48 protein-coding genes (1 of these 48 running past the window's edge) are annotated in these 57671 nt (G+C 42.2%); 45 read left to right on the top strand and 3 right to left on the bottom strand.

Annotated features, from left to right (window positions below):
• Both ACESTK_RS13875 and srtB read left to right on the top strand, forming a co-directional pair.
• Positions 1 to 796 carry the 3' end of a SpaA isopeptide-forming pilin-related protein gene (locus tag ACESTK_RS13875; protein ID WP_373120009.1) on the top strand. 5591 nt of this gene lie to the left of the window's left edge, so 796 of the gene's 6387 nt are visible here — the last part of the coding sequence; its start codon lies off the left edge, out of view; the stop codon is at positions 794 to 796.
• Between the two features lie 68 nt (positions 797 to 864).
• The gene (srtB, locus tag ACESTK_RS13870; RefSeq protein WP_173718709.1) at positions 865 to 1593 is read left to right on the top strand and encodes a class B sortase; all 729 of its coding nucleotides are present in this window, start codon (positions 865 to 867) and stop codon (positions 1591 to 1593) included.
• 82 nt (positions 1594 to 1675) lie between these two features.
• On the opposite strand, the gene ACESTK_RS13865 is transcribed toward srtB, so the two are convergent.
• On the bottom strand, positions 1676 to 2047 hold the full coding sequence (locus ACESTK_RS13865) for a type II toxin-antitoxin system RelE/ParE family toxin (RefSeq protein WP_118580600.1): 372 nt from the start codon (positions 2045 to 2047) through the stop codon (positions 1676 to 1678).
• A complete protein-coding gene (locus tag ACESTK_RS13860; RefSeq protein ID WP_118580603.1) occupies positions 2044 to 2352 on the bottom strand; it encodes a type II toxin-antitoxin system RelB/DinJ family antitoxin in 309 nt (102 codons plus the stop codon). Before ACESTK_RS13860 ends, ACESTK_RS13865 begins: the two co-directional genes overlap by 4 nt.
• Before the next feature lie 204 nt (positions 2353 to 2556).
• Here ACESTK_RS13860 and ACESTK_RS13855 point away from each other — a divergent pair, with 204 nt between their 5' ends.
• The 15 genes from ACESTK_RS13855 to ACESTK_RS13785 all read left to right on the top strand — a co-directional run bounded on the left by ACESTK_RS13855 (position 2557) and on the right by ACESTK_RS13785 (position 19435).
• Positions 2557 to 2706: a hypothetical protein gene (locus ACESTK_RS13855; protein WP_237925509.1), complete on the top strand. Its 150-nt coding sequence runs from the start codon at positions 2557 to 2559 to the stop codon at positions 2704 to 2706.
• 402 nt (positions 2707 to 3108) lie between these two features.
• A complete protein-coding gene (locus ACESTK_RS13850) occupies positions 3109 to 3699 on the top strand; it encodes a single-stranded DNA-binding protein (protein WP_173718710.1) in 591 nt (196 codons plus the stop codon).
• A gap of 16 nt (positions 3700 to 3715) precedes the next feature.
• Positions 3716 to 4108, top strand: a complete 393-nt coding sequence (locus ACESTK_RS13845) for a DUF4870 domain-containing protein (RefSeq protein WP_147422317.1) — start codon at positions 3716 to 3718, stop codon at positions 4106 to 4108.
• Positions 4105 to 6327 (top strand): ATP-dependent RecD-like DNA helicase, encoded by a 2223-nt coding sequence (locus tag ACESTK_RS13840; protein ID WP_177271822.1) that lies wholly within the window; start codon positions 4105 to 4107, stop codon positions 6325 to 6327. The genes ACESTK_RS13845 and ACESTK_RS13840 overlap by 4 nt, the downstream gene beginning before the upstream one ends.
• 69 nt (positions 6328 to 6396) lie before the next feature.
• On the top strand, positions 6397 to 8178 hold the full coding sequence (locus ACESTK_RS13835) for a hypothetical protein (RefSeq protein WP_177271823.1): 1782 nt from the start codon (positions 6397 to 6399) through the stop codon (positions 8176 to 8178).
• Between the two features lie 16 nt (positions 8179 to 8194).
• Complete coding sequence (locus ACESTK_RS13830; RefSeq protein ID WP_177271824.1) at positions 8195 to 10750, top strand: hypothetical protein; 2556 nt, start codon at positions 8195 to 8197, stop codon at positions 10748 to 10750.
• A 13-nt stretch (positions 10751 to 10763) separates the two neighbouring features.
• Complete coding sequence (locus ACESTK_RS13825; protein ID WP_195700028.1) at positions 10764 to 11228, top strand: hypothetical protein; 465 nt, start codon at positions 10764 to 10766, stop codon at positions 11226 to 11228.
• A gap of 66 nt (positions 11229 to 11294) precedes the next feature.
• The gene (locus ACESTK_RS13820) at positions 11295 to 11495 is read left to right on the top strand and encodes a hypothetical protein (protein WP_177271826.1); all 201 of its coding nucleotides are present in this window, start codon (positions 11295 to 11297) and stop codon (positions 11493 to 11495) included.
• A gap of 46 nt (positions 11496 to 11541) precedes the next feature.
• Entirely contained in the window at positions 11542 to 11724 is a 183-nt protein-coding gene (locus tag ACESTK_RS13815; protein ID WP_173718716.1) for a hypothetical protein, read from the top strand.
• 18 nt (positions 11725 to 11742) lie between these two features.
• Positions 11743 to 13953, top strand: coding sequence for a hypothetical protein (locus ACESTK_RS13810; RefSeq protein ID WP_177271827.1), 2211 nt, complete (start codon positions 11743 to 11745; stop codon positions 13951 to 13953).
• Positions 13953 to 16370: a hypothetical protein gene (locus tag ACESTK_RS13805; protein ID WP_177271828.1), complete on the top strand. Its 2418-nt coding sequence runs from the start codon at positions 13953 to 13955 to the stop codon at positions 16368 to 16370. The genes ACESTK_RS13810 and ACESTK_RS13805 overlap by 1 nt, the downstream gene beginning before the upstream one ends.
• Positions 16367 to 17047: a hypothetical protein gene (locus ACESTK_RS13800; protein WP_177271829.1), complete on the top strand. Its 681-nt coding sequence runs from the start codon at positions 16367 to 16369 to the stop codon at positions 17045 to 17047. The genes ACESTK_RS13805 and ACESTK_RS13800 overlap by 4 nt, the downstream gene beginning before the upstream one ends.
• Positions 17048 to 17071: 24 nt before the next feature.
• On the top strand, positions 17072 to 17347 hold the full coding sequence (locus ACESTK_RS13795; RefSeq protein ID WP_177271830.1) for a hypothetical protein: 276 nt from the start codon (positions 17072 to 17074) through the stop codon (positions 17345 to 17347).
• Positions 17348 to 17516: 169 nt separating this feature from the next.
• Positions 17517 to 18434, top strand: a complete 918-nt coding sequence (locus tag ACESTK_RS13790; protein ID WP_177271831.1) for a tyrosine-type recombinase/integrase — start codon at positions 17517 to 17519, stop codon at positions 18432 to 18434.
• Positions 18435 to 18646: 212 nt separating this feature from the next.
• Entirely contained in the window at positions 18647 to 19435 is a 789-nt protein-coding gene (locus ACESTK_RS13785; RefSeq protein WP_187564954.1) for a trans-aconitate 2-methyltransferase, read from the top strand.
• Here ACESTK_RS13785 and ACESTK_RS13780 read toward each other — a convergent pair.
• Positions 19402 to 20169, bottom strand: coding sequence for a hypothetical protein (locus tag ACESTK_RS13780; RefSeq protein ID WP_187564955.1), 768 nt, complete (start codon positions 20167 to 20169; stop codon positions 19402 to 19404). The two genes, ACESTK_RS13785 and ACESTK_RS13780, sit on opposite strands and share 34 nt — an antisense overlap.
• 1012 nt (positions 20170 to 21181) lie before the next feature.
• Between ACESTK_RS13780 and ACESTK_RS13775 the strand changes: the two genes are divergently transcribed.
• The 28 genes from ACESTK_RS13775 (at position 21182) to ACESTK_RS13640 (ending at position 57152) form a co-directional block, all read left to right on the top strand.
• Entirely contained in the window at positions 21182 to 21751 is a 570-nt protein-coding gene (locus ACESTK_RS13775) for a hypothetical protein (protein ID WP_272067041.1), read from the top strand.
• A 17-nt stretch (positions 21752 to 21768) separates the two neighbouring features.
• Positions 21769 to 24120 (top strand): leucine-rich repeat protein, encoded by a 2352-nt coding sequence (locus ACESTK_RS13770; RefSeq protein ID WP_195700026.1) that lies wholly within the window; start codon positions 21769 to 21771, stop codon positions 24118 to 24120.
• 67 nt (positions 24121 to 24187) lie between these two features.
• Positions 24188 to 29428: an Ig-like domain-containing protein gene (locus ACESTK_RS13765; RefSeq protein WP_195700025.1), complete on the top strand. Its 5241-nt coding sequence runs from the start codon at positions 24188 to 24190 to the stop codon at positions 29426 to 29428.
• Between the two features lie 271 nt (positions 29429 to 29699).
• Positions 29700 to 31310 carry a hypothetical protein gene (locus ACESTK_RS13760; RefSeq protein WP_204454524.1) on the top strand — a complete coding sequence of 537 codons (1611 nt, stop codon included), beginning with the start codon at positions 29700 to 29702 and terminating at the stop codon, positions 31308 to 31310.
• Positions 31311 to 31473: 163 nt separating this feature from the next.
• Positions 31474 to 31995 (top strand): DUF4430 domain-containing protein, encoded by a 522-nt coding sequence (locus tag ACESTK_RS13755; RefSeq protein ID WP_195700023.1) that lies wholly within the window; start codon positions 31474 to 31476, stop codon positions 31993 to 31995.
• Between the two features lie 336 nt (positions 31996 to 32331).
• Complete coding sequence (locus ACESTK_RS13750) at positions 32332 to 33216, top strand: leucine-rich repeat domain-containing protein (protein ID WP_173718725.1); 885 nt, start codon at positions 32332 to 32334, stop codon at positions 33214 to 33216.
• A complete protein-coding gene (locus ACESTK_RS13745; RefSeq protein WP_270432264.1) occupies positions 33209 to 34249 on the top strand; it encodes an energy-coupling factor transporter transmembrane component T in 1041 nt (346 codons plus the stop codon). The genes ACESTK_RS13750 and ACESTK_RS13745 overlap by 8 nt, the downstream gene beginning before the upstream one ends.
• On the top strand, positions 34246 to 36006 hold the full coding sequence (locus ACESTK_RS13740) for an ABC transporter ATP-binding protein (protein ID WP_204454522.1): 1761 nt from the start codon (positions 34246 to 34248) through the stop codon (positions 36004 to 36006). Before ACESTK_RS13745 ends, ACESTK_RS13740 begins: the two co-directional genes overlap by 4 nt.
• Positions 35985 to 36893 (top strand): ECF transporter S component, encoded by a 909-nt coding sequence (locus tag ACESTK_RS13735; RefSeq protein ID WP_226855066.1) that lies wholly within the window; start codon positions 35985 to 35987, stop codon positions 36891 to 36893. The genes ACESTK_RS13740 and ACESTK_RS13735 overlap by 22 nt, the downstream gene beginning before the upstream one ends.
• A 52-nt stretch (positions 36894 to 36945) precedes the next feature.
• A complete protein-coding gene (locus tag ACESTK_RS13730; protein WP_373120005.1) occupies positions 36946 to 37923 on the top strand; it encodes a prenyltransferase/squalene oxidase repeat-containing protein in 978 nt (325 codons plus the stop codon).
• A gap of 52 nt (positions 37924 to 37975) precedes the next feature.
• Complete coding sequence (locus tag ACESTK_RS13725) at positions 37976 to 38914, top strand: AAA family ATPase (protein ID WP_373120003.1); 939 nt, start codon at positions 37976 to 37978, stop codon at positions 38912 to 38914.
• Positions 38911 to 40077: a DUF58 domain-containing protein gene (locus ACESTK_RS13720; RefSeq protein ID WP_373120001.1), complete on the top strand. Its 1167-nt coding sequence runs from the start codon at positions 38911 to 38913 to the stop codon at positions 40075 to 40077. Before ACESTK_RS13725 ends, ACESTK_RS13720 begins: the two co-directional genes overlap by 4 nt.
• Positions 40002 to 42335: a transglutaminase-like domain-containing protein gene (locus ACESTK_RS13715; RefSeq protein ID WP_204454515.1), complete on the top strand. Its 2334-nt coding sequence runs from the start codon at positions 40002 to 40004 to the stop codon at positions 42333 to 42335. Before ACESTK_RS13720 ends, ACESTK_RS13715 begins: the two co-directional genes overlap by 76 nt.
• Before the next feature lie 18 nt (positions 42336 to 42353).
• On the top strand, positions 42354 to 43751 hold the full coding sequence (locus ACESTK_RS13710; RefSeq protein ID WP_204454513.1) for a DUF4430 domain-containing protein: 1398 nt from the start codon (positions 42354 to 42356) through the stop codon (positions 43749 to 43751).
• Positions 43752 to 45593, top strand: a complete 1842-nt coding sequence (locus tag ACESTK_RS13705; protein WP_204454511.1) for a hypothetical protein — start codon at positions 43752 to 43754, stop codon at positions 45591 to 45593.
• Between the two features lie 24 nt (positions 45594 to 45617).
• Positions 45618 to 49592, top strand: coding sequence for a cadherin-like beta sandwich domain-containing protein (locus tag ACESTK_RS13700; RefSeq protein WP_204454509.1), 3975 nt, complete (start codon positions 45618 to 45620; stop codon positions 49590 to 49592).
• 92 nt (positions 49593 to 49684) lie between these two features.
• Positions 49685 to 50428 (top strand): sugar phosphate isomerase/epimerase, encoded by a 744-nt coding sequence (locus ACESTK_RS13695; RefSeq protein WP_187564942.1) that lies wholly within the window; start codon positions 49685 to 49687, stop codon positions 50426 to 50428.
• Between the two features lie 846 nt (positions 50429 to 51274).
• Entirely contained in the window at positions 51275 to 51559 is a 285-nt protein-coding gene (locus tag ACESTK_RS13690; protein WP_147422319.1) for a hypothetical protein, read from the top strand.
• Between the two features lie 138 nt (positions 51560 to 51697).
• Positions 51698 to 52261: an RNA polymerase sigma factor gene (locus tag ACESTK_RS13685; RefSeq protein ID WP_118580693.1), complete on the top strand. Its 564-nt coding sequence runs from the start codon at positions 51698 to 51700 to the stop codon at positions 52259 to 52261.
• On the top strand, positions 52251 to 53321 hold the full coding sequence (locus tag ACESTK_RS13680) for a DUF4179 domain-containing protein (protein ID WP_118580696.1): 1071 nt from the start codon (positions 52251 to 52253) through the stop codon (positions 53319 to 53321). The genes ACESTK_RS13685 and ACESTK_RS13680 overlap by 11 nt, the downstream gene beginning before the upstream one ends.
• 87 nt (positions 53322 to 53408) lie before the next feature.
• Positions 53409 to 53924, top strand: a complete 516-nt coding sequence (locus tag ACESTK_RS13675) for a hypothetical protein (protein WP_118580699.1) — start codon at positions 53409 to 53411, stop codon at positions 53922 to 53924.
• A 70-nt stretch (positions 53925 to 53994) separates the two neighbouring features.
• Positions 53995 to 54246: a hypothetical protein gene (locus ACESTK_RS13670; RefSeq protein ID WP_118580702.1), complete on the top strand. Its 252-nt coding sequence runs from the start codon at positions 53995 to 53997 to the stop codon at positions 54244 to 54246.
• 83 nt (positions 54247 to 54329) lie between these two features.
• Positions 54330 to 54590: a type II toxin-antitoxin system Phd/YefM family antitoxin gene (locus ACESTK_RS13665; RefSeq protein WP_118580705.1), complete on the top strand. Its 261-nt coding sequence runs from the start codon at positions 54330 to 54332 to the stop codon at positions 54588 to 54590.
• Positions 54580 to 54894: a type II toxin-antitoxin system RelE/ParE family toxin gene (locus ACESTK_RS13660; RefSeq protein WP_302265834.1), complete on the top strand. Its 315-nt coding sequence runs from the start codon at positions 54580 to 54582 to the stop codon at positions 54892 to 54894. The genes ACESTK_RS13665 and ACESTK_RS13660 overlap by 11 nt, the downstream gene beginning before the upstream one ends.
• Positions 54895 to 54947: 53 nt before the next feature.
• Positions 54948 to 55106, top strand: a complete 159-nt coding sequence (locus ACESTK_RS13655) for a hypothetical protein (RefSeq protein WP_373119998.1) — start codon at positions 54948 to 54950, stop codon at positions 55104 to 55106.
• 107 nt (positions 55107 to 55213) lie between these two features.
• On the top strand, positions 55214 to 55765 hold the full coding sequence (locus ACESTK_RS13650; RefSeq protein ID WP_270414446.1) for a flavin reductase: 552 nt from the start codon (positions 55214 to 55216) through the stop codon (positions 55763 to 55765).
• Between the two features lie 90 nt (positions 55766 to 55855).
• Entirely contained in the window at positions 55856 to 56563 is a 708-nt protein-coding gene (locus ACESTK_RS13645) for a hypothetical protein (protein ID WP_226818148.1), read from the top strand.
• Position 56564: 1 nt separating this feature from the next.
• Positions 56565 to 57152, top strand: a complete 588-nt coding sequence (locus ACESTK_RS13640; RefSeq protein WP_118580718.1) for an SOS response-associated peptidase — start codon at positions 56565 to 56567, stop codon at positions 57150 to 57152.
• Positions 57153 to 57671: the final 519 nt, after the last annotated feature.

Raw genomic sequence — 57671 nt, 5'->3', positions numbered from 1 at the left:
TGCAGAGAGCATTGAGTTTAAAGTGGAAGATACAGCCGAAGTTCAGAAGCACCAGATGTTAGATGATGTCACAAAAGTAGAAATCAGTAAAACCGATGTGACAGATTCCAAGGAAATACCTGGCGCAAAATTAACTATCCTGGACAAAGATGGAAAAGTAGTAGAAAGCTGGGTATCTGATAAAGATCCGCATATGGTAGAAAAACTTCCGGTTGGAACCTATACCCTTCGGGAAGAACAGGCACCGGATGGGTACCTGGTTGCGGAAGAGGTATCTTTTGAGGTCAAAGATACTGGGGAAATCCAGAAGGTGGAAATGAAAGATGCCCGTCCTACTGGAAAACTGATTCTTAAGAAAACCGATGCAGAAGATGGCTCCCCTCTTGCCGGAGCAGAGTTTGAACTTCGGATCAAGAAATCTGGAAAAGTTGTGGCAACCCTTGTCACAGATGAAGAGGGCGTTGCTACAAGCGGAGATATTCCAATCGCTTCTTATAAAGATGGAAAGATGAAAAAAGAAATCGAGTATATCCTGGTTGAAACCAAAGCGCCGGATGGCTATGTGAGAAGCGAAAAAGAGGAATCCATTGTATTTACCTACCAGGACGATAAGACAAAAGAAATCGAGATCACAAAAGAACTTACCAATGAGCGGATCCCGACTGGTGACTATGTAAAATCCCCGAAAACAGGAGATGACACTAACATTTGGCTGCCAATCCTTCTTCTTGTTTTATCCGTTGGAGGAATAGCCGGAATCTTCTGGTACACCAAAAAGAAAAATCACGAGGAATAAGAAAAATGGACTGTCACGTTTGTGGCGGTCCTTTTTTCTTGCAAAAAAATTGGAAGTGGAGGAAATTTATGAAGCAGGTAAAAGAAATGGGGATTGTAGCGGTGTGCCTTTTGCTGCTTGGGTTTGGTATCTGTATGGGAGCTGGGACGTTTCTCATGTATAGGGACGGAGAGCAGGAATATGACACCCTGCGGGAATACGTTGCCGTGGAGGAGCCAAAAGAAAGGAAAGATGGAGAAACACCGGAGGAAAACCAGGAAGAAACGGTTACCGTGGATTTTGAAGCCCTAAAAAAAATAAATCCAGAGATCATTGCCTGGATACGGATCCCGGACACCAGGATTGATTATCCGGTTGTGCAGGGAACTGATAATGAATATTATCTGAAGCATACCTTTAAAAAGACGGAACATGTGGCAGGAAGTATTTTTCTGGATAAAGATAATAGTCCGGATTTTACCAACCGTAAAACTATTCTATACGGGCATAATATGAAAGATGGCAGCATGTTTCAGGGGCTGCATAAATATGAAAGTGAATCGTATTTACAGGAGCATAATAAGGTATATCTGTATTTACCAGATGGGGAAGCCTTAACCTATACCGTCATAAAATGTGGCTATGTAAAAGCGGATAGTGATACCTTCTGGCTGGGAGAACAGGTGGAGACCAGGACACTTTTGTTATCCACCTGCGGCTCTGATTCTTCAAAACGGCTAGTGCTTTTTTGTGAACTGCCAGAGAAAGGTGAAGAGTCAGAGACAAATGGTGAGGATATAAGTATAGAAGTCTTTTAATTGCAGGAAGTTAAAATGCCATCTTTGATAGCAAAATTATCAAAGATGGCATTGTTTAGAAAGTGAAACTTAATTCGAGTTATTATGGCGTTTCCATATTTGCAGAAAAGGAAGTTATGGTCTCTGATTGCTTTGTGTGAAATTTTAACTGATTTTCAATATCACGTCCAGCGTACATTACTCTAAGAATTGTTACGACTTTCTTATTGGAATCAGGAATATAAAATATCACATAATTATCTACAGGTAATACACGAAGTCCACGACTTTTCCATGGTTCATTTTCATATTTTCGATACCGTTCTGGCATAATATCCAGACTTAAAATCTGTTCTTCAAGACGATCAAGCTGTCCGCTTGCATTTTCAGGGGATTGCAATTCAAATGCAATATATTCAAAAATCCCTCTTAAATCGTTGTCAGCCTGTTCAGATAATTCAACCTCATAGATCATATGCCATAATCATTGCGGATATCTGCAAAGGCTTTTTTCGCATTTTTAGCCCGTCCAGCTTGCATATCCGAATATCCTTTCTCCAATTCTTCATTGAATTCTGTTTCAGATAATGTATGAATGTCAACTGGTCTTGAAGATGGTAATTTCACTTCAAATGGAAGTCCCCTCTGTAAAATAATCTGTTTATAAAACATATTAATAGCACTGGAAGCTGGAATTCCAAGCGTAGACAAAATGTTTTCTGCTTTTTCTTTTACATCTGGTTCGATTCGTGCATATAAATTTGCTGATTTTGCAGCCATATAGATCCGCTCCTTTCAAGAGAAATAAGATATCTATAGTTATTATACACAAATGTCAGTACAATAGCAATACAATCTTGGGATTGAATCAGGTATAAATGGTGAATAGCTACTGTTCTGGAGACGATAAGATATATAGCAGAATATCTTCTTGACTATGATATATATCGCGATATGTACTAAACATAGAAAAGGAGCTTTGCTATGATGACAGCAAAATTGTTTGAAGATGCAGTGCATAGTGCAATGGTGGAATCTGTTCATGCAGATTATATCATTACAAGAAATTTGAAAGATTTTACCAAAAGTAAAGTTATGGCATTTACACCAACCGAACTTTGGGCAAGAATTTGACTCTTGTGGTAAAAATGAAAAACATATTGTTTATAACACAAAATACAGAAAATGAATTGTTGACGCATACTATATCTTGTGTTATTATGATTTTGAGATTTGTATTTGTGCCTGTAAAACAGGTAAAAAAATTTGGTTTCGGAGAAGCCCGAAAGAAAAATATGAGGAACATGGTTCCTGCCTTTTGTGAGAAATTAGGTCATTTAGAATGAAACGTTCTAAGTGGCCTTTTTTTATTGCAAAAAAACAAATACGAATCAACATCTTGAAAGGAGGAAAAATAAAAAATCCAAAAGAAAGGAGACCGGAAGAACTGGTAAAAGAAGGAAAATGATAACGGACATTTGGGATTCATTCTGAATGTTTTTTGTTATCGAATCAAAAACAACAAGGAGTGTGCACATGAATAAGTCTATATTTATCGGACGGATGGCAACGGATCCAAAGGTGATGTCTTCAGCGGGAAAAAAGACAGTCGCGTATTTTCGGATTGCGGTTGAGCGAAATTTCAAGCAGGAAGGAGCTCCGAATGCTGATTACTTTAGCTGTGTCACATTTGGGGAAAGAGCTGAGTTTGTAGCAAAGTATTTTTATAAGGGCAAAAAAATCGCTTTAGAGGGCGAGATGCATAATGATAACTATACAGGTAATAGTGGCGAAAAAGTATATGGTATGAGACTGCTTGTAAACGACATTGAGTTTGTAGACAGTAAGGACGAAAGTGAAAATGTGAGCCAGAACGGACGTACCAATCGGAATTCCTCACAGCCCTCACGAAATAGTGGATCAAATTCCAATGGACGATCCAGCCAGAATCCAGGAAATTCCTATCAAAATTCGCCATACTACAAAAACACGAACCAGGGGAAAACAAACCGTACAGGAAGTAAACCACAAAGAGCCCAGTCTTCACGCCAGACTTCACAAAACCGCTACAACGTAGACGAGGAATTTATGAATATGGGAAATGAAGAGATGGGAGATTTTTGCTGATAACAAAGGAGAAAAAATGGAACGAGTAAAAAAATGGTGCCAGGCACACCAAAAAGCCTGCCTGATAACTGGAATTATAGGAATGCTTCTGTCACCCTTTTTATGGCCGCTGTTTTTAGCAGTGATTGTACAGAGTCTGACACTGGGGCTTCCAATTGCAGCAGGTATCTATTGTTACAAATATCTAAATGAAAAAAAGGAGAATCCGAATGAGAATGATGAACAAAAACACAGCCACCCTGAAACCAAGAAACCAGCTCCCGGTAAAGTACGCGGTCATGCTGAAGCGCCCGGTGGCGTTCAAAAGAGTCCGGATGAAACGCGGTCAGAACCGGTAAAACAGAGGAGAAAGCAAGGAAGAAAACAGGGAAGAAAAAGAGGTGTTTCCGGAGGTGATGGACCAAAATGAAATGTAAAGCAGTCCGGTGTATCTATTACAATGCAGGAAATGGATACACCGTTGCCTCCTATGTAACGGAAGAAACACTTCCCAAGGAAGTAAGCAGCCAGAAAAATGGCAGATATGGCATGTTTATGGCAATTGGAAATGAGCTTCCGACTGAGGATGGCCTTGAAGTAGAACTGAACGGAACCTGGAAAGACGGAAAATTTGGAATGCAGTATAAGGTTTCTTCTTTTCAGATTGCATTACCCACGAGCACAGAAGGAATCAAGGTATACCTGGCCTCTGACCTTATTAAGGGAATCGGGCCAGTACTTGCCGAGCGGATTGTAGACCGTTACCAGGAAAATACGTTTGAAGTTCTTGAAAAAAATCCTGAGAAGTTACTGGAAATCAAAGGCATTACCCGAAAAAAGCTCTCAGAGATTCTGGAAGGATACCGTGGCAGCGAGACTTTGCGGCAGTTAATTGTGACCTTATCTCCCTTTGGGGTGACACCAAGGAAGGTGGCGCAGATCCAGGAACACTTTGGAAATGCAGCCCCACTCATTATTCAGAACACGCCATTTCGTTTGTGCGAGATTCCTGGGTTTGGATTTCTAACGGTGGATCCGATTGCGGTAAAAGCAAAGAATTTTAAGCCAGATGAGCCTATGCGGATTAAAGCAGCGATTCTTCATATTATGTCGGAAGCAGAAGGCGAAGGCCATCTATACCTGACTTGTGAGGAAATCTTAAAGCGGACAGCCCTGCTTTTAAATCATAAAAAGGAAACCGGACTGGTGCCAGAAAGAGCCATCCGGGATGCCGGAAATGAAATGATCCGTAAGGATGGTACCCTGGTGTGTAGTGATGGCGGATTTTATTTAAAGAATAGTTTTCGTGCAGAGCTTGGAGCGGCCGCTTCCTTAGTCAAACTGATCCTGCGAGGTGGGACGCAAAGTTATCAGGTGGACTCCATTATAAGCAGCATTCAGAAAAAAGAGAAGATTCTACTAAATGCCAGGCAAAAAGAAGGAATTTTAAAAGCATTTCAATATCCGGTTACCATCATTACCGGAGGACCTGGACGTGGAAAGACGACAGATATCAGCTTTATCATTGAGGTAGAGAAAATTCTTCATAAGAACGCGGAGATACTGTTATGTGCTCCAACTGGTCGTGCCAGACGAAGGATGAGTGACTGTACTGCCTGCCCCGCCCTGACGATTCATAAAGCAATTGGGTTAAAAGGAGAAGCGGGTGAGGAAGAATGGGACGAAGAGAGTATGCTGGAGGCATCTCTTATCATTGTGGATGAGTGCAGTATGATCGACATGCCACTTATGGATAAGTTTTTGTCTCGGGTTCCTATTGGAACCCGCCTGGTATTCTTAGGCGATAAAGACCAGCTGGAATCAGTGGGACCGGGAAACGTATTTAAAGAGATGATCGAATCTGGTGTGATCCCAGTTACGATACTAACAGAGAGCTTCCGGCAGGAAGGAAAATCCACGATTATTCAGAATGCGGATAAGATAAACGAAAGGAAAACCAATCTGGTTTTTGATGATACATTCCAGTTTTATCCGGCAAAAGATGATGAAGAAGCTGCTGAAATTATCCAGAAGCTCTACCGGGAAGAACTTCAAAAAAACGAAAACCGGGTAGAAGGGGTTCAGGTACTCTCCCCACTTCGAAAGGATACGAAGGTAGGTGCAGATGCATTAAATCCTGTCCTTCGGGATATCGTGAATCCGAAGCGGTACGGTTATCCGGAAATTAAGAATGGATCGACTACATATCGGGAGAGAGATCTCGTGATGCAGCTGAAAAATGAGGAAGATGTGGCAAACGGTGACGTTGGAGAAGTCCTAAATATCTATAAAGCAGACGGGAAAAGCAGGATGCGTGTAGATTTTGGGGATGGAAAAATCATGGAATATACCGAAGGGGATATATGGCCGCTAAATCTGGCTTACTGTATCACCGTCCATAAGGCACAGGGCTCGGAATATCCAGTAGTGATTCTGCCGATGCTCACCTGTTTTTATCGGATGCTGCGGAAAAATCTTTTCTATACGGCAGTCACAAGAGCAAGGCGTGGGGTGAAAATAGTAGGAAGTAAAGAGGCAATGGTAATCGCAATCAATAACGATACGGTGAGCAAACGAAATACCATGTTTGGTTACCGGATCAAAAAGATTTACAAAGCCTACCTGGAACAGGAAAAGAAATCAGCATAACAAACAAAGATCAGCAGGATATGAGACGCAAAATGCTCATACCCTGCTTTTCCATATGGAGGAATCAAAATGCCAGAAATCTGTTTTTATGAACCGTGGACCTATCAATTGTCATTGCCGGAAAAAATTGAGGCATATTTAAAGTTTGCAAAGAAAAAAAGAATCAGCTATGAAGCGGAAGACTGCTCCAGATATAATACGCGGACAAATGGAAAATCTGCAAAGCTTCATCCGCCTACATTGGCTGCTATTTTTAAGCTTTTGGGAATGAAAGAAAAAGAAGAAGGTGCTGCCGGAATTCAGCTGGCAGAAAAGTCTGTTCGTTATTTTTGCCTGGAATACCCGGTGGAGCAGGAACTTTGTGTCATGACGTACAATTATCAAAACGGAAGATTCTGTGGAATTAGAAAGAAAAATGATCCCGCAGGAGAAACAACAAAGATGCCTGGCGTTTTAAAGGGAAAATCTACCGGGGAGGAGTATCTTGCAATGCTTGTCTATGCAAGTATAGTTCCCGAAAGCCAGTATTACGACGATGAGTTTCATACCTGCTTTGATGAACTGAAACGTGCTATAAAAGCAGGACTGGCGGGGCAGGCGCTCAAAATGTCCTTTCGCTGCTGTGATAACCTGTATCTGCGGATGACTGCCACAACGGAGGATGCCATTTCTTTTGACCGGAACCAGTTTGCGGAAGGAAAACTGAAGGATAGTTTTCATCCATTTGACCTGAACTCCGGAATTTATGCGCCAAATGCCTGTATAATTGGTACTTTTAAAGTGCTGGGAGTAAAAGGAAGGAAGAAAGGTGCTGCTATTTCGGAGTTAAAGATGGAGTATGCAGGACATTTTAACTGCCGGCATAGTGAAAAAGAGAGGATCCCCACGCTTCCAGAGGATTACATTGTGAGCCAGGAGGTGGAAGAAATCCTGGAAATGGTCGTTCATACCCCGGCAAGGCTTTTTATGATGACGGGGGAAGCGGGAACTGGAAAAACCACAGATGCCAGGATGATCGCACAGATATTAGGTCTTCCCTATTATGTATTTACCTGTGGGCCTGGTACAGATGAGCTGGAGCTTCTTGCAAGTACGGTACCAAACATGGGAACGAAAAAGAAAACGCTTCCAGTGCTTCCAGCCTTTTACGACCTTCAGATGGATCCAGCTTCCGCACTTTGTGTACTTAGCGGAACCTATGAAGAGGGCATTTCAGAAGAAGCTGCATTTGAAAAACTTTTGCGCCTTGCTTATGAAAAAGGATATGAAAGTGCAAGGGCAGAGAAGGATTTTTTGTTGCGGGAATCAGAGATCATAAAAGCGTGCCGTCTTCCTTCCGTTTTGGAAATTCAGGAGCCGTCCATGATTGAAAAACCAGGGACGCTTACAAGACTGAACTCTCTTTTTGATGATGGAGCGGTGACAGATCTGATTAATGGGGAAAAAATAAAGAGAAATAAAGATACCATTGTGATTATGACTACAAACCTGGATTATGTGGGCTGCGGAAATTTTAACCAGTCGGTCTTATCCCGTATGAGCCTGATCCAGCCCAAGCAAAATCTCACAGAAGAGGAAATGAAGCGGCGGGTTATTGCACGTACCGGATATGGGGATGAGAAAGGCTTAAACTTTATGGTTTCGGCCATTCAAAAAATCCATGCTTATCTGAAGGAAGAAGATCTTCAGGATGGTGTGTGCGGCTATCGGGAACTGGAAAACTGGGTGCGTACCTTTCAGGCAATTAAAGATGTCAGGCGCGCGGCACAGGTTGCGGTTATCAGTAAAGCCACAATGGATCCGGAGGAACAGGAACATCTGATGAAGACCTATGTGGAACCGTATTGTTAGAAACAGGAGAATCGAAATGAAGGATACTTATAGAGAGCGGATCAAGGAAGAACAAAAAAAGTTAAGCCCCAGTCAGGTCTTTTTTTCAGAAGGTTATCGGAAACTTTTTCGGGACCTTGCAAATGAAGTGGCAGGGGAAAAACTGGAGCAGCTGCTTTTGTACCAGAGTACAGAAGACGGACTGGCAGGCTGGAATGATGGGAAACGAATCGGCATCAACATTGGCAATCTCATCACAGGCAGCTTTTTAGAACTGGAACAAAAAAGTGACAGCCTGATCGGGATATTAGGACATGAATGCGGCCATGCCAGATTTACGGATTCTGTACTTCGGAAAGTCTATGTGCAGAACATGCTGGCAGGCGTCTGGTATCCGGATGCACCAGAGCCGGAAAACGAGGACGAAGAAAAAGCCCTGAATGAGATGGATACCTGTCTGGCCGGGAAAAATCCAGTGGTGGTTCCCCTTCTGACAGAATGTGCGTCTTATATCAGCAACCTTTTAAATGATGTGTACATAGAGGAAAAGATGTGCAGCCTGTTTCCTGGAAGTATCAAAAAAGGAATTCTGATCAACCGGAGACGAAACGTGGAATGGATTCCCCCGTTAAAAGAACTGCTAGAGGGAAATTCAGATCCGGTTTCTGTTTTTTTAAAGGTACTTGTACAGTATGCCCTCCGGGGATATGCCAATTCCTGGAATATGGAAAGCTGTGAGATGCTGGATACCTTAAATGAGGTGAAGCAGTTTGTGAATCTGTCGGTGACAGCGGACAGTGATCTTATCCGTTACCAGGCCACCAACCAGATCCTGCTTAAGATGTGGAAGTATTTTCGGAATCTTTTGGAAGAATTGAAGCAGGAATGTCAGGAACCAGAAGAAAACGAGGAAGAACGACCACAGGAAGAAGAACCGCCGGAAGCAGAAATGCCTCAGGAAGAACCATCAGAAAAAGAGCCGCCAGAAGAGGACGAGCCACAAGAGGAACCGTCGCAGAAAGAACCACCGCAGGAAGAACCGGAAGAAGAAAAATCAGCAGGGGAAGAAAATTCTACAGAGGAAGATAGAAAAGAGGCATCCCAGGGAGAAGGAAAATCCGTGGGAGAAGATGAAGAGGAAGAAACAGAAGAATCCTCCACAGGAGAAAAGGAATCCAAAGAAGAGGAACCTGTAAAAGAAGGTGATACTTCTGGGGATAACAACTGGGAAGCTTCTAAGCAGACCGGGGATGAGGAGTCTCCAAATGCCTCAGAGGAGGAAAATAAATCAGAAACGGTATCTGAAAAAGCTTCTTCAGAAGAGAAATCTAAGGAAGCTGTAGGCGGTAAAGAAGGTCTAAAAGATTTTTCTTCGGATTCCTCCGATGAGGATCTTCCGACAGATGTATCCGGAAATGGAAAGGACGAGGCGAAAACCGGGAAACAAACAGAAGAGCTGACGGAAGAACAACTAAAAAAGCTGGAGGTCGCCATGGGGGAGTATCTAAAAGAACTGACCGAAGATCTTCCCAAATTTATTCAGGAATCGGAAGTGGATGAGACTGCCTTACCGGAACTTGAAAATGCCACGGTGGTCCAGGTTTCGAAAGAGGATAAGGAAGAACGGGAAGGCGCAGATGAAAAATCTGACCTTATACTGCAAAAAATCCTTTTAGATTTAGTATCAGAAACCGTGGACCAGGACATGGGAGTAGAAGCCCAAATCCGTCTGCAGGAGGAACTGGATGGAATGGAATTTGAAGCAGCCCATAACATGGTAAAAAAAGAGGTTCTGTATAAGAACACCTTCACAGAAACAGAAAAAAGCTGGCTGTCTGCATATGAAGCTTCGGCAAGAAAGGTAGAAAAAAGGCTTCGGACCAGGCTTCTTCCAATCCTGGAAAACCAGAAGGAACGGACGGAACGTCGGATGTATCTTGGAAAAAAGCTGGATATGCGTGCCATTGCGGATCCAGGCGGTGCCGTATATAAGCGGACATTTCCCGGAAAGAAAACAGATGCGGTGGTCTGCGTGTTGGTGGACAATTCTGGTTCCATGATAGGCCATCGTATAGAAGCAGCCAAGGTAGCAGCCCTCACCTTATACGATTTTTGCAGACAAGCCGGAATCCCCATTCTGGTTTACGGGCACCATACGGATGGTTACGATCATCGTGATCCAAGTGGGGAAACTGTTTATTTTCATAGTTATGCAGAGTTCGAGGAAGACAGAAATGACCGTTTGCGGATCATCACTATGGAAAACGATGGCAGTAACCGGGACGGGGCAGCCCTTCTATTTATGGCAAATAAGCTTTTAAAACGTCCGGAAAAACAAAAACTGTTGTTCCTTATCAGTGACGGACTGCCAAATGCAACCTGTTATTTTGGAAGCTATGCTATAGCAGACTTAAAAAAAATCAAGGAAAAGCTCGGAAAGAAAGGAATTTTGTTTCAGGCAGCAGCGATTGGCTGGGATAAAGAAGCTATCCGGAAGATTTATGGAAATGCCTATCTTGATATATCAAGCTTAGAGCAGCTTCCCATCCGACTGACAAAGCAGCTGGCAAAATTACTTCGAAGAGTAAACTAAAAGGAGGAGCATGATGCAGCATAAAAAAAGAAAAAAGATTTATTCCGAACAGTTGTTACAGATCCATGAGGATTCAAAAAAGATACATCCGGGAAAGGAAATCTACGCAACCGGGTATGTGATCGAGCTGAAAAAAGATTGTTATTTTGCAGGCTTTCAGGATGGAAAAATTCTGTGCCGCTCATTTGAGTATGCCCGTTATTTTTCTAACACCCACAGTGCGGAACAGTTTGTAAAAGAATATCTTGGATATGCAGGATTAAGATGCAATCTTTGCAAGGTGGCCTGGGGGCTTGCCGTTCACGGATTAGAGCCCGGATGGAAGGAAAACCTGAAGCCCTATAAAAACCAGGGGCAGATCCTTCAGTTCTCGTCTTATCACGATGGCGTAAACTATCAAAAAGAAAACCATCTGGAACAGACAACCTATGTTCTGCCTCTTGTGGACAGGGAAAAAGAACTTTATATTGCAGCGTAACTTTTTGGGGGACAAGTCGTCCCCCTTAATTAATAGGAAGAAATAATTTTAAATGGAGGCAATAACATGACCGTAAGGAAAGCTGGAAAAGGAATCGTAAGAAGCGGAGGCGGAACTTACCAGATTGGATATACCGATCTGTATGGAAGGGAACGGGAAACGGAACTTAGTGCATTCGGGATGAAGGATCTGGAAGAATTGTGGAGTTCCTTGTGTCCGGAATTTGAATGCCGAAAAAACAGTATCCGCTATATAGAAAGAGCATGAAAAGAAAAACGCAGGGCTTGGTGCCTGCCGAAATGGAGTGAAAAATATGGGAATGTATCATAAAAACCACCTGGTAGGACCTGGATTTAAAAGAATGGCAAAACGCCAGACTTCAAAAGGCATGAGAAGGGCAGCGAAAAAAAGCTGTCAGGAACATTTTGAGGACAGTATTACACTGACCAGAAAAAGCCATAACCTGCATGGGATTGATGCATTTAAGTTTAGTTGAAAAAAGGAGAAGTAAAGAATGGAATGGAACATCTATAAAGACTGGCTGGATCCCGTCTTGTACCGGCAGATGGTGTCCATGATCTATCAGCTGTCCTCAAATGCGGACAAAGAAGCATTTTTAAAACAGGAGAGAGAAAACAGCCTGTTTTATGGAATCTGTGAGCACAGCATGGAGGAAGAATATAATCTTCACTATCCCGGAGAAGTATTAGAGCGTATGAAAGAGCGGAGAACCATGACAAAACCGGTTTACCGGGCTCTTGGGCTTGCGCTTGCAGGGACATCCTGCATTCAGGAGACCTGTATGTTTAATGGTACCCAAAAAAGCGGCTTCTGGAAACAGTTTGGCAAGGTACTTGGAGAAAAGGATTTGTGTTACCTTGCAGTCCGGTGTCTGCTTGCAACAAAAGATCGCAGGCTCTGGGTGGATGCCCTGCACCAGTATCCATACGAAAAAGTGGAGGAAATGATCTTTATCCTTTCCGTTTTTCCAGAGTCGGATACGTTATGGCAGAAATTAAAGGGAAAGATCGCGGCCTGCTTTGGAAGGGAACGCAGGCTGTCTGTTTACGAAGACTGGCATTTTTATGCCTGGATTGCCATGAAATATGAGAAACGGCTGAAAAATGACCGGACCAAAGAAACTGCGGTGTTAAAACAGGTGGTAAAACTTTCCCAGACAAATGCGGCGAATGCAAACGGGGCGTTGGAGGAACAGCTTATAAAAAATGGATATCAAAAAGAAGAGGTCATTTTTTTAAATGGCATATTGACAGGGGCACGAAGATACCTGGATCCGAACTCATTGACCGCGGAGAAGATTGCAGTAAGGGTATTGAAAACCTTTCTGCCAGGAGAAAAGATGTATCCAGATGTGGTGTATGAGTTATGTGAAACTCTTTTAAGAAAATACGACTGTTTTCCAGTGCGCCTTGGTGGACAGGAAAAAATCCAAAATTGCCTGTATGGAATGAAGGTGGAAAATGTCCGGACTTTTTTAACGCTGTTTCCTTTTCGAAAAAATGGGATGAAAGAGTGGCATTATATTAATTTAAACCAGGAAAAATGGCACTGCCTGGTGGCACAGATTAAGGAGGAAGAGTTTGAAAAGTGCGTAAATGACACCCTGCGAAATGGGACATTTGAAAAACCAGAGCTGGAATCCTATCTTGCAGCCTATCAAAAGCTGACCGGACGGGAGTATGTGGAAATCTTCTGGAAGAAAATAGATTACGATCTTCGTCATGTCTTTCATCTGTTAAGCGAAAATGAGATCCTGGATGCCGTCGGTCTTATGAAACAATTTTTAAAGGAATACCGGGAAATGAGAAACAAAGAACCGGATCAGGATGCTTTTGAACCGATCCCTTTTATCGGAGAGGCTGATACCGGGGAGAATCAGACCGGGGAGGCAGAAAAAGTATTTGGGGAGAAATGGGATAGCATGTTGTATTACCTGAAAGCAGATATGGAAGATATAAATACCATGACCAGTTTTTCCATGTTAAAGCTCGTCATTACCCAAATTGGAATAGAGGGAATCCCAGGAATTCTGGAACCATGGAGCATGCTTCAGAGATCCTTTTCGTTGTATCCGTATGGAATTAGTCGTGGAGAATGCGAGATCTGCCGCCCGCTGTTGGAAAGAGGTGTACATCAGGAATTATTTATGTGGATCGAGGAACATCTGTTTTTAACAGATGTTGGAAACTACATCAGCTTTTTGAGGAGCATCCTGTTAAAAGACAGTACAGGACTTTGGATGGAACCAAAGGAAGCTATGCAGATGGCAAAAGAAATCCTTCCCTATCTGGAGGACAGTAGTGGGAAAGAAACGCTGCGAAGAAAATACATGTCAGAGGAAGAGCTGCGAAGCCTTGAAAGGGAAAAGGAGTGGAAACAGGTGCAGGAAACAAGGATGAGAAAGCTGGAAGAGGAAAAGAAAATCAAAAAGGAATTTAATCTTCTGCTTCGGAAAAATAAGGGGACAAATCAGCTTTTCGAACAGATCTATAACTTTTATTACTATGGAAGATATACGGAAAATTCCTTACGTGCCAGGATCATTCTTTCCTATATGCGGGATTATCTGGACAGAAGAGGAAAAATTGTAACCAGCAAAGAGGAAATAAAATATCTGTTGTTGCTGTTTCAGAACCTGTATAAAAATGAACAGATAGCGTTAGAGGGCATCAGGCAGATGATAGATTTGATGGAGGTTGCATAATGATAGAAGTGATAAAAAGACATTTAGCGGAACGAAATATGCTAAAAACGGCGGGCCTGTCTCTTTGTTACCTGGCAAAAAAGGGAGAAGAAAAATGTGTACGGGCAGCAGAAGCCATCATTCAAAATGAAGTTATGGATGTGATCCCGTTCTTGGGGGAACAGGTATGTTTGTACATGATGGAAGATCCGGAAACGATTACCTATCTTGGAATCCTGAAAAAAGAGGGATGTGAGCTGAATGCATACCGGTTCCAGCGGATCCTATTGGATGCGGGGACAGATAAAGTTTCGGATTTTTCTTATGAACAGGTAAAAGCCGTGTATTTTGATCCGCTGGTAACCGATGGAACCGCTTATTCTTATATGAAATATTATGGAGAGCAGAATGTAAGCAAAGAAGAAAAAGAACAGCTGGTAAAAAGTATTGCCATGTGTATGGAGGTGCTGGACTTTGAGAAGGCAGGGGAAAAAGACCATATGCTGCTTGTGAATCCGGTATTCTCATCAGAGCTGCTGCTTGATCTATTGGAAAATGTAAACAACCTTAAAATTCTTCAAGATCAAGGTTTGATGGAGCTTGTCAATACGCTTGCCGGGTATGAAGCTGAGATCCAGTCTCTAAATCAGAAACAGTTCGATCAGATGAAGGAAAGACCTGTTGAGATACTGGAAAAGTTAAGGATTGTGACCGGGTACATTCCAAAAGACAAGCTGACGGATGGATTAAACTTATGGCTGTGGAACGAAGCTCTGTATGAGGATCTTTGTAAGCTGGAACGGGCATTTACAGATGGTGCGGATCCGGCGGAGGTATTTTCTAGCAAAGTGTCCTATGTGAATACCCTGTACCAGAATCCCTTATCTAAAATTTCTCTGTCCAGTTTAAGTGTAGAAAAATCAGAACTTCTATTATATGCCATCACACAGAAAAAGAAGGCATTCTTAAATCTCATCAATGAGGAACCGGAACTTTTTTATGATCTTCTAAATGCTTCCATGCTGTTAAAGAAAGAGATGTACCAGGAGTATATAAACTTAAATACCCTCAACCGGAAAAATTTAAAAGATAGTGCGGATCTGATTTTATCGAATGACAGATTCGAACTTTTGGCAAAGCGGGAGCATACATTTGAAGAGTTAAAGCTTCTTTGTACTGCAAAAGAGGCGTTGATCCGTTTGTATGAACAGCTGACCTGCAAATGTGATGAAAGACTCATGGTTCTTCGGGAACTGATAAAACGGGAGTGTGTGCCGTATTCCTTTTGGAAAGGACAGATAGAACCACTTGCAGCTGCATTATCCAAAAAGCCGTTATCCAGATGGATCCGGGAGGACTTTCGGAACATTTCGGATTTAAGCTACGGAACGGCACTGTGGCTTCTTGTTTACCGGGAGCAGCTAAAAGGCATGGAAAAAGAGATCACCATGGAACAACAGGCCCTCTATCTGTTAAAAGATCTGGTACTGGTAAAAGAGTGTGATTCGTTAAGTGAATTAAAAGAAAAGCTGATCTTAGGGGATGTTTCCTGGAGGCTGCTAAAAGAAAAACTGTCGTTTTCAGAAGAATTTGTACAAAATAATGCTGCTCGGATTGGCAACTTTCTATTTGTAGGTGGGGCTGAGATCATGGAAACTTTTCTGGAACGGCAGCCCTCCAAAATCGAAGAGATCCGGAGACTGGTTACAGCAGAGCTTCTTGGAAAATTTGACGAACTGAAATATCCATCTGGGGATCTCATGCGTGAGATTGATTTTGAGGTATCCGAAGAAGCGGAAAAAGAATGGAAAAAAGACAGGACTTTTACTAGAGGAAACCTGGTATTAAAAGAGGAAACCGGTCTTCTTCCAGTCATGCAGATTGGAGAGATTCCAAGCTATTCCTGCCTCTCCTACCGTTCAGGGTTAAACAGCGATTGCCTGTTATCCTGCTTTGATTCGAATAAAAAGTTTTTCTTTATCCGAAAAAATGGACAGGTGGTATTTCGGACCATGATACGATTGACAAAGGGATCCTATGTGGGTGACAGAATGCGAAAAAAGATTCAGTTTGCAGATCTGGCAGAACCTGGGGAACCAAAAGAGGAGGAAGGGGAGGAACTGGTATTGTTCTTGGAGCGCTATTACGAGAAGAATCTGACAAATGAGGAAATGGACCAGGCAATATACCTTGCATTTGTGGCTGCAAAAGAAAAAGCCAAAAAGCTGGGAGCCAGGTTGGTTCTTAGCTGCTATTACCAGGATGATGTGAAAACGAAGGAATATATAAAAAGCAATTATTATTTATATATTTCCAAATCCAAAAACGGCAGCCAGTACCTGGATAGCCTATACGGGGAAGCGTCTGTTTCTGCTTCTGGAGACTATAGCAGCAATATTTTTTTGCTGGAAAATAAAGAACAGGAGGTAGCAGCGTGAGCGTGCAGAAGCTAAGAAAAGAAAGGGCAAAGAAGTTAAGATATAAAAAGCCCATTGCAAAAGGGCTGAATTGTCAGGATATTTTAAATAACTTGTATGAAATGTACGAGGAATGTACAAATGTCATTTGGTTTATGGATAACGATCAAGAAACCCTTTTAGAGTCCTTGAATGATGATGAAGCGGAGGCAGAGGAATTTAAAATTGCGTTTTGTAGCTTGCAGGCAGACTGTGACCAGATGATGGAGGATCTTCAGGAAGAGTGGATTCCTAAGTGTTTTGATTTGTTTTTCGTTGCGGCAAAAGCGGGGGATTATCTTGGTTATGATTCCTACGAGCAGGATTATTTTGGAATCCGTGGAAACGAGGCCTGGGTTGAAGATGAGGCAAAAGAAAAGTTAATGCGGCTTACCAAGACTGAATTGATCGCAGCAATGCGTCAGTGCTTTAAGGTTTATCAGTCCTATGTTGGGCTTCAGTATCGGTATGACAACTTGACTGCGGCAATGGCGTTTATAAAAGGGGAGCATACGGACTACCTGGGGATTATAAAGAAAATCGAAGACCTGTATGAGGCTGCCAGTAAAGAACAAGGAGATTATGCGAAATATACACAAGCCTGGCGGGAGTTTGACCGCTTTGCAAAGGAAATCCCAAATGAAGTATGGATATTCTAAGAAAAGATGAGTGAGGAAGTGTGTATGGCAAGGGCATTGTATGATTTATGTAGAAAGGACGGAACGGTGATGGTTTATTCCATCACCGGACCGGAAGTGGCAGCAGCAATCGGCTGTAAGCTGCAGGATGTTTATAATTCTGCGTGTTATGGACAATTGATCCAGCACATCTATTATGCGGAAGTGATTGACCGTCCGCTTAGCAGGAGAAAGGATATTACCCTCTTAACGGAGTATGACCGTGTCCGCAAGGAATTTCTAAAGAGACACAAAAACAGAAGAAAATTGTTTGTTAAATAGGAGAAAGTAAGGGACTGGAAACAGTCCCTTACAAAAATACTGAGAATTGTGACGTGAAGCGTGTTGTTGGGAATGGCAACTCTTTTTGAAAATCGATCGGGTATTTTATGCATTGGTTTTGACAAAAAATATATTTTACAGTACTGTGATAGAAAAAGGAGTATTGGAAATGAAGCTACAGGATAGATTGGAACAATATTTAGAATATTGCATTTACAGAAAAGAACTGGACTCAAAAACGGTAAAAGCGTACCGGATCGACTTGAATCAGTTCTTTTCTTTTGTATGCTGTGATGTGCCAGAAAAAGAAACGATTGAGCGGTATATTACGGAGCTACATAAAAAATATAAGCAGAAAACGGTGAAAAGAAAAATTGCATCGGTAAAAGCCTTTTATAGTTACCTGGAAGAAGAGGAACTGTTAAAACAGAATCCGTTTCGAAAAATAAAAGTTAAATTTAAAGAAACAATAGTTCTGCCTCGGATTATCCCAAGAGATGAGATAGAGCAGCTCTTAAATTATATGTATACTTACCTGAATGGTCTTTCTGGCATTGGATATAAATATGGTTTGCGTGATGTAGCGGTTGTAGAGCTGTTTTTTGCCACTGGAGCCAGAGTATATGAAATATCGAATATTCGAAATGAGAGTATGGATTTGAATTCCGGACGAATAAGAATTATGGGAAAGGGAGGAAAAGAGCGGTATATCCAAATCAGCAATAAAACTGTTATAGAAATTCTGCGGAAATACTATGTAGAAAATGAGAGGGAAATAAAGAAGTGTGGATATTTTTTTGTGAATAATAGAGGAAACAGATACACAGAACAATCTATTCGTTTTATGTTAAAGAAATACACGAAGAATGCTGGGATTGAATCAAAAATTACACCCCACATGTTCCGACATTCCTTTGCTACATATTTGATTGAGGAAGGCGTAGACGTGAGCTGTGTGCAGCAGATTTTGGGGCATTCATCAATAAAAACAACTCAGATCTATATTCACGTAGCAGCCAAAAAGCAAGCGGATATTTTGCGAGAACGACATCCGAGAAATAATATGAAAATTATGGATGCTGCGTGATATTAATATTTAGAATATTGGAGCAGTAGGCCAGCTGAAAGCAGGTGGTCTTTTTTATGTGCATAAATGTGAAATGCTGGAAATCATGTAATAGCATTTCTCAAAAAATAATTATATAGTATTAAAATATGGAAAATTTGTATGAAATTTGATATAATCTTTGTAGATAATTCTTAATTATCTTAATAAATAAGACATTAGGAGGCAGTGAAATGATTTCACAAGAAAATTCGACAGGTAGACCATTGGCAGATGCAAAATGGTTAGAAAATCACCATCGTGCAAAACTACCTGAAAGAACTGCTTTTGCTAAGAAATTAGCAAAATTGAATCCGAAAAATATTGTTGACTTAGGCTGTGCAACTGGTTTATGGCTTGAGCTTTTGAATGATATACTCCCGTCCGATTGTGAATTTATCGGCATAGATAGTGATAAAGAATCTCTAAAATCAGCAACTGAACGAAGCAAATTATGGGACAGAAAAGTTAAATTTCTTCATTTAGATTTGGAAAAGGAAGTTGACAAAATACCTCCCTGTGATATAACTTTAGCCTTTAATATTTTTCCATATATTGACGATCTGGATTCCTTTATAAAGGCGTTATGGAAGAGATCTCCACATGGAGTTCTTGCAGTACGGCAGTACGATGGTGCTTCAATTCGTTTTGGTCCAATGGATACAGCTATAAGACAAAAGATGGAGTTGGATTTAAGAATAGCAACTGAAAATAGTCAAAAATTTCACCATTATGATATGGACAGGACATTTTCAGCTTTGCGTAAATCCAACTATAATAATTTTGAATATAGTTTCGAATTATTTGAACGAGTGAGTCCGTTTGATGAAAACTTTATTCCCTATTATCAAGGCACGCTCATCTGGACCATTCAGCATTTATCTGAAGTATCTGCAAATAATCTAAAAAAATGGATGGAAGCTGACGCGCTTATGAAAAATCGCTATTTTTATGAAGTTGATTTAGTTGCTCTACTGTCATAATCTTCGACCGCAACACGCCACAGACCTTTGTATTGCGCAGCAAACATATTAAGTATTTCAGTATCTCTAGATAGCAATACAACTGGGTCTTGTGGTATATCTCTAAAATCCCAGTTAAATAAAACTTCTTTAGTACCATCTTTATATGTCAGAATAACAAAACCGATTTGGGGTTCTGATTGTGCAATCAGTTTATATTGGTAATTGCCTTTATGCTTTTCAGATACTTGAATGTCTATTTTTTTGAAACGTTCAAGTGCGGATTTATCTCCAATATCTTTCCAAGTTAGACCTTGATTTACATTTTTGGCAATTTTAACAAATGATTGTTGATAAGAAGTACCATCATATAAGCGTTCATTCGTTTGAATCTCTTCATCTTCGAAATTAAACGAAGTATTTTGTACATAATCTAGAACAGGCAATCTATTAATAATATATTCCCAAGCGTATTTTGGGGTTCCCATTTTTGTTACATGTAAATAGTTTTTTACGGTTTCACAAATAAGTTCTGAATCCTCAGATACTTTTTGCACTTCATTGTGAGTAGTTATATTTTGCCCAATAATCAACACAATTATAGAAAGTAAAAATGCTGGCACAGCTGCTAATGATGATTGCGAAGTGTATTTTAATGGATCGATATAATAAGTTATTACAAAAGTTGCAATAGTCAAAACCGAATTAAATATCAACAGAATCAATTGTTTTGTTGATGAATTCATTTTTTTCATATGAGCCCTCTCTTAATTAATTATAGCAGATAATTAAGAATTATCCTGTATTCAGTTCCAAAATATAAAGTATTATGAATTTTGAGGAGAAGTAGACGAAAAACGATCAAAAAAGTCAGAAGGTGAATTATAAAAAAACAGCACAAATTTTCATTTCTCCATATAAACTACATAATATTGTCAGGGAAATCCTGGAGCAGCATAATGCCTGGTATGAAATGACGAATACAAAGGAGGGCGTTTTGTTCCAGTTTAAAATAGAAAACGGAACCTGCACTTTATAAAAAGCAGAATTTGATAAATTGTTTTATATTATCAGAAGAATACGGAAATTATAGGATAATCGGTTTGATAAAATGGTGGATAAGCCCCCGATAGTATGGATCTATATAACTATGCTGTCGGGGCTTTTGTAGTTGCGGATGTATATAAGACATTAAGATACAGATTATAAAATATTTTATCAGATATGCAAATGGTTATTTAGAATTACAGGATCTAAGTAGATTACGAAAAAATGAATCAATAGGTTAATCAAACAAGAAAGTGATTTTCATTTATATGTAAAAATTACTGAAAAGTAAATTAGAGATGTTATAAATATAATAAATTTTTAAAAAATCTTTTAGAATGATTGACAAAATTATAGATAAATGTTATGATTTTAACAACAAGAGAATAATTATGTGGTCGGCTCCTAAAGAGCCTGTTTAAGACAATCCAGTGGAATTCTGGAACTAGACCTTTGTGTTTACCTGTGTATAGCATTTTGTATCATGAGTGCTTAAGTCAGACCATACTACACGTAGCGAAGACTCCTATATCTATTTATAAGGGGACTTCGCTTTTGTTATCTAAATGTGATTTTTCACGGTCAAGATCTGAGTTATAGGCAGACCTTGATTTGGAGAATAAAGAAACAGGAAGGAGGGCCACAGGTCGGATTAGCAACAAAATGATAACTAAAAATTACAAAAAGAAAAATGGTTTTAAATTGAAAGGAGACAACACCATGAAAAAGAATTTTAAACGAGTATCCGCTATTATCTTAGCAGCAGCAATGTCAATGAGCTCAAGCGTAATCGCTTCCGCAGCAAAGATGAATATCTATGTTAGAGATTACGATCAGAAAGTAACAAATATTTATCAGGAAACTTCAACTACCCCAACAATTGTACTTGATACGAATCCTGGTGAGTCTATCTATGAAGCTATTGCAAAAGGAAAAGTAGCAAGCGATTCTAATAATGCGTTAACAGCAAGCATTAGTTCTGATTGGAATAAAGTAACCAATAAAGATGGCTCAATTGACTGGTATTTGATTTCTATGGGAATTAATAATCGTGCTAAGACATCGTTTGCTACAAAAACAAATGACAATAACTATTCAGATTTGGAATACGATGATGAAGGCAATATCATTCATGGCGTATGGAGCGGACATTCTTGGATGTGGCTGGAAGGTGGTATGGAAAGTATTAACAGTACAGCGTATCCGGAATATACAATGAGTGATGCTGTGTGCCCGGCAAGTGATTTTTCAATCATCTTAAGCTATGATCATTCTGAATTAAAATGGTAAGTAGGTGACAGTGAGAGATGAAACGTAAACAATTTTTTTTCATTCTTTCTACTTGCTTAGCCTTATCTGCATATAGTCCAGTAAGTGCAGCAGAAGCTACATTTAGTAGTTTTGAAGAAGATGAGACATTTGTATCAGAAGATGAGGACTCTTTTTGGGATGAAAATTATGATATTATAGATGATGAAAATGATGACTATAATTTCGTTGATTCTGAAGAATGTGGAGAGACTGAACAGGCTGAAATATTTGCTGATGAAGCTGATACAGGATATACAATAGTAAAAAATGGGGTACCAATCGAGTTTAAATATGATGGGACAACATTATATTTTAGGCTAACGGAGGGTGCAACAGAAGGAAAATTACCAGATTGGGGATCTGTTGCTGGAGCAATGTGGTGTCGTGGCAAGCTACAGACAAGTGCACAGAACGTAACGAAAATCGTTATCGGTGAAGGAATAACAGCTATTGGCAAGAATAATTTTTGCAAAGGCGGAAATAAGTTATTTGAAAACTTAACAGAGGTTGATGTGCCGTCAACACTTTCTGAAATCGGTTTCGGAGCATTTCAGAATGACACTAAATTAGTGAAGTTTGATTTTAATAATATAAAATCAATTGGTGATGTTGCGTTTGCTGGCACTGGATTTACTGACGTTACAATTCCTTTAGATGGTGTTATTCTTGGAAGCAATGCTTTTTATAATTGCAAGAATTTATCATCAGTTTCCATTGGTGATTCTGAATTATCAGATGGAATATTTTCAGATTGTAATTCTTTAGCTGATATTCATTATGCGAGTAAATTAGTGAATATTCCAGCAAATGCATTTCAAAGAACTGCACTATCCTCTTTTAATTTTGATGGAGTTGAATCTATCGGTAAAACAGCATTTCAAGGAACAAAATTAGAAACAATTAGTCTGCCAAATGTAAAAGATATTAGTTCTTATGCATTCTTAGGATCATCGGTGAAAAAGATTTCATTCGGCAATGCAGAAATAAATGTTGCTGAAGATGCATTCTCTAATTGTAATGATTTGACAGCAATTTGTTATGTTGGAAGCAGAGAACAGTGGAAAAATCTAGCAATCAGCGCATCAGTTTCTGAGAATGTTCAAATTCATTGCAAGGCAGATAGTGTAGAACCTAAAGTTGCTACTTGTACCGAAACAGGATTGAAAGAGGTTGGTGTTTGCGAAGTATGCGGTGATCATTATTCATATGCAGACGATGAAAACGTACTTCCTGTAGACACTGTGAATGGACACAACTGGTCAGAGGATTATGTGGTGGATCAGGAAGCAACCTGCACAGAGCCTGGCTCCAAGAGTAAACATTGTACAAGAGAAGGCTGCGATGCGAAAAATGATACCCAGGAAATTAAAGCTCTCGGACATGATTATGTTTCCAAAGTAACAAAAGAAGCAACCTGCACAGAGAAAGGAATTCTTACTAAGACTTGTAGCAGATGCAACGACGTTGTAACAGAGGAAATTCAGGCACTTGGTCATGATTTTGCGAAAGACTATACCGTAGATGTGAAAGCTACTTGCACAACTGACGGTAAGCAGAGCAAGCATTGCTCCAGATGTGATGCGAAAACAGATGAGCAGAAAATTCCAACACTTGGACATGATTTTACATCTAAAGTTACCAAGGAAGCTACTTGTACAGCTGATGGCGTGATTACCAAAACCTGCAGCAGATGTGATGCAACTGAAACAGAAGCAATCAAAGCAACTGGACATAAGTTTGGTGACTGGAAAGTAGCTGCTGACGCAACTGTTTTCGTACCAGAGCAGCAGGAGAGAATCTGCGAGACTTGTGGAGAAAAGGAGACAAAGACAGTAGGAACTGCTTTAAAAGCGACAGCCACTGTAAATGCTTCTACATTAAAACTGAAAATAAAGCAGTCCACATCGGGTCTTAAAGTTACTGGTCTTGCAAAGGGGGATTCCGTAAAGACATGGAAATCCACCAATACTAAGATCTTTACTGTAAAGGGAAGTGCAAACGGTACCTGCAAGCTTACAGCAAAGAAGGCTGGTACTGCAAAACTTCAGATCACTCTTGCAAGCGGCCTGAAAAAGACTGTAACTGTGAAAGTGCAGAAAGCTGCTGTAAAGACTACAAAGGTTACTGTAGCAAATACAAAAGTAACAGTTAAGAAGGGCAAAAAAGTTACCCTGAAACCAGTGGTAACTCCATTTACCTCCAAACAGAAGGTTACTTACACAAGTTCCAATAAGAAAGTGGCAACGGTTTCCACTAAGGGCGTTGTAACTGGAAAGAAAAAAGGAACAGCAAAGATCACAATTAAATCTGGTTCCAAATCAGTAAAAGTTACTGTTCGGGTAAAATAAGTATTAGGATCAAGGCTCTTCTTCCGTGAGGAAGGGGAGCCTTTTTTAGAAGGAGTGGCTGAAAAAAATGAAAAAAATAGGACTATGGAAAAAAATAGCCAGCTGGCTGCTTGTTTTTTTATTGGTACTGCAAATTCCAACCGACGTATTCGCAGAAGGTTGGATCAGTGAGAATGATATTTCTATATCTGTAGATTCTGTAGAGAATGAAGACGCTGATTATAATGAAGAGGAAGAAAACACTGATTTTTATAGTGATGAAAATATAGAAGAATCAGAAGGTGATAGTTTTACTGATTCAGAAGAGTTGTCAGAGGCAGATATTGCTTCCTTTAGTGATGAAACCAGTCTGTCTGAAGATACAGAGACACAGGAAATTCAGGTTACTGTGAGTGTAAGCAAAGACGGTAAATTTTTAAATGACAAAGACGGTAAGCCTATGGCTGGCCGTACCGTATTGCTTAGTGGCAAGGCGTCTTACACTATGGATGATGCCCTAAAACTAGCGCACGACTTATATTATCCAGGTGGTTCTGAAGCGGGATATGATTATCATGCAGATGATAGTGGTTTATATTATGGGCTTATTTACAAATTATGGGGAATTAATCGCGATGCTGTTCCGTTTATAAAATCGGTATTAAACAATGATAGCGCAAATTATCAAACTTCTTTAAATAGATTGATTCATGACGGTGATGATCTTTGTTTCTTTATTCAAAAACGAAAAAGTGTGGATTCTTATGCATATTTTACAAGGAAAACACAAACGGTTTTTGCAGGGCAGGATATAACGTTACAGCTGAAAGAAACAAGTGATGCACATATTTATAGTAATTGCCAAAGCGCATCTATTTATATTGACGGAGAAAAGGCAGAAGGTTTAATTACAGATGAACAGGGTAAAGTAACTATATCAGGATTGGAATCACGGGAGAAACCATATTTTATTACGGCAGAGAAAATGGAAGAAACTGCTGATGGTGATAGAGCTACTTTAATATCAGCAGCTTATTCCTATATAACAGTTATTCCAAATGAAAGTGTTAAACAATCTTGCATAGATACAGTAACACTTCATTTTGAGACGGAAGAAAAAGAAAAAGATATTGCTCTTAGTGTATTAGATGGAAGCCAGGCATTTATTGTTCCAGCGGAAATGACATATGTAAATACGCATACTAACAAAACCGATATGTATGTTAATGTAGGCATGAAAGATGTAGTGAGTGATGACTGTCATGTTTATGCTGTTTATACAAGTCCGCGAGATCAAGCGGAACATAGAGTAAGCTTAATCCAAAATAAATATGTATATTTAAGCCAGGCAATTTCTAAAGATGCTATATTGGATCAAGGAAAAGGATATAATTTGGCTATTCGATCAATACGGATAGAAGTAAGTAAGAATGGCAATGTTATTGATTCTTGCGATCTTGAAATTCGTTATCGTAATCATTTAAAAGAAATAAAAGTTATTGACCCAAAAAATCACGAAATCCCGTCCAATCTAGAAGATTCATTGGATAACCAAGAACTTATTGTCAATATGCCAGAGAATATTGAACATATTAATCTTGAACTAGAAGCATACGGATATAACTCTTCTCTTAAAGTAATGTTGGAGAAAGAGGAAATTAAACCGGATTATTTAGGCAAATACTGTATTGTACCAAATTGGGATAATAAAGAAGAGTATATAGCGACAATAGAAATTATTGAGGGTAGCGACGTATATTGTCAGGAAACAGCCAAATACTCTTTGATTATAAAAAAGAGTGGAATTGACTATACTCCAGATGTTACATTTAAAGAACCATTTACTAATATAAAAACATTACATTTGGGAGATACACCTTTAACGATAAGTGTGCAAGCGTCAGTGCCAGGCAATGGAGAGGGAAAATTTACTTATCAATGGTATTATTTACAGAGTACAGAGCGGTATTTTAGAGCATGGAATTATCCAAAAACAGCTTGTAAAATCATAGAAGGGGCTACAGAACCTACTTATACTGTAGATACAAATGAAGCTAGTTCAGAAAAATGTTATTGCTGTGAAGTTACTTATGAACTGAATGGAAAAAAATATAGTGAATGGAGTTCGTTTGGTCAGTATGAAGTACTTCCGGAAACTGTTTCTTCCCCTGTAATAACAAAGCAACCTGAAAGTATTATATATGTAAAAGGTAAGCCGATAACTTATCAGCTCAAAATAGAGACGGAAAAATCGCAATGGTTTACAGAAGACACTTTATATCAATGGTATAAAAACACTGAAAATAATTCCGAAAATGGAACTTTGATTCCAGGTGCTACAAAAGATTCTTATATACCACCAATTCCAGACGATGGCACGATGTACTATTACTGTAAAGTAAAAACAAAAAGACTGGAAAATTGGTTTGACTCGTTTTATAGTGAGGAAATCTGCTCTGATGTTGCAGCTATGACTGCAGTGGATGAACCACTTCCGTGGGAAGGAAATGGCACTGAGGAGTCTCCTTATCTAATTCAAAATCTGTCTGATCTGGAAGCTTTGCAAAAGAAAGTCAATGTAGATGGATTTGATTTTTATGGAAGCTATTTTTCTTTAAAAGAAGATATCAATCTTCCGTCAGACTGGAAACCAATTGGTACAATCCAACCTGGAAATACCAGCACAGGGAATGGAAAATATATTTGGCCATTTTCTGGCATCTTAAATGGCGAAGGTCACACGGTCACAGTCGCGACTAATGGAAAGCCGCTGTTCAATTATGTTCGTGATGCAGTGATTGAAAATCTCAATCTTTTGGGAGAACAGATTAATGGATATGGTCTGGTTGACCGTTATACGGTTGACTATGGTCCTGATGGTGTCTATAATACAGGATGTCCGGATGCAGTTACGATTCGGAATGTTACGTTAAAATCTGGCATGAGTACCAAAAAGGCAGGACTGATTGGAGGATATGCTTCCGGAGCCAACTCAATTGTAATTGAAAACTGCAAAGCAGAGAGTGGTGTCCTGATCGGATATACAGGTCAGGAATCCAGTATTGGAACTTTTGCTGGTACAATTAATGGAATTATTCGTAACTGTAGCAGTTCAGCAACTGTAAGAGGATTAAACAAAGCCGGAGGGTTAGCAGGTGCTAAAGGCCAATCTATGGGTTCCTGTACCATTGAAAACAGCAGCTTTACTGGAAGGGTAAACGCTACTGGCAAATGGGTAGGAGGAATCCTTGGAAGCGGCTATGAGGCAGATTCTGCTCCGAATACTCCGGTTGCTTCCGTGAAAAACTGTTATGTAGCAGGAACCATCAGTGGTGTATCAAACGTTGGCGGAATCTTTGGTGGGGAGCCAAGCTGCATGCAGTGCTGGGGAAATGGAAGCGGATCCGTTTCTAACAACTTCTTCTACGGGACTGTTTCTGGAAAATCAAATGTAGGGGCTATTGTCGGATATTTAAAGAGCTTCGATAAATTCCAGGGGATTTCAAACAACTATTATTTGGATTCCTGTGGGGCATCTCAGGGAATCGGTGAAGTAGAAAACATCCTGACCGTAGAAAATGATTCCAAATATGGAATCGACTACGAGTTTAACCAGAGCGATTACTGCTTTGCAAAAACCGCCGGGGAATTCGCCGATGGCACCGTAAAGGATGGATTAAACAGCGGCAATTACCATAACTGGGAGCAGGGAGAGCGTTATCCGGTTTATGGAGCTGGCGCTTACCCGACAGGACTTACCCTTACCGGAGATTACAAAACAGAGTATTACATCGGAGAAGAATTGGATCTTTCCGGCGGTATCTTTACCGTTACCTGGAGTGATGGAAGCAAGACCAATCCATCTTTTGAAGAGATTACAGTGATCGGTTATGATCCCCAGACCAGGGGTAGCCAGATGCTTCAGTTAAAGTATGGGGCTGTTGAAACAACTATTACGGTGAAGGTTTTGGTAAAAGCAGAGAAGATCACCGTTTCCTTTAAGCTCCTTGGAGATAAGGCCCATGACAGTGATTCGGACGGTGAGGTGCATACCTTAAAGGCAGGAAACCTGGAGACCTGGATCCAGGAGACCAGTGTAGATACTGACAGCAACGCAACGGTACTGGATGTACTGGAAAAAGTGCTTGCAGACAATCAGCTTGAATACAGCAATCCCAAAGGCAACTATATTGATTTTATCACCAAAGATGGGGAAAAGCTTGGAGAGTTCACCAATGGAAAGAATTCCGGCTGGATGTACACCTTAAACGGAATCCATTCCGATCTTGGTGTCAGTGAGCAGTTTTTAACAGATGGAGATGAAATTGTCTTCCATTATACCGATGATTACAAACAGGAGCACGACCATAAGTGGGTGGAAGGCTGGACTTCCGACGCAGAAGGCCATTGGCATGAATGCAAATCTGATTATGGAACCTGTGATATTACCGATAATACGAAAAAGGGCGGTTATCAGAATCATACCTACGGAGATGGAAAGGTAGTAACCGCAGCCACCTGTAAGTCAGAAGGCCAGATGGAATATACCTGTCTGGTGTGTGGCTATACAAAGACAGAAGTTATTCCAAAAACCAGTCAGCATTCTTATGATACTGGAACCATCACTAAAAAGGCCACCTACACCGCTGCCGGGGAGAAGGTTTATACCTGTACTGTATGCGGGGCAACCAAGACGGAAGTGATCCCGATGCTTACTCACGCCCATAACTTCACCTGGACGGTCATTTCCAAAGCGACTGTTTTTTCACCAGAGAAACAGGAGGGAATCTGCTCCATCTGCGGTGCGAAACAGAGCCGTGATAACGGAAGCAAGCTCGTCGCAACCATGAAGTTAAATGTAACCTCCATCAAGCTTCAGAAGAAGCAGACTACAACGAAAGTAAAGGTTACTGGTCTTGCAAATGGCGATTCCGTGAAGTCCTGGACTTCCAGCAACAAGAAGATTGTGACCGTGGATAAAAACGGCAAGATCAAGGCTGGTAAGAAAACTGGAAGCGCGAAGATTACCATCACCTTAAAGAGTGGCAAAAAAGCAACCCTGAAGGTGAAAGTACAAAGCGCGAAAGTAAAAACGACTAAGATTACCGGATTAAAGACGAAGCTCACCCTGAAAAAGGGCAAAAGCCTTACCTTAAAGCCTGTGGTTGCGCCAATCACCTCCCAGGAGAAGGTGACCTACACCACTTCAAATAAGAAAGTGGCAACCGTTACGAAAAAGGGTGTGATAAAAGCCAAGAAAAAAGGTACCGCAACGGTCACAGTGAAATCTGGAAAGGTTACAAAGAAAATAAAAGTAACAGTGAAATAGCAATCGGAACATCCACCAATGCCGGACAGAGATTATCTGGTGTTGGTGGATCTTTTTATAGGAAAACACAGAGTTCATCCTCACATTGGAATTGCCGCAAAGAAAAAAATGTCTTAAAATATGGGAAAATGTAAAGTTTTGTTATTGCATGAATATAATAGAAATGCAAACACATTATCACTTTTTTATACTGCTAGGTTATGAATTTAATTTGTGCGGAGGGAAAAGAAGCCGCTCATATATTTTGGGTAGAGAAAGAGAGGAAATTTACATGGAACCAGAAAAGATGGTTTGGGATTTTAAAACTAAAATCATAAATGAAGCCAGTGAGAGTAAATGTCCGGAAAAACTGCTTAGTAGGCGTTCTCTAATAACTGCTTTTTGGCGATTTGCAAGAACGTGGGGAAAAGAAGAAACCGAATACTATTTAAGACAATACGAAGAAAAAAGCAAACATGATAGAACATTAAAAAGGAGTGATTATACATATTACTTTGTTTTACATTTTGAACATAATAGTGATGTGGCAAAAGAATATCTGAAGCTGAAAGCGGCTAAGGAAATGAATGAAAGAACGTTACAGGATAATCAAAGAAAATTCGAGGAAAAATTACAACAAATAGGTGGAAATAGAGAGCAGAAGAAAGATAATAAAACTGTATATTTAAAGAACAGAAATAAAGACAAATTAAAAGCTCTGAAGGAAAAAGATAACAGATTTTTAATAAAAGCAGCATGGGAAAATTGTGATGTTTTATGTTGGCCCTCATTTTTTAAATTTCTGTTTCCGATATATATGGCTTGGGAGGAAAATTCACTTATGGACGAAGTGGACAAGATTCTTTTATCGGAACTGCCGGGAAGGGAATTTGAAAACAGGCTGTTGTTGAAAGAAGAACATGCAGATGAATATGCAAGAGCTTTAATGAACGATGTTATGAATTTACATATTGCAGAAAATGTTTTGAAAATTGTTAGGGAAAATATATATGTAAACGATAGATGGAAAATTATATCTACAGCAATTGAATTATTCAAAAAAGGTGAATATTTTCTTTTTGTGTATTTGATTACCCCACAAATTGAAGGACTTTTTAAAGTTTTATTGAGATCTGTACTAAAAGATAATTCAAAGAAAACTGATTTAAACAATATAGTAAAAGAGATAAATAAGAAAAAGGAACTGTGGGAATATGCTTATTTCGCATATGATTTTCCACAGATTAGAAATCATATTGCACATGGAGACATAATCGAAGTGGATACAAAGCTCGCCTGTGAGATCCTGATGGACCTTAACTGGGTTTTGAAAGTAATTGATTCAGAGGAACAGGACTACAAGAAATTTATGGCGTTTTTAAATGATGTCAGTACAGCTGAGTTGGAAACTCTGGCAAGTAGATTAAATTATTACTTCAGTTTCCTAAATAATGAAGAATATTGTGGCTTGTTTGAACGATATTTAAAAGGTGAGTTTGATGATGTTATTCAATGGTACCAGCTTTCTGACAAAGATTGTGAATTTAAGAAAATCATTCAATCGGATGAATTTTATCAATCCATATGGAACGAGGATCCTCTGTTTACTACGACTGTTGAGAAAGTACAGGTACTGGACGGATCTGTAAAAGATATAACGGTAAATCATTATTCGGAGTCTTTACAGTATGAAGGAATGGTACAGTTATTATATAGGCTTTTGAATGAGAGGGGTAAAAGCCATAAATATAAGCCCGTTCCGTTGAACTGGTATGAAAAATACAGTGCGTTTGTTAAGCAGGCGAATGAGGCAAAACACGATACTTTGAAAAAAGTCGGAATTGATCCGGATGCAATAGAAGCAGAAGTTGACAAATTAATGGAGCAGAAGCCAAAAGATTAAATCTACTTAGTGTCTGTGTAAGCGTGTGTGTTTGTAGGGAAACAGGATTAAGGCATAAAATTAACTTCCGTTGGTGGCTGATCGTTCCTTTGATTCCAGATGACAGTCCCCAAAAACAATGCTACAATACCTGTAGAGAAAGAATAAAAAGAAAGGAAAGCGTATGAATCCAAAACGAAAAAAGTGGTTGACCTTGTTATTAAGTCTGTTACTGCTTCTATGTGGCAGCGTGTTTACTGGCTGTGGGGGAGAGTCCTCTTCCGGGGAGACTGCGACCTGTACGATCGAGATCTCCTGTGAGACGATCCTGGATCACATGGAGGAGTTAAAGGAAACCAAAAAAGAGTTTGTCCCGAAGGATGGACAGATCCTAAAAAAGACAACGGTCTCATTTACCACAGGGGAGAGTGTCTTTGATATTTTAAAAACTATCTGTGGGGAAAAGGGGATTCAGATTTCTTCGAAATACACCCCATTATATAACAGCTACTATGTGGAAGGAATCAACCAGCTCTATGAGCTGGACTGCGGAAAAAATTCTGGCTGGATGTATAGTGTCAATGGGACATTTCCAAATTATGGGGCATCTGCGTACAAGCCAAAAGACGGGGATGTGATCTTGTGGGTGTACACCTGCGACCTTGGAAACGATGTGGGAAATCCCTACCAGGAAGACGAAAAATAGTAAGGTAAGCCCACCTGGTTCTAAACCACTGATCATGCAAAAATATTCATAGATTGCCAAAATTTGACAGATGCCATTTCAAATGCTATAATACTAATATTTGATATAGGTAGAAATATCAGAGAACGAAAAATCAAATAACCAGACATGGTTCAGCCAGATAAGGCTGATTTAGGAAAATTCGGTGCGATTCCGGAACCATAATCACTGTATGAAATCAGCGGTACATAACAGCGCATTTTAAGTCAGCATATTCCACTTGTCGTAAAGGACGGAGGCTCATCGAAGTAATGGGGCTCTGTTTTTGTTACCCTAAAAAGCGGAGGAAAGAAAAGAATGCGTGTTTATAAAGATGAAGAAATGCGCTGGAGTATGTTGCGGTATGACAGCCGGACATTTACAGCACAGCAGGCAAAAATGTTAAAGGGGGATGTTACAAGGAAGGAGATCCCGGAAAAATATATCTACATTGACGATGGCTGTTTTCGGGCAGATGGACGGATGCGGGAAGTCATTCTCCCGCCAAATTGTAAGATCATTGGACGGGAAGCCTTTTTCCAGTGCCAGATCCGAAAGGAAGTTGTTCTTCCTAAGACAATGAAGGAAATTAAACGGCGGGCGTTTTCAGAAAATCACAGCCTGCGTGCAGTCCATTTTCCAGCGTCTTTAAAAACCTTAGGACCAAAAGCTTACCGTGATTGTACCAATCTATTAAGAGCCGTGTTTGCAAAAGACTCAGAGTGCCGGGAAATTCAGGAGGGAGCATTTGATTCCTGTTCCAAGCTAAAAAGACTGGTGCTGCCAGACCACGTTGAAGTGATTGGAAGTAAAGCGTTCTTTCGGTGCAAGGAGTTAAAAAAGGTAATTTTCCCAGATACCTTGAAGGTAATCGAGGCAGAGGCGTTTCGGTTTACAGGCCTTGAGGAATTAAACCTTCCGGAAGGTTTAGTAGAACTTGGCGATAGTGCCTTTTTCAAATGCAACAACTTAAAACATGTTGTGATCCCGGAGAGTGTGGATGTGATCGAACGCTGGGTATTCCATGGCTGCAACCGGCTGGAAACCGTAGAAATCCGTCACGATCCGGAGTATGTCGGTCCGTGGATCGTTAATAAGAGCTGTACCATTCGCTGTTATAAAGGCAGCAAGATGGATGCCTATTGTGATGAGTATGAACTGAAGAGGGAGTATATCGGTGCCGAAAGCGTTGTCAATGAATAAAGAAAAAAACAACAGAACGTGTGCAAACCTTACGGTAATGGATACCTTTTCTGCCTGTCATCCTTTTTTGAATTTTTTCTATTTTACAGTGGTACTTTTTTTTACCATGTTCAATCAACACCCGGTGTTCATCGGGATCTCTTATATTGGAGCATTTTCCTATTCGTTTTTATTAAACGGATGGGAAAAGACTCTGAAACAAAGCTTTCTTCTTACTCTGCCAGGTCTTCTCATTGTGGCACTATTAAATCCCATGTTTAATCATTACGGGGTTACCATGCTGTATTATGTAAAAAGCAGCGGCAACTGGATCACCCTGGAAGCACTTGTGTACGGTGTGGTGCTTGGCGCTGTGATGTTCGTAGTCATCCAGTGGTTTTCTTGTTACAATAAAGTGATGACAACGGATAAATTTATCTATCTGTTTGGGCGGATCATTCCGGCGCTTTCCCTGATCTTATCCATGGCGCTTCGGTTTGTGCCAAGGTTTACTGCACAGTTAAAAGTAATCCGAAGCGGGCAGAAAGCCATGGGACGGGATGTATCAGAAGGAAGCCTTTTTGCGCGTATCCGCCATGGGCTTAACATGCTCTCCATCCTGGTTACCTGGGCGCTGGAAAACGCCATTGAGACCTCTGATTCCATGCGAAGCAGGGGATATGGTCTGAAGGGAAGGACTGCGTTTTCCATTTACCATTTTACAAGAAAAGATAAGTATGTCCTGGGAATGATGATCGGACTGTCTGCTATATTTACAGGGGGCTGTATCAAAGGGGCTGCCTATGCAAGTTATGATCCAAGGATCCTGTTAGCTGGCTTTACCATCCAGGGATACGCGGCACCAGTGGCGGTTTCTCCGTTACTTGCGATGCTTACCTATCTTTGTTTTGCAGCTTTTTGTTTCCTTCCGGTGCTGTTGGATGTGACGGAAACCATCCGCTTTTCTTATAGCCGGAGAAAAGAAACGGCAGACCTTGAAATGACGTATCAAAAAATTTACCAGACTCTGGAACAGGAAGGAACAGACAGATGAATCTTGTAGAAATAAAGGATTTCGGGTTTTCCTATCCGGAAAGTTCCAGAAAAGTTCTGGAACATGTAAACCTGAATATAAAAGAAGGAACCTTAAATGTTATCATGGGAAGGAGCGGTTGTGGAAAAAGCACCCTGCTTCGCCAGTTAAAAAGCGTGCTTGCACCAGCTGGAGAAAAAGAGGGGGAGATCCTCTACCGGAATATTCCGCTTAGGGATACCGACCACCGCACCCAGAGCCAGGAAATCGGGTTTGTGATGCAAAATCCGGACAACCAGATCGTGACCGATAAGTTGTGGCATGAGCTGGCGTTTGGACTGGAAAGCCTTGGGTATGACAATGCCACCATCCGCCTTCGGGTGGCAGAGATGGCAAGTTATTTTGGCATTCAGAAGTGGTTTTATAAAAATGTATCGGAATTGTCAGGCGGACAAAAACAGCTTTTGAACCTGGCTTCCGTGATGGCCATGCACCCATCCTTACTGATCCTGGACGAGCCAACCTCCCAGCTGGATCCCATTGCAGCCTCCGATTTTTTGGAGACCGTGAAGAAGATTAATCGTGATATTGGGACTACTGTACTGCTCACCGAACACCGCCTGCAGGATATCATTCCGTATGCCGACCAGGTGTTTGTCATGGATGAGGGTACCCTGTTTATGGAAGGGACACCCCGGGAGATTGGAACCAAATTAAAGGAACAGCACCACGGCATGTTTTTATCCATGCCAGTTCCCATGCAGATCTATGCAGGGACAGACAGCGCCCTTACCTGTCCCCTTACCGTAAGTGAGGGCAGGCAGTGGATCCGGGAATATATAAAAGAAAAAGGAATAAAAAAAGAGAAAATCCAGCAGGCAAACCAAAGGCTGGAAAAACAAGGGGAGAAAAACGAAAACGAAACGGCAGGTTTTTTCGGGCATATAAAGCGCCAGAAAGAAAATACGCCCCCAGCCATCCAGATGAAGGATGTCTGGTTCCGATATGAAAAGGACAGCCCCGATGTCATTCAGGATCTGTCCCTGGAAGTAAAAAAAGGAGAATTCTATGCCCTGGTAGGGGGAAACGGAACCGGAAAGAGTACCACCTTATCCTTACTTGGACGAGTACACCAGCCGTATAGCGGCAGAATCTACCTGGATGGAAAAGATCTTCGTTCTTTTTCCGACCAGGAGTTATACTGTGGGTATCTAGGCGTTATGCCGCAGAATCCCCAGAGCATCTTTTTAAAAAAGACCGTACTAGAAGACCTCTATAGCGTGATCGGCGGAAGAAAAGAGAAGCCGTCTAACGAGTACCCCATTTCCATGAAAAAGGAAAAAGCCATTGAGGGGATTGTAAGCCTTACCCATTTGGAGGGACTGCTTGAACGCCATCCCTATGATTTAAGCGGCGGGGAACAGCAGCGGCTTGCCCTTGCAAAAGTGCTTCTTCTTCGCCCGAAGATCCTTCTTATGGATGAACCGACCAAGGGAATGGATGCGGAATATAAAGAAGAGCTTGGGAGCATCTTAAAGAAGCTGCAATCCCATGGAATGACGATTTTTATGATTTCCCATGACGTGGAATTTGTAGCCGAGTATGCGGACACGACTGGCCTGTTTTTTGAGGGAAATGTGGTGACAAGTAAAAAGACAAGAGATTTTTTCGCTGGAAATAACTTTTATACCACTGCTGCAAACCGTATGGCAAGAGGGCTGTTTCCAGAGGCAGTTACCGGAAAGGATGTGGTGTCATGCTTGACGAATCCCAGTTAGATAAATTTCTGGATGAATTCTTTGGGGAAGAAGAATCAGCTTCGGGTGCTGCATGTTTAAAGAACTCTGAAAAACAAAATCCTTTCCATCGAAAAGAAGTTCCTTCTGAAGAACTGGAAGAATACACCCTTCCGTCCGACGGAATAATTATCCGCCAGATGGAACGCCAGGGAAAGGTAAGCCGCCGCACCTGGTTTGCATTTGCGGTCATGCTGATCGTGGTACCGATCCTTCTATTCTTCTCTGTGAAGATATGGGGAGGGCGAAAATACCTGCTCTGCAGCCTGATCGTGGTAGTGGCTGCCATGCTTCCCTTTTTTATGATGTTTGAGGGCAGGAAGCCAAAGGCAAGGGAGATCATGGTGATTTCGGTATTAGCTGCCATTGGCGTAGCAGGACGCGCCGCCTTTTTCATGGTGCCAAGCTTCAAGCCTGTGGCTGCCATCGTGATCTTAACCGGGATTTCCTTTGGCGGCGAGGCTGGATTTTTAGTTGGCAGCCTTACCATGCTGATCTCCAACATGTTTATGGGGCAGGGCCCCTGGACACCCTGGCAGATGTTTGCCTTTGGCATGATCGGATTTCTGGCAGGGATCCTGTACCAGAAGGGGATTTTAAAAGCCAGGAAGTTCGATCTTTGTATCTACGGATTTTTAAGTGTCTTTTTAATTTATGGAGGCATTATGAATCCTGCCAGCATCCTGATGTCCTACGGATATATTACAAAAAGCAGCCTGATCGCCTACTACATTTCAGGCGCCCCCGTGGATCTGGTACATGCAGCTTCCACCGTGATCTTCCTATGGCTGCTTAGCCGCCCGCTTCTGGAAAAGCTGGAGCGGATCAAGGTGAAATATGGGCTGATACAGGAATCAGAGAACCGGTAATAGAAAATAGATGTAAGTGGAATTTGATTTTTAAAAGAAGGAGAAACGAAAAATGTTAAATCCCAAAAAGAAAAGGACTGGATGCTATCTTGCCGGAATTCTGGCGGCGGCAGCAGCCATCAGCCTGTTATCTGGCTGCGGTGGTGGGACACCGTCCTTAGAGGAAGCATTAAAGAAAACTGCTTCCTATGAACAGACAAGTATTCCCGCCCCAGCTTCCGATTCCCTCGGCGGAGAGTGGACGGTGATCGCACTGGCACGCTCCGGGAAAGCGGCAGAGGACGGCTATTACGAAAAATACAGGGCAAACTTAGAAAAGCGCGTCAAGGAGCAGGAAGGGGTATTAAGTGAAAACCGCTATACCGAGTATGCAAGGGCTGTCCTGGCTTGTAAGGCCATCGGGATCGATCCTTCCGATATTGGAGGGTATGACCTTATAAAGTCCCTGGAAGATTTTGAGGCTGTAACCGCGCAGGGGTTAAATGGAGCCGTGTATGCCCTTCTTGCCTTAAATGCGGACCGCTCGGACGTAGACGGGGAACTGGAACAAAAGTATCTGACCTACATTGTGGGACAGGAAAAGCCATCCGGTGGATTTTCCTTAGATGACAGTTCCGATACCGCAGATGTGGATCTGACTGCCATGACCTTACAGTGCTTAGAGCCCTATGCCACAGAGGAAGAAATCAGTGCCATCATTGACCGTGGCGTGGAATTTTTAGCGGATGCGCAGGCAGAGGATGGCGGTTATGAGGCGTATGGGGATAAAAGCTCCGAGTCCGTTTCCCAGGTAATCCTTGCGCTTAGCACGTATGGAATCGACTGTAACAAGGATGCACGTTTCCGGAAAAAGGAAAAAGGGCTTTACGACAACCTGATGGAGTATTATAAAAAAGATGGAAGCTTTTCCCATCTATTAGACGGGGACAGCGATCCCATGGCTACCGACCAGGCGTTTTGTGCAATGGCGGCATACAGCCGGTTTTTAAATTGCAAAACCAGTTTTTATGATATGAGCGATACCAATTGACACATAAGAAAAAGAACCTGGATCAGCCAGTAAAAAGGGCAGGAGGAAAGAAATGGCAGATAAGATCACACAGCTTCAGAAGGAGCTTGGAACCATTATAAAAGGAAAAAAAGAAGTTACGGATAAGATTATCATGGCAGTGCTGGCAAGAGGACATGTGCTTTTGGAAGACGTTCCTGGTGTTGGAAAGACAACCACAGCTTTGGCACTTTGCCGTCTTATGGGAATGGATTTTAACCGGATCCAGTTTACGCCGGATGTAGTTCCTTCCGATGTAACCGGATTTACCATGTACGAAAAACAGACGGGCAGATTCATCTACCGCCCAGGCGCGGTGATGTGCAACATGCTTCTGGCGGACGAGATCAACCGTACCTCCAGCAAAACCCAGGCAGCCCTTCTGGAAGTCATGGAAGAGGGAAAGGTAACGGTAGATAACGAGACACATCCGGTTCCGCAGCCCTTTGTAGTCATTGCTACAGAGAACCCTACCGGCTCTTCCGGAACCCAGATGCTGCCGGAATCCCAGTTAGACCGATTTATGATAAGCCTTTCCATGGGCTACCCGGATCACGAAAACCTGGTAGAGCTGCTTCGGGACCGGCAGACAAAAAATCCGTTGGAGAACGCGAAAGCTGTTATTACTAAAGAAGAAGTTGTTATGCTTCAGGATCAGGTACAAAAAGTATATATGGCAGATTCCATCCTGAACTATATTGCAACCCTTGCAGAGGCAACCAGAAACCATCCGATGATCACACTTGGTCTTAGCCCCCGTGGAACCCTGGCTTTATGCCGTATGACAAAGGCGGCAGCCTTCATGGAAGAACGGGATTATGTGATCCCGGAAGATGTAAAAAAAGTATTCACAGATGTAACCGCACACCGTATGATCCTGGATTCAAGAGCCAGATACCAGGAGCAGAGTGCGAAGGACATTCTGGAAGAAATTTTAAAAGATACATCGGCACCGAAGGTAGAGGGAGCATGAAAAACAGGATTTTACTACTTATATGGTTCATATTGCTTGCCCTGGCTGCGGTTTTTACCGGAGTCTGGGTATATGCCGTCCTTTTGCTTTTGTCCGCCCTTGCGGTAGTGGCGTTTTTGCTGCTTGGTTTCTTTTGCGGAAAAAAGATCACTATGAAGCTAAAGCTCCCCAAAGCTGCGGAACAGGATGGGATCTGGAAAGGAAAGCTTCAGATTGCAAATGAGTCTGTCCTTCCGGTATTTCTTGGAAAAGGCAGCCTGCATCTGGAAAATCATTTTACTGGGGAGCAGATGGAGCTTCCGTTTTCGTTTTCCCTTAAAGGAAGAGGGAAAAAAGCCATTGACTTCCAGGGAAAAAGCCAGTGGTGCGGTTGTATTTACGCCACCTTACACACCTGGCGCTCCTATGATTTCTTTGGTCTGGCAGGGCAAAAGAGGAAGGCGGGGCTGTCCGCTTGTACGGTGGTGATGCCCTGTGAGCAAAAGGAAGATTTTCAGTTTCTCACAAAAGAGGGCTTTGACATGGAGAGCTTCCGCTATTCGGGAGCCCGTCCTGGGGATGATCCGGGGGAGACCTTTGATATCCGGGAATACCAGGAGGGGGACAGCATTCGTCAGATCCACTGGAAGTTGACCGGCAAGTTAGATAAAATGATGATCCGCCAGAGAAGTTTCCCGGTGGATGATACGGTCCTGATCCTGGCAGAGCCCTATTTAAAGGAAAAAGCTCCAGCCGTAGCACAGACGCTTGGTGAAGTGTTTGCCACAGTTTTAAATAGTTTTATGGAACAGGGCATTTCCTGTCAGGCAGGCGTGTTTGACCACAGCACCGGACATTTTTACATTGAAAAAATACGCACCCGCGAGGATTATGAAACTATTCTCTATTTATTCCTCCGCCACGGAGGGGAGGGGGAAAAGCCCTGCACCATCACAGAATATCTTCACACTCCGGGACAACAAAGATTTGCAAATTATATTTATATTACGGGCGCACCAGAGGAAGAAGACCTTAGAAGGCTTCGAACCCGGGGCGAGGTAACCGTTGTAAGCTGTGGAACCACAGCAGATAAAGGAGAAACCATCACATGGAAGTATGGATCACAAGACAAGAAGAAAAACATAGAAGATACCTGCCCGGTATCCTGCTGGAAAGTTTCCTGATTTTTCTGGTAAATGGCGTTGGTACCTTTGCGCTTTTGCATACCCTGATTCCGTCTGTGAATGGGATTCCTTTTTTGGTGAGCGTCACTGTGACCGCCCTTCTCTGTGCCGTTCTTTTCAGGCTTCGGGAACATTTGGTTGCTGCGGTTTTCTCGTTAAGTGCAGCTGCCGGGATCTGCCTGTTTGCGTTCTCTGGCATGCTTTTAAACGGATTTCTTTCACTCTGGAACCAGCTTGCAGAAGTTCTTGGGAAAAAAGCAGGGATCTACCTTACCATCTACCAGCTGAAGGATTCTGGAAAAGCAAATGGGGAGCTGGCAGTTCTTATTTTCCTTGGCATTGCCTGTGGGCTGTTTGGCTTCTTAATCCTGAAGCTTCGGTGGTATGTGCTGCTCCTTCTTTTTGCGGCAGTCCTTCCGGTGGTTCTGGTAAAAACAGAACTGCTTCCAGATACCAGGCTTTGTCTTGGCTTTTACGCTGGAACCCTGTTAGAATTAAACTACATGACGAAAAATAAAGGGGGAAACTTAGGTAACGCTGCCGACGTGGCCGCTTTTATTGCCGGGGCATTTGGTCTTCTTCTGGTCTCCGTTTTCGGGGGCATGTTTCTTCAAAGCCTGGTGCCAAAGAATGAGTACCAGGACTCCCAGCTTGTGGCAAATGCCAAAGAAGAGGCATTAAGTGGACTTTCCAGGCTCCGCTACAAAGGGCAGGGGGCAAATTCCCTTCCAGATGGAAAGTTAAAGCAGACCGGAGCCTGGAGTGCGTCATCGGATACGGCACTTGAAATTACCATGGAGCACCCGGCTTCTTTGTATCTGCGTGGTTTTGTGGGAAGCGTTTATGACGGCTCTTCCTGGACGGAGATTTCCACGGAAGAGGCCTATGAAGAAAAAGACTTGTATTACTGGCTTCACCAGGAGGGCTTTTATGGAGAAACCCAGCTTCTAAATGCAAGAAATCTGATCCAGGACGATTCCCTCTCCAGTGAAAAAGGAATCATTTCGATAAATAATAAAACGGCAAGCAGTAAATACCTTTATACCCCGTATGAGCTCTCAGGTCTGCCAGACGGCTACACAGGCGAAAACGCCCAGGCGGACAGCACCCTGTACGCCAGAGGACTGTTTGGAGAAAGAACCTACCGCATTTCCTCCCTTGGAAATCTGGTAAGTGATTTTACCACCCTTGGGGCAAAGGTCTATCAGACATTGACCGCTGGAAATAATGCAGGGGATGGCGGCGCGGATGCCGTCAGTTCCTACCGAAGCCAGGAGAGTTATTACAATACCTTTGTTTATCAGAAAGATACCGCTCTTCCAGCGTCCTTAAAAACCCTGTTTCAAAAGGAACTTGGAGACGGCGGAAACCGTGACGAGGGACATACCGATTACTATACGGCCATCACCAGGATTCGTTCCTATCTGGAAAAGAACATGACCTACAGCTCCCAGACCGATGTATTTTCAGAAGACGGGGATTTTATAGAGAATTTTTTAACCACCTCCAAGATCGGACACAGTGTTCATTTTGCGACAGTAGCGGCTCTGATGTTCCGCTACTATGGCATTCCGGCACGTTATGTAGAAGGGTACTTAATTACCCCACAGGATATAAAAGGAAAACAGGCTGGGGACACCATTGAAATCCCAGGCACCAACGGACATGCCTGGACGGAGATCTATGTGGACGGGCTTGGCTGGATCCCTCTTGAAATGACACCTTCCTATTACGGGGTCATGGAGGAAGCCAACTTAAAAACCGGTCTGGAAGCCAAAGGAAAACTGGCGGCTTCGATCCCGGAGACAGAATCACAGCCTCCAGTGGAAGAGAACATCCGTACCAATTTCAGCCTGAAGCTGGCATTGTTTGGAATCGAAAAATTCCTTCTTCTGTTTTTGATCGTATTTGATACGTTTATGTTTCTGTTTATCCTGACGGTGATATTCTTAAGAGCGTTTACGAACCGAAAGAGAAGAAAGTGCTTTACCTCCCAGGACACCAAACTGGCAGTCCGGGCGATGGCTGGTTATGCCAGAGCGTTATACGAGCATGGCACACAGTATTCAGATGAGACCACATTACTCTATGAAAGAGTAAGAAAGATTGGACAAAAGGCAGCGTTTAGCCCCCATCCGGTATCGGCCTCCGAACGCCATGATACGGCAAGCTGTATCCGGCATTTAAAAAAGGAATTAAAAGCATCTGCAAGCTGGTATGACAGATGGATCATGAAATACATTGAAAGACTTTATTGACAGGAAAGGAGGCTGTTTATGAAAGAAAAAAAGAAAAGAAAAATACTGGCAGCGCTCATTCCTGTGGCAGTGCTTTTTCTGGCTGCTGTCGTTTTTGCACAGGGCGTATTAAAAAGTGAGTCCGAGGCAGTACCAAACCCGGTGCAGGGAATCAGTGCAGACAGCTCCTTAAAAGGGTATCTGGGAACCGGTTTTGCCTATGCAGGATCTAAGACAGATGGAAACGGCGAGGAAGCGGAAGAGCAACAGGAACAGGCACAGCTTCTTCCGGAAGAGACACCGACTCCTACGATCACACCGGAGCCGACAAAGGAACCGGTACCCCAGACGGTGACACCAACGCCTAAGCCGGAGGAAAGCGTAACGCCCACCCCACAGGCAACTGTGACAGAAACGCCGCCAGAAAATAATAACAATACTGACCAAAATCAAGAGAATCAAAGCAATAAGATAGAATATGATAACCAGGATGATCCCGACAATTCCGAGCAGCCCTCAGAAACCCCAGATACTGATGATAACCGGAACCAGGACGGAGCGCAGACTCCGGATGAGGATCTGCCACCCGTTACCCCGGCACCGGAAGAGCCGCAGATCACTGCGACACCTGCCCCTACGGAAAGTCCAGAGGAACCGGTAGAAGATAACTACCCGAAGATCGCTACAGACCTCACCGATGGGGAGACAGTCAATGCTTCTTATCGTACCTTTTACATCCAGGCAACCGATCACTATGGAAACAGCCTGGGTGCAGCGTCTGTTTCTGTAACTGGAAACGGACAGCAGCTGAGCTGTCAGGGACAGCCGGCGGAAGGCATTTTGGCTTATCGCCTGGAACTGGCAGAGGGTGCCAACACCATAGAAATCAAGGCAACCGATGAAGAGGGATATACCACCACACTTCCTGCGTTTACCTTATATAAGGGCGAAGATGCAGGACCACAGGTGGCAGGCTCTATCACCATCAGCATTGAAGCGGGTACGGTAGGACTTGGAACCATTCTTCCGGCAACGTCCATCGAATATTACCAGGGAGAACAGTTATCTTCGGTTCTGCTGCGGCTATTACAAAATACAGGTTTTGATTGGCGCAACAATGGGGATGCCACCAGCGGCTTTTACTTAAAAGCAATCGGAAGGGGCGGCATTTCCGCAAATGCAGCTATTCCGGATGACCTGATGGCGCACTTGCAGGAAGTGAACTGTCAGTTATCCGACCACGATTCCAACTGGCTTGGAGAGTTTGATTTTACCATGGACTCCGGCTGGCTGTATTCTGTGAACGGTGAATACATGAGTGTTGGAATGTCTTCCTATTTCCCAGCGGACGGGGATGAGGTAAGACTTCGATTTTCTCTTTATTCCGGTGCCGATGTAGGCGGCGGGGTAAACGGCGAGACATGGGGGGACTGGTAAATGAAAAAAAGATTAGTAATGGGAACCTTAACGGCAGCTCTGATTGCTGGAAGTGTCCCTTATGAGATATATGCACAGCAAGAAGTGATGATACAAAGCGAAGAAGGAGGACCAGAAGAGCCTTCGGAACCGGAACAGCCGGAGCCTGCTCCAAGTGAGGAACCACAGCCGACCATGGAGCCAGAGCCCACTGTGGCACCACAGCCGACCGTGGAGCCAGAGCCTACACAGGCACCAGCTCCAACTGAGACTCCACAAGAGCCGACTGCAACACCGGTTCCGGAGCCAACTACGGCACCAACAGAAACTCCGGCTCCAACCGAGATTCCACAGCCGACTGCGACTCCAACCCCGGCTTTGGTGAGCGTGGGACTTCAAATTGAGCCGGGAGATGCCAGTGGGGTGATACTGGATGCAGAGGGAAACCCGGTTTCTGCAGAAGAAAATGGACGGTATTCTCTTTTACAGGGACAGGCGTATGAACTTTATGTCCGTAAAGAAGGGTACCAGGAATTCTACCAGAAGATCACGGCAGATCCTGCGGTGACGGAATATACCATCACCCTTCTTAGCAGCAACACAGCCTTAAAGGGCTTGTATGTTTCCAGTTCTGATAAGTACGGAAAAGGGATCTTAAAATTAAGCCCGGACCTGGCACCGGATAAGGAAAAATTTGAGGCTTCCTACGATGGCGAACGGCAGAGCCTGAACATCTGGCCAGAAGTGGAGGATGAAAAAGCTTCTGTTAAGGTTTATGCCATCAGCGGCATCAAGGCAGGAACGGTAGAAAAAGATGAGACCATCACGGGAACGAAAGACAACAAAGACCGCCCTTACTGGAAGATCTTTTTTGCCGACCAGGAAAAAGTGGCGAAGGTCCGCCTGGAAGTAACGGCAGAGGATGGAACAACCAGGGACTATTATATTACCCTGAAACTTACCGATACGACAGCTCCGGTACTAAAAAAAATCAGTGCCAGCCGTATCTCCACAGATACTGCTTCCGCTGTCTATAAGACCTCTGAAAAAGGAACCTGTTATTACCAGGTGATTGAGGCAGGGGAAAAGGTACCCTCCTTGGATACAGGTGGGGAAGGAACAGAAGTATTAGCCGGAACCAATACCATTACCCTGACTGGATTATCCTCCGGGGAAAAAGATCTGGTGATCGTGGTAAAAGATGCAGCTGGGAATGTAAGCGATTCTTTAGTCATGCGGATCCCGGATATAAAAATAGCCGGTACCCCTGGAAACCTGGTGCATGGCTCCGACCATGGCGGAAATAAGTCCCAGGCGGCTATCCCAGGACAAAGCGGCCAGGGCTCCTTATCTAATCTAAAACTGGTGGAGGGATCCAAAGCAGGCGGTAAAGAGGGCGAGAAAACCACTAGGGAGATCAAGGCATCCTTAAAGCTCCAGGGGGAGAAACAGACTTCTTTGTTTGGAAATATCAAGACAGCTGATACCCAAAAGATAGAATCCCCGAAGTGGACAGAGCGAACTAGGAAAAAATATGCAAAAGATTTAAAGCCTGGCTATACCATAGCAGGGGAAAAGGTGGTGGAAAAAGTCACTCCTTCCCCGGTGGTGGAAGAAAAAAGTGAGGTATCAGACCGTTTTACAGAAGAAACCAAAACCACAGTTACAAATACAACTGGAAAGAACCAGGCTCAGGAGGAATCTTTTGCGGGAAGTGTAACAAGAGGAATCAAAAAAGCAAGTCTTGCAACAAAATTTCTTCTGGTGATTGCAGTATTGGAAACTGGTTTTGCCGTCTTTTTTGTAACGGCGAAGAAACGGTTTAAAAAGAGAAACAATAAAAAGCCAAAAATAACGGCGTAAGCAAAGAAAAGAAGGGAGAACTGAATGAAACCAACAATGAAAAAATGGCTGACCGGACTTTTGTCTGCGGCCCTGTTAGCTGGAAATCTTCCGGTGTATGCGGTAAACACGGCTTATGCCGCAGAAGAGGATGGATTTTTTACAGACGAGGCAGAGTCTTTTGAAGGCAGTTTAGAAGAACCTGAAGAAAACCCAGATGGCGGACAAAGTGAGGATTCATTTGCAAGTGTTTCTGAATTTACCGGGTTTACCTCCGGGGAAGCAGAAGAGGACTTTTCAGGGGAAGAGGATTTTGTGGCACCGGATTCCCAGGATGGGTTTGAAGGCGAAGCGGATCCCACGACTCTTTTGGAATCCGATATGCAGGATGAGGGCGGCTACCTTCAGAACCTGACTTTATACACCAGTCAGAGCGGAGTATCCACCGTAGCCCTGAAGCGTTCTGCCGACCTTGACGCAGAGTTTGGCGGCAAGGTTTATGTAGCAGAGTATGGTTCCAACATGGATTCCGCATCTTTTTGGATCACAGCAGATCTGGCTGGAAATGCGCCAGATGGTTCCGCCATTCAGCTGGAAACCACCGGGCTGGATGGACAGAAACAGAACCTGGAATTATCCACAAGCGCCTATAAAGACGGGACACGTTACAACGTGAGTGCCTCTGTCTTTTCCTCAGGAGGGAATGGCTCAAAAAGAGCACTTTATACCATTACCGCAGGAACAGAAGGTGACAAACAGGTTTACCAGATCCTGGTAGAACGCCGTCTTGACCTTTCCGATCTCAAGGCCTACCTGCCGGACGACAAAGACCTGGCAAAAAATATCCTTCCCAAATTTGATACCACAGGAACTACAAGGGACTACGAGACAACGGTAGTGGTTTCGACTGCTTCTTTACAGGTGGTTCCAAAGGCATTTTCCAGTAACTGGTATCAGCTTGCCATTTCCAGTGAAAATGTAACCACAGGCGAAGTAAAAGAGGTTCCGTTTTCTTCTACAGATACGGCTGTGAGCGTTCCACTGGCAGACACCGGTGATACCAAAGTGACACTCTCCATGTCAGAGGCAAACACCTATGCGGATCCTGCCCTGGCAGAAAAGACTTATACCTCCACAGGAACCTACACCATCCTGGTGCATAAAAGCACAAGTGACAAAGTAAGTTTCCAGGTAACCCCGGAGGATGCGGTCATCAGCGTATATGACAAGGATGGTGAGCGCCTTACCCCTTCCGCCGATTCCCTGATGATTTATGAGAATATCCTCCAGGGAGAAGCTTATACCTGGAACATCTCCAAGTATGGCTATATTTCTAAACAGGGCAGCTTTACCGGAGGCGAGGTTTCCGATATTACCGCAGAACTGGTAAAACAGGATGCCACGCAGCCGGAGATCACGGACAATGACTGGATCAATTTCCGAAATAGTGATACGAATAACGGCATTACCGGAAGCAGTACCCCGACCAGTGCGGATTCCACCCTGTTAAAATGGAACACAAGGATCGGAGTGGGCTGGGAGGCTGCCATCACACCACCACTGATCCTGGGCGGAGCAGTTTATGTAGCGTCTGGACAGTTTATCTATAAGCTGGATAAAAACACAGGGGAAATCCTTCAGACCAGCGAACAGCTCTCTGGAAACATGCAGTATGCCATGATTCCCCTTACCTATGCAGAGGGAATGCTGTTTGCACAGATCGGAGGCGGTCAGATCCAGGCAGTCAGTGCCACTTCCTTAAAGTCCTTATGGATCAGTGAGTCCCTGGGTGGTCAGACACTTTCCCCGATCACGTATAAGGATGGATATATTTACACGGGAACCTGGAACTCCGAGACTACAGCAGGCTCTTATTTCTGTCTGTCTGTTACAGACGAGGATCCATTCACAGGAACAGAAATTAAACACTGCACCTGGAAATACAACCATAAGGGCGGCTTTTACTGGGCTGGTTCCTATGCCTCATCCGATTACCTGGTATTTGGTTCCGACGACGGTTCTTCAGAAGGAACAGATACCAATTCCGCCATTTTATATTCTGTGAACACTCACACCGGACTGCTCCTGGACAAGATGACAAGCCATGGGGATATCCGTTCCACTATTGTTTATAACAATGGTTATGTATATTTCACCACCAAAGGCGGGTATCTGTACCGTGTGCAGATGAATGCAGACGGCACCTTTGGAAGCACCAGCAGCTATAACCTTGGCGGCATGGCAACCGCTTCCCCGGTTGTTTATAAGGGAAGGATCTATGTAGGTGTCTGCGGAAACGGTGGCCAGTTCAATTCCGATGGTGGTCACCATTTTGCAGTCTTAAATGAAACCGCTTCCGGGATTTCCCTGGCATACAACGTATCCATTCCAGGCTATCCCCAGGCAGCGCCTCTTCTGTCCACGGCCTACGAAAACCAGGATTATAATGGAGATGGACAGGCAGATGGAAGAGTCTATCTGTACTTTACCTACAATGCAAAACCAGGCGGTATTTATATGTTATCCGATGAACCGGGACAGACTTCCGGAACAGCCGTAGAGCTTTTCCGTCCGGCAAGTGACCAGCAGGAATACTGTATCAGTACCATCTGCGCAGACCGGGAAGGCACCCTTTATTACAAAAATGATTCCAATTACTTGATGGCTCTGGAAACCAACGGGGCCTATTTAAACAGCGTGACAGCCACGGCAGATACTGGAAAAGTGACCTGGCCTTCTGCCTTCCGAAAGGATACCTTAAAATATAACTTAACGGTAGCGGAGAATGCCAGCAAGGTAACCTTTGCTTTGAAAGCACCGGAAGGCTGTACCATAACCGTAAATGGACAGGCGTATGCAGGAAGCTTTGTGGCGGATGTAAGCAGCGGCTCCACAGATATAAAGGTAACCGTAAGCGGCCAGGGAAAGAGCCGGGAATATACCTTCCACATTTCCCAGGATATTTCTACGCCGGTTTTGGCGAACATGACGCTTAGCACCAGCAATACCTACTCCAATACGGCAAACCGGATTTCATTGTCCCCGGAATTTAGCAGCGTGACAACCAGCTACCGGGCAATCTATAAAGAGAGCAGGGAGTTTTTAAATATCTTTGCAGAACCGGCAGACAGCAGCGCATCCGTCACCGCTGTGGGAATCCGCGGTACCAGCAAGGTAACGGTACTTGGAAAAGTAACTGGAAGTGGCGCAGCACACAGAATTGCCATGTATTTTGATAAGACCAATCCAGATGCGGAAGCAGAGGTAAAAGTTACCGTAACCACAAAGTCTGGAAAGACAACGGATTATACGATTGTGGTACAGCGTACCGATACTCCATCCCCGACACCAACTGTAACTCCGGTTCCAGCTACCCCGACACCCGTTCCGCCGACTCCGACACCAACGGAAGTCCCGGAGGTATTTGGCCCCTGGACAACCGTATCGGGGGCAACCGTATTTGCCCCGGAAACCCAGAAGCGCACCAGCAACAAGGGAAAAACGGAAACCCGTACAGTGGGAAGTAAACTTACCTCCACCATCAAGGTAACGGCCTCTAGCATTAAGCTGAAGGTAAAACAGTCTACCACAAAAGTGAAGGTAACCGGTCTGGCAAATGGGGATTCCATCAAGAGCTGGACTACCAGCAATAAAAAGATCGTAACAGTGACCAGAAAAGGTACCATAAAAGGCTTAAAGGCTGGAAAAGCAAAAGTCACCATCACCCTGGCGAGCGGTAAAAAACAGGTGATTAATGTGACTGTTCAAAAGACGGCGGTGAAGACAACCAAGATCACAGGCATTGCGTCTAAGGCAACCTTGAAAAAAGGCAAGAAGCTGACCTTAAAGCCAGTCATCAGCCCGATCACCTCCCTGCAGAAGGTAACCTATACCACTTCCAATAAGAAGGTGGCAACCGTTACGAAAAAGGGTGTGATAAAAGCCAAGAAAAAAGGAACTGCCACCATTACGGTAAAATCAGGTTCCAAATCGAAAAAAATTAAGATCACAGTAAAATAAAAAGTGGAACAGGCAGCAAGGCCTTGCGGGGCTTCTGCCTGTTCTGCCATTTAAAAGAGGCAGGAGTAGCTTCGTAAAAAAGTGAGGAAAAAATGATATATATTAGCCATTTAGTTTTAGATGTTGACATGAAAGCATTGGTAAAAGAGTACGGAACCGGGATCGAAAGCATTGATTTTTCCATTTCGGATAACCTGGATCAGCTTTCGAATTCAATCAAAACGTACTGGGAGAAGATGAAAGAGATAGGGACCAGGGATCTGATTCTTCATGGCCCATTTCTGGATGTGAACCCCTGTGCATACGACAGCCTGGTGCGGGAAGCCACCATGACAAGATTCAACCAGTGCTATGAGGCGGGGCTTCAACTTGGAGCTAAGAAGATTGTCTTTCACTCTGGCATGAACCCGTATGTTTATTACAAAGAATACTGGGCGGAGCATGTCGCCAAATTCTGGCAGGAATTTATGAAGAACAAAACAGAAATAGAAATTGTTTTAGAAAATGTATTTGATGATGACTGGAGGCTCCTTTTGGATGTTTATGAGAGGGTGAACCAGCCGAACTTTAAGCTGTGCCTGGACATCGGGCACGCACACTGTTATTCTTCCCTGGATGTCAGGGAGTGGGCGAAAAATCTGGCTCCCTATGTAAGCCATGTCCATATCCACGACAACTGCGGAGACCGGGATTCCCACATCGGACTTGGAAGCGGAAACCTTCCCTGGCAGGAAGTGCTTGGCTATCTGCCAGAAACAAAAGAACGCACCTGGACCATTGAGTGCATGCAAAAAGAAGATATAAAAAGATGCCTTGACAGCCTGGCTGAAAAATAAGTTGTGGAACAGCACTATTGATAAATTGCTTTATATCGTCAGGAGAATATGGAAATTATGATGAGATGAGGGATAAGCCCCCGATAGTATGGATCTTTGGAACTATGCTGCCGGGGGGCTTTTGATTTACGGCTACTTATAAAACGCCAAGACACAGATTATAAACGGATCCTGTTTGTGTGCCAAATTAGGGCTGGAGGTTTTGAGAATAAAATAAATTATTTTTAGCAAGGATGCAACGGATACCGAAATTTTACGTGATATATAGTGAAAAAGGAATAACGAAACTTTGAAGGGAGGGCTCTAAAAATTTTTATTTACAACTTATAGGGAAAAATTTAAGAAAACGAGGTAAAAAGGATGAGTGGATTAAAAAAGTGGATGGCAATTATTATGACAAGTGTTACAATTATGGGAAATATGGCAGGGCAGGGTATCTCTGTAATGGGTGCGGAAAATGAAGCGTAGGAAGTAATTTCCAGTGGAAACATTTATGTAACAGAAACTGGTGCTAAGGAAAGAATTGTCAGAGTAAATGAAGATGGATCTTTTGTAACAGAACCAATTGAAGCGATTTCTTCCTATGCGACAAATGCGCCATGTGAACATCCGGCGAGATATTTAGAAGCTGTTGGTAAAAAGACAGATTTTCGAACAGTTGGAACAGCTGGAATCTGTTACAAAGAACGGCTGATTATCTCAAACAAATGTAATAAATGCCATCGTAGGGGGATAAAAACTTACACTCCATGGACATATTACAGTAAACATAGTTATCCGTTTTTGAAGAAGACCTGTAGTATTTGTGGATATAAAAAATAATCACGGTTAAGAGAAAGGAGCAGCATGATGAAACGAAAAAAGTTTTGGATTGGAGCGGCAGCGTGTATGCTGATTGGAACAGCTTCAGTGGCTGCCAGTTCTGGAGTTGAATTACATGAATTTTTCAATGCAAATGGAGAGAGGGTAATGTACCCGCTGGCCACATTTGACGAAGATCCGGATTTAAGCACCAGCGGACCACAGGATCAGGTATCAGTGGGGCAGATTATTGAAACAGAAGACGGAAAAGAAATAGTTACTGCGGTAGATGGTCAGGGAGCTTATATGACAGAAGTAATTGACCAGTAAATGGAAATGCAGAAAAGGAATTAGGAACGAAATATATTTCATTTCCTTTTCTGCAAAAAAAATAAAAAAATTACATTTTTCATGCGACCAATTAAAATAAAATACGTGATATAAGGTGAAAAAGGAGGATAGCTTAGGATGGATGATGCACAGATCATTAATTTGTATTTTGCCAGAGATGAAAATGCAATTGTAGAGACCAAAAATAAATATCAAAATATGTGTTATATAGTTGCACACAATATTTTATACAGCAGGGAGGATTCTGAAGAGTGTGTAAATGATACATGGCTTTTTACCTGGAACAGCATTCCTCCAAGAAGACCATCTATTTTGTCTTCCTTTGTTTCAAAAATAACAAGAAATACAGCAATCGACCGTTATCGGAAAAGAAATGCGCAGAAACGGGTGGATTCACATATGGAAGATATTGCTGGGGAAGTGGAAAAAATTGGAAGTGCAATTTCTTCTGATATTGAAATTTATTTAAAAAAGAAAGAACTTGTAAAATTATTTGACCACTTTTTATCAACGCTTTCGGAACGTGACCGGGATATTTTTATTAGACGCTACTGGTATATGGATCCTGTAAAAGCGATAGCAGACCGACATGCCTGTGGGGAAAGTAAGATCAAGTCAGTTTTGGCTCGTAGCAGGAAAAAACTTTATGGTTTATTAAAGGAGGCTGGCTATGAGGGATAATAAAGGATGGGATTTTTTAACGGCATTTGAGGATATAGATGAGAAATACATTTATCAGGCGGCGAAACCGTGGAAAGAAAATAAAATCGTAAGAGTCAAGCGCTACATACGGGTTGCAGCAGCCTGTATCATATTAGTGGCTGCTATTGGTGGTGGACTTACACATCAGAATGAGGTAAAAGCAGCCTGGTATAAAATGACTTCTCTTATTGGCCGGATTTTGGGAATTGAGAAGGAAACAGATGAATATGTGAAAACAATTCAAAAGACAATCGAAAAAAATGGAATTGCGGTTTCGTTAGAGGAAGTTGCAGCGGATGCAAAAAGCCTTTGGATTGCATATTCTCTGACTGATGAAAATGGCGAAAATGACATTTCCATGAGCAGCATTCAGGTCGCAGTTGATGGCGAGTCATTAGCGTTAGAAAATCAATATTCGCTTGATAACAGTAGCGGATCAGAAAAAGTGACTTCCAAATACTTTGCAGCGAAATTTAATCGAAGTAGAGCTGATCATTCCCAGAAATTTGAAATTCAAATAGGAACCTTCCAAAATCAAAATGAGCAGGTTGAAGAAAGGGATGTATATAGTTTTTCATTTACAGCAGATCCAGAAGCACTGCAGGCAGACACAAAAGAAATTGACATTCAAGTGTCTATCCCAATTGAGAAGGATCAGACGTTTTTGATTTCAGAAATGAAATATAATATTTTCGGATGTACCATTTCTGGATCATATTCCGATATGACGGAGGACGACGAATTTTGGCTTCGCGGGAAGGACGATTTAGGAAATGAATATGTTTTTAATCTCACTTCCTATGATAAACCGAATCTAATTTTTGAATTACAAGATTTGGGAATTTTGGATCATGCAAAACAGTTAACGCTACAGCTCTATCACTATTCAGGAACTACAGGAAAAACGGTTTCCTATGAGCAGAAAGAATCGGAAGATACTTACATAGAAGAAATAGGAACGGTATATGATGAAGACCAGGCACCGGAAGACTTGGCGGTTCCAGTTGGAGATGGTATTACCGTCGATTTACAAAATTAAATCGGAAATGTAGTGGAAATGGGAAGGAGGGGAGAAAAGAATCCATTTCTCGATTTAAAAATAGGATAATTACAAAGGAGGCTCTTTATGAGAAAAATGAAAAGTTTGTTGTGTGTATTATTAACCATGATTATTTCCCTTGGTAGTATGGTGACGGTAAAGGCAGATACTGAAATCAAGCCATATGAAAATAAGGAAAATGCTGTTTTACTGAAAAGGGAATACATTGATCTTGATGAAGATACGGTGATTGAAATTGAGTCTTATGAAGAAAAAATTCCGTCTCTTGCAAGAGCTGGATGGAAAACCACATCAGCCACAAAGACTTACCGGGTAAAAGATAAAAATACGAATACGGTGTTTGTAAAATATATTTTGAAGGCTACTTTTAGATATAATGGAAAAAAGGCAGAGTGCACAAATGCAACTCCTGACTGCAAGATTCTTGTACCTAATGTTTATAAGGTGATTACAAAAGATGCTTCAAAAGCAGGTGATGTTGCGCTTGGATATTTTTATTGCCAGCACATAAAAACTGGAAAAGGTGCTGGAGGAACATTTTCAATTAAGTGTGCCGCAAACGGAGCGGTCACTATTAGTTGATGCAGGAGAAAATAAATTTTGTTTCGTTGCTATAGAAATATAATGAAACATATAACGGAGAGAAAGATGGTTGTCGTTAGCCATCTTTTTTTCTTTTATGATAAGAATGCTTTATGCAACTTCGGAAAAACACGAAGGCTACATTGCAATTACCACGCTGGATTCCAAATATCCATTAAAAAGTATTTTAACATTTATCCGTGAAGTGGTTGAAACAGATGAGAAACTGAAATGTGATAAATACTGCCATCTTGGAGTAAAGCTGGTGAATAAGAGAGAATTTGGAGATAACAGATATGGAATGATTTGTGAGAATCCGTAAACTTGTATGATATATTTTTCTATCAGCCATTGCCGAAATGACATAATTATGGTATGATAATCCCATCAAAGGAGGTGCCTTATATGCCACAGATTATTCCGATTAAAGACTTGAAAAACACAGCGGAGATATCCGAACTTTGCCATAGAAGTGAGGAACCAGTTTATATAACCAAGAATGGATATGGCGATATGGTGATTATGAGTATTGAAAATTATGAAAGAGCCATGAAGAAGCTAAGAATGTATCAGGCGCTGGAAACTTCCGAAAGGCAGATTAAAGAGGGAAGCGTAAAAGATGCCAGAGAATCGCTTAGCGCAATGAGGGGGAAATATGGTTTATAAACTAATTGTTACAGAGCGTGCGGAAGAACAATTAGATGAATGCCTATATTATCTTGTATATCGGCTGGGGAATAATATAGCGGCAGAACATTTACTGGCATGTATAGAAAAAGCATATGATTGCCTGGAAGAGAACCCATATCAATTTCCAGAATGTCGGGACGCATATCTAAAATCCTTAAAATACAGGGAAGTTATTCTTACGGATATGTCCTACTTGATGATTGTCAAAGTAGTTGATTTGGAGGTATATATTATGGGGATATTTCATCAACTGGAGGATTACGGGAATAAATTGTCATAAAGAAAACATGTTTCGTGAAAAAAACTGATTCGTATTGGAATATATAGCAAATTTTGGGAAGTGTTGAAGAGACAGCACTTCCCTTTTTGGTGGAACATCAGAGTAAGCACGTTATGAATTTTTTCCAGAATACATGTAAACCGGATGGAATTGATGGGAAACTTATGAAGGCAACTACTCTGGTTTGTATGGCAGTGAAAGAAGTAATATGATTTCGTCCGAAAAATTGCAAGAAAGCCTTGCGCCATTATTGGTAGATTGATATTCTAATAGTAAGAGAAACAAATCTTCATAAAATAGACAGAACCGGAGGGCTGTTATGCAGGATTATAAAAGGGAAGAATACAAAGTATTTGAATTATTTGATAAGAAATGGGCGCTTGTGACAGCTGGGAATATACAGCATTATAACTGTTGTACGGTAAGCTGGGGAAGCCTTGGGAATATCTGGGGGACAGCTGGGAACAGTAGGTCTACGGTAACCGTATATGTCCATCCAGCCCGTTACACAAGTGAGGTATTAAAAGAAAGTGATATTTTTACTGTCAGTTTTTATCCGGAAACCAGCCGTAAGGCATTGGGATATCTTGGATCACACTCCGGACGGGATGAAAATAAAATAGAAGCAGTAGGTTTTACACCTGTAAAAATGGGACAGGGTGTCACGTTTGAGGAAGCAGAGTGTACATTTCTTTGCAAGAAGCTGTATCAGCACCAGTTCTCACGGGAAGATTTAGCCCCGGAAATCCAGGAATATTATGCGGCAAAACCAGAAGTCTATCCGGATTTTAAGGGTGGATGGCAGCCGCATTATGTATTTGTGGGTGAAATCATAGATGTAAGGAAAAAAGAAGAAAATCATGTTGAATAATGAGACATTTATGAAGTTGCCATTTTTTATATAAGGAAATGGGAAAACGGTTACTAAAAGACGATAGGTACAGGTTGAGAGGGAGAAAAGATGCTAAAGAAAATATTAATGCCAGTAACTGCTGCCATGTTGCTTTTGGTTTCACCAGTGACACTTTATGCTGCCGATAATACATCTGTTGGTGAAGTGCCAGCGAAATTTAACTTAGAAAGAGATTCCATCTTAGAGAAACCTAAGATGGATGGAATACAGCTTACCAGTGAGGATCTAAAAGGGCATTGGCTGGCAGCAGAGGTAGAAGATTTTAATGCGGCAGATTTTGATTCGAATGGGGACTGCCATATTACGATCTTCCAGAATGGAAAAAACAACGATCTTTGCATTCATCCAGATGGATCTTATGAATCAGAAGAAATAGAGGATGAAAAAATTGATCAGTTTCAAGTCCTGAAATCAAATGATTTTATTTTTTACTATAGTTTGGTTGACGATTCTTATGGTGGATTTCTGTTTATGAATGGGGAACAGTCGGACCGGGCGTATGTGATTGAGGCGGAATCAGATTTGTATTTGTCTGAAGACAAATTTATATTGATTGAGAATCAGAAGGCCTACGATTATGAACTGATCGAGAATACCATTCTCTGCCTGGATGAGAATGAAATTATGGGACTGGAAGTAATTGCCTATTCACCAGATCTGGTTGTGTGTAGAGATATTCAAACGAAAACAAGTGGAGTTGGGGAAATGAGTGATCTTATAGTATTTGTTCGGGAAAACGCTCTGGAGGCAGAATAAAATGTGCGGCAGGTATTATATGGATGAGGAAACTTATTTGGATATCCAGAAAATTGTATCTGAAGTAGAGGTATCTTTTGGGCGAGAACTGATAACTGGCGACATTCATCCCACAGAAGCTGCACCTGTAATTGTAAGCCCCGCTCATAAAAAACTACAGTTGTGTAAAAAAGCCTGGGGGTATCCTGAATGGCAGAATAAAGGCGTCATTTTTAATGCCCGGGTGGAATCGGTGACAGAAAAAAGAATGTTTCAAAATGGAATCCATTATCACCGGACCGTGATTCCTGCTGCCGGATTTTATGAATGGAGTAGGTTAAAAGAAAAAAATACATTTTACCGGAAGGATAGAACCCCTCTTTATTTGGCTGGATTTTATGATCGGTTTGGTAAGGAAGATCGGTTTGTGATTTTGACCACTGCAGCGAATGCTTCCATGAGCCCTGTTCACGATCGGATGCCCCTGATTCTGGAAAAAGACCAGATTATCCCCTGGCTATGGGATGAAAAATGTGCAAAAGAAATTCTATCCCAGACACCGGCTCTGCTGGAACGGTATGTCCCCTATGAACAGCAGAGGTTATTTTAAATAAGAAAATACGATTTTAAAAGTGGCTGCTATGCGATAAAACCAGGATAATCAAAGTTCTTGAGGGTTTGCCAAACTTGTTGAGGGTCTTTCGTGAGGGTTTCACTATAAAAACCCTCAAGTTTGCCCCTCACGAAGAGAGACCCTCAACAAGTTTGATTATCCTAAAACCAACCTGGCATAGTAGCCTTTTTCTATGTATTCGTAACGATCGGAGCGAAAAAAGAAATTAACAGGTGTTGTTTAATAGGTTTTGTCCCGATATTCGGGGCTAAAGGGATTTTGGAGAAGATTACCACTTTACATTCTGCCTTGGAGTAGATATAATAAACAAAAAAGAACAAACGTTCGAGAAAAGAGGCGGGAAGTGTGGAACGTACCATCTTACACAGTGACGCAAATTGTTTTGTGTGACTTGAAAGTCACTACATTTATTGTCTTACCGTAAGGTGTAAGACCTGCTGTTCCGTCAGTTGAGTCTAATATCTACAAAGTAGCGGGTAACTGCTATGAGGAAAC

The organism is Ruminococcus sp. Marseille-P328 (genome assembly GCF_964249465.1).
GTDB classification, from domain to species: Bacteria; Bacillota; Clostridia; order Lachnospirales; family Lachnospiraceae; genus Blautia_A; species Blautia_A faecis.
The sequence above is the reverse complement of the archived record's forward strand: the minus strand, read 5'-3'. Positions and strand labels throughout refer to the sequence as shown.

Bases quoted from the DNA above. Each gene is read 5' to 3' on its own strand.
- ACESTK_RS13775 (WP_272067041.1), top strand. From the start codon at position 21,182: ATGAAAAAGAATTTTAAACGAGTATCCGCTATTATCTTAGCAGCAGCA.
- ACESTK_RS13730 (WP_373120005.1), top strand. From the start codon at position 36,946: ATGTTAAATCCCAAAAAGAAAAGGACTGGATGCTATCTTGCCGGAATT.
- ACESTK_RS13820 (WP_177271826.1), top strand. From the start codon at position 11,295: ATGACCGTAAGGAAAGCTGGAAAAGGAATCGTAAGAAGCGGAGGCGGA.
- ACESTK_RS13735 (WP_226855066.1), top strand. From the start codon at position 35,985: ATGCTTGACGAATCCCAGTTAGATAAATTTCTGGATGAATTCTTTGGG.
- ACESTK_RS13640 (WP_118580718.1), top strand. From the start codon at position 56,565: ATGTGCGGCAGGTATTATATGGATGAGGAAACTTATTTGGATATCCAG.
- ACESTK_RS13825 (WP_195700028.1), top strand. From the start codon at position 10,764: ATGCAGCATAAAAAAAGAAAAAAGATTTATTCCGAACAGTTGTTACAG.
- ACESTK_RS13835 (WP_177271823.1), top strand. From the start codon at position 6,397: ATGCCAGAAATCTGTTTTTATGAACCGTGGACCTATCAATTGTCATTG.
- ACESTK_RS13660 (WP_302265834.1), top strand. From the start codon at position 54,580: ATGGTTTATAAACTAATTGTTACAGAGCGTGCGGAAGAACAATTAGAT.
- ACESTK_RS13690 (WP_147422319.1), top strand. From the start codon at position 51,275: ATGATGAAACGAAAAAAGTTTTGGATTGGAGCGGCAGCGTGTATGCTG.
- ACESTK_RS13755 (WP_195700023.1), top strand. From the start codon at position 31,474: ATGAATCCAAAACGAAAAAAGTGGTTGACCTTGTTATTAAGTCTGTTA.
- ACESTK_RS13715 (WP_204454515.1), top strand. From the start codon at position 40,002: ATGGAAGTATGGATCACAAGACAAGAAGAAAAACATAGAAGATACCTG.
- ACESTK_RS13680 (WP_118580696.1), top strand. From the start codon at position 52,251: ATGAGGGATAATAAAGGATGGGATTTTTTAACGGCATTTGAGGATATA.
- ACESTK_RS13790 (WP_177271831.1), top strand. From the start codon at position 17,517: ATGAAGCTACAGGATAGATTGGAACAATATTTAGAATATTGCATTTAC.
- ACESTK_RS13745 (WP_270432264.1), top strand. From the start codon at position 33,209: ATGAATAAAGAAAAAAACAACAGAACGTGTGCAAACCTTACGGTAATG.
- ACESTK_RS13805 (WP_177271828.1), top strand. From the start codon at position 13,953: ATGATAGAAGTGATAAAAAGACATTTAGCGGAACGAAATATGCTAAAA.
- ACESTK_RS13685 (WP_118580693.1), top strand. From the start codon at position 51,698: ATGGATGATGCACAGATCATTAATTTGTATTTTGCCAGAGATGAAAAT.
- ACESTK_RS13815 (WP_173718716.1), top strand. From the start codon at position 11,542: ATGGGAATGTATCATAAAAACCACCTGGTAGGACCTGGATTTAAAAGA.
- ACESTK_RS13830 (WP_177271824.1), top strand. From the start codon at position 8,195: ATGAAGGATACTTATAGAGAGCGGATCAAGGAAGAACAAAAAAAGTTA.
- ACESTK_RS13675 (WP_118580699.1), top strand. From the start codon at position 53,409: ATGAGAAAAATGAAAAGTTTGTTGTGTGTATTATTAACCATGATTATT.
- ACESTK_RS13795 (WP_177271830.1), top strand. From the start codon at position 17,072: ATGGCAAGGGCATTGTATGATTTATGTAGAAAGGACGGAACGGTGATG.
- ACESTK_RS13665 (WP_118580705.1), top strand. From the start codon at position 54,330: ATGCCACAGATTATTCCGATTAAAGACTTGAAAAACACAGCGGAGATA.
- ACESTK_RS13705 (WP_204454511.1), top strand. From the start codon at position 43,752: ATGAAAAAAAGATTAGTAATGGGAACCTTAACGGCAGCTCTGATTGCT.
- ACESTK_RS13695 (WP_187564942.1), top strand. From the start codon at position 49,685: ATGATATATATTAGCCATTTAGTTTTAGATGTTGACATGAAAGCATTG.
- srtB (WP_173718709.1), top strand. From the start codon at position 865: ATGAAGCAGGTAAAAGAAATGGGGATTGTAGCGGTGTGCCTTTTGCTG.
- ACESTK_RS13780 (WP_187564955.1), bottom strand. From the start codon at position 20,169: ATGAAAAAAATGAATTCATCAACAAAACAATTGATTCTGTTGATATTT.
- ACESTK_RS13785 (WP_187564954.1), top strand. From the start codon at position 18,647: ATGATTTCACAAGAAAATTCGACAGGTAGACCATTGGCAGATGCAAAA.
- ACESTK_RS13650 (WP_270414446.1), top strand. From the start codon at position 55,214: ATGCAGGATTATAAAAGGGAAGAATACAAAGTATTTGAATTATTTGAT.
- ACESTK_RS13845 (WP_147422317.1), top strand. From the start codon at position 3,716: ATGGAACGAGTAAAAAAATGGTGCCAGGCACACCAAAAAGCCTGCCTG.
- ACESTK_RS13750 (WP_173718725.1), top strand. From the start codon at position 32,332: ATGCGTGTTTATAAAGATGAAGAAATGCGCTGGAGTATGTTGCGGTAT.
- ACESTK_RS13720 (WP_373120001.1), top strand. From the start codon at position 38,911: ATGAAAAACAGGATTTTACTACTTATATGGTTCATATTGCTTGCCCTG.
- ACESTK_RS13855 (WP_237925509.1), top strand. From the start codon at position 2,557: ATGATGACAGCAAAATTGTTTGAAGATGCAGTGCATAGTGCAATGGTG.
- ACESTK_RS13740 (WP_204454522.1), top strand. From the start codon at position 34,246: ATGAATCTTGTAGAAATAAAGGATTTCGGGTTTTCCTATCCGGAAAGT.
- ACESTK_RS13645 (WP_226818148.1), top strand. From the start codon at position 55,856: ATGCTAAAGAAAATATTAATGCCAGTAACTGCTGCCATGTTGCTTTTG.
- ACESTK_RS13840 (WP_177271822.1), top strand. From the start codon at position 4,105: ATGAAATGTAAAGCAGTCCGGTGTATCTATTACAATGCAGGAAATGGA.
- ACESTK_RS13865 (WP_118580600.1), bottom strand. From the start codon at position 2,047: ATGATCTATGAGGTTGAATTATCTGAACAGGCTGACAACGATTTAAGA.
- ACESTK_RS13765 (WP_195700025.1), top strand. From the start codon at position 24,188: ATGAAAAAAATAGGACTATGGAAAAAAATAGCCAGCTGGCTGCTTGTT.
- ACESTK_RS13760 (WP_204454524.1), top strand. From the start codon at position 29,700: ATGGAACCAGAAAAGATGGTTTGGGATTTTAAAACTAAAATCATAAAT.
- ACESTK_RS13810 (WP_177271827.1), top strand. From the start codon at position 11,743: ATGGAATGGAACATCTATAAAGACTGGCTGGATCCCGTCTTGTACCGG.
- ACESTK_RS13860 (WP_118580603.1), bottom strand. From the start codon at position 2,352: ATGGCTGCAAAATCAGCAAATTTATATGCACGAATCGAACCAGATGTA.
- ACESTK_RS13700 (WP_204454509.1), top strand. From the start codon at position 45,618: ATGAAACCAACAATGAAAAAATGGCTGACCGGACTTTTGTCTGCGGCC.
- ACESTK_RS13850 (WP_173718710.1), top strand. From the start codon at position 3,109: ATGAATAAGTCTATATTTATCGGACGGATGGCAACGGATCCAAAGGTG.
- ACESTK_RS13770 (WP_195700026.1), top strand. From the start codon at position 21,769: ATGAAACGTAAACAATTTTTTTTCATTCTTTCTACTTGCTTAGCCTTA.
- ACESTK_RS13725 (WP_373120003.1), top strand. From the start codon at position 37,976: ATGGCAGATAAGATCACACAGCTTCAGAAGGAGCTTGGAACCATTATA.
- ACESTK_RS13710 (WP_204454513.1), top strand. From the start codon at position 42,354: ATGAAAGAAAAAAAGAAAAGAAAAATACTGGCAGCGCTCATTCCTGTG.